The following is a 56,431-nucleotide window of genomic DNA, read 5'->3' as shown; positions in this document are numbered from 1 at the left end:
CATCACGGACACAACCGGGTATTGCCGTGTCCCGTCACCGTGAAATGGGCTGACAGAACCGTAAATTCCTGAGTCACTATGACAAAGGTCTTGCACACATTGGCAATCGCGGTCGCCTTGCCGGCAACCGCATGCGTTGCACTCGCAGGGGCGGCGTCCGCCGATCCTCTGCTGCTCAACGGGTCCTACACCGAAGTGCACGGCGACTCCATTCTGGTGTTGACCTTCGCGACCAGCTGTGGTCCTGCCGGTTGTACCGGCACGGTCGCCAGTAACCAGGGATGGCAGACGCCCGCCACGTTCTCTGGCGGCCGCTGGACCTTCACCGTCTCCAAGCCCGGCGGCCTCACCTGTGAAGACGGCAGCTACGAACCGGCCGTGGTGTCGATGTCGGTCGATCCCACAACGCTCAGTGGCGTGCTGTCCTCGGACTCCAATTACGGCTGCGCGGGCGGCGTCGTGTCCCAAAGCCCGTTCCAGCTGCGAAAGGTCGGCTGACTCAGCCCCGGATGGCGGTGCGGAACCTGTCCCGGTAAGCCTTCGGTGATACACCGAGGTGTTCGACGAACGCTCGCCGAAGGGTCTCCGTGCTGCCGAAGCCTGCGAGGTGTGCCGTATCGGTGACGGTGCGGCCGGCGTCGAGTGCTGCACGGGCGGCATCGATTCGGATCATCTCGACGTACTCGGCAGGAGTCATCCCGAGCTCCGAACGGAATAGTCGTGTCAACTGGCGAGTGCTCAACGAAGCGCGCAGCGCAAGCGATTTCACGCTGTGGTTCCCTGCAGGGTTGGCCGCGATCGACTCGGTCACCACTCGAAGCGCTGACTGTGGCGGTGGGTTCGCCTCGACGAGCGCAGAGAACTGCGACTGTCCGCCAGCGCGTTTGAGGTATACGACCAACCAACGAGCCACATCACGCACGAGGTCGGCGCCGTGATCCTGTTCGACCAGCGCAAGCGCGAGGTCGATGCCCGATGACACCCCGGCCGAGGTGAAGATGTCGCCGTCACGGACGAACAGTGCATCCGGCTCCACGGTGATGTCCGGGAAAGCCCTTGCCAGTCTTCGGGTTTCACGCCAATGCGTGGTGGCACGCCGCCCCCTGAGCAAACCGGCCTGCGCAAGGATGAACGACCCGGTACAGATCGAACCGAGCCGCCGAGTCCGATCCGCGAGCGACTTCACAGCCTCGACCAGTGCGCGGTCGATCGGGCGCGCCGGAATGTTGTCACTGCCTGCCACCAGGACGGTGTCGGCGGATTCGATGGACGCGATGCTGTCGGTGACACCCAAGCGGATCCCAATCGAGGTCGTCACATCGCGTCCGTCAACCGATGCGATCTTGATCTGGTAGTCGCCGCCGAACCGGTTGGCCTCGGCGAAGACCTCGCCGGCTCCGGCGACGTCCAGCATCGTGACCTCGTCGAAGACGACAATCACCACCACCCGCGAGAAGGCACCCGCCACCACAGCGCCATTGTGTCGCATTTTGTGGGCCGAACGGCTCATTAGCCGTGTGCGCACGAGCCGCGGCGTGCGTTGACTCAATCGCAAGAGTCCACATGTGAGGAGGCTGACGATGAGCATCGAATCGATCCAAACGATCGCCGGCATAGCGATACCCGACAGCGCGCTGGTGCGCGAGGCGACCGACTACATTCGCGACGCCGAAGACGACCTGCTGTTCGACCATTCGCGCAGAGTGTTCCTGTTCGGCGCGCTGCGGGGCAACCGACTGGGGCTGAAGCCCGACCTCGAGTTGCTCTATGTCGCCGCCATGTTCCACGACCTGGGTCTCACCGAGCGCTACCGCACCTCCGAACTGCGCTTCGAAGTCGACGGCGCGAACGCCGCCCGCGACTTCCTGCTCGAGCGCGGCGTCGACGCCGCCGATGCCCGGAAGGTCTGGCTGGGCATCGCCTTGCACACCACCCCGGGTGTACCGCAATTCCTCGACCCCGAGATCGCGCTGGTGATCGCCGGTGTCGAGGCGGACGTCGTCGGGATCGGCCGCGAAGAGCTCACACCGGAGGCCATCGACGCGGTGACCGCGGCCCATCCCCGTCCCGACTTCAAGAACCGCATCCTGGCGGCCTTCAACGACGGCATGAAACATCGCCCGGAAACCACCTTCGGGACGATGAACGCCGATGTGCTGGCGCACTTCGACCCGACGTTCGAGCGGCAGGACTTCGTCGACCTCATCTTGAACAACAGCTGGCCCGAGTAGCGGGGAGGCTCCCATGTCCATGACGAAGGACGCCGTGCTGACTGTGATGCAGCCCGGCGAAGGCGATGTCGTGCCCATCCCAGGCTTCGGGGCGGTCTTCAAGCTCGTCAGCCGGACCACTGGCGGCTTGGTGTCGATCGTCGAGCATCCGTTCCCGGTCGGCACGATCACCGCGGCGCATCGCCACACGCGCGAAGATGAGCACTCGTATGTACTGGCCGGCGAGATCGGCTTCCGATCCGACGACAGCGAAGTGGTGCTCGGGCCGGGCGGCTACATCACCAAACCCCGCGGTCAGATGCACGCTATGTGGAATGCGGGAAGCGAACCGGGGCGAATCATCGAAATCATCACTCCGGGAGGTGGTTTCGAAAACTACTTCCGCGAACTCGGCGAGCTGCTCATGTCCGGCGAGGCAACGACACAGCCCAGCGCCCCGTTGCACGAATCAGCCGAGTTCACTGAACTCGCAACGAAATACGGTTTGACATACGCGACGCCCGACTGGTTCGACGACGTCAGACGACGGTACGGTTTGTCTCCCGCGACACATTGACGGTCGACGCTTACTTCCTCAGGGTGAACTGGTTGACGTCGATGTACCCGTCGCGAAACGCCTTGGCGCAACCGGTCAGGTATCGCATGTATCGCTGATAGACCTCTTCGGACTGGATCTCGACAGCCTCGCTGTGGTGTGCCTCGAGCGCCGTGGCCCAGTGGTCGAGGGTTCTGGCGTAGTGCAGCTGCAGCGATTGCCTGCGAGTCACCGTGAAACCCAGCTTCGCTGCGTGGAACTCGACCATCTCGATCGCCGGTAGCTGTCCCCCCGGGAAAATCTCCCTGGCGATGAACTCGTTGAAGCTCACCTGCTCGTCGGACAGTTCAAGCCCGTGTTCGACGATCTGCTCCGCGGTCAACATGGTGATCGTGTGCAGCAGCATCACCCCGTCGTCGGGCATGACTCGATGGGCCATCGCGAAAAAATCGTCGTAGCGGTCGTATCCGAAATGCTCGAAGGCTCCGATGGAAACGATCCGGTCGACGGGCTCGTCGAACTCCTCCCAGCCGTGCAGCAGTACCCGCGTGGCGCGCTCGGTGTCCAGTTCGTCGAACATCTTCTGCACGTGCGCGGCTTGGTGGGCCGACAATGTCAGGCCGACCACATTCACGTCGTACTTCTCGATGGCCCGACGCATCGTGCTTCCCCACCCGCAGCCGACGTCCAACAGCGTCATGCCCGGTCTCAGGCCCAGCTTGCCGAGGGACAGGTCCATCTTGGCGAGCTGCGCCTGCTCGAGTGGAATGTCGCGCTGGCGGTCGAAGTACGCGCAGCTGTAGGTCATGGTGGGATCGAGGAAGAGCCGAAAGAAGTCGTCGGACAGGTCGTAGTGCGCCTGAACTTCTTCGAAGTGCGGTGTGAGGTTGTCGGCCATGACCGGTATCCGCCTCTCCGGGATCGACAGGGCTGCTTGGGACTTCCCGGAAGACCCTCAATGAAACTCCCCGTCCACGATCAAGACAAGGTCTGTCACGATTTGTTCACACGCGCGGCTCCACACCAGTGCCCTCAGCGGTGGGCGGGCGGGGAATTCCATGATATTCACGGCGATTCGGCGATAGTCTCACCTTAGCCTCGCAGTCAACGTCTCGAATTAGCCAAGCGTTTCTGCCGAGGCTGTCGAGGGAGGTGTTTCCATGTCCCAACTATCAAGAGTTGTTAGCCGATGCGCCGGTGTGGCGGTTCTCGGATGTGCGCTCGCGGCGGTTCCCGTCATCACCGCGCTGGGCGGTGCTCCCACGCCATCGGTCGCCGAACCGGCATGCAGCGGAAGTGAATCGATTGTCGATGGCACACCTACGTGTGTGCCGGCGCCCACCGCGCCCGGCGTGACCAACTCTGCGCCCGCCCCGATTGACAGCCAACAGCAAGACGGTGGGCATCACTGACGACGACGTCAGCGCAGGTAGGTTTCGTCCCCGGTCGGGTAACCGCCGCCGCGGGTCGTGATGTGCACATGGTCGTAATGGCCGTAGCCGCCCCGCTGTGCGCCATCTGGCGTGTAGTACACACCGCGCCAGATCGCATCCTGCAAGCCGAAGCGCTTCGCGTTGCGCAGGACGTAGGAGACGATCTCGTCGCCCAGGGCAATCCCCTCGGCGCTACCGGGATTGGGAATCATGACGTCGAGCGCCAAGCCGTTGGGATGCCACCTCAGCGAATCGGGTCGCACGCCACCGATATTGCTGATCTCCGGGAAAGCCTCGCTGATCGCCCGCGACGCCAGGATCGTCTTCACCTGCAGGCCGCCCTCAGGTGCGATGCCGACCGGCAGAGATCGATCGACGGTGCGGTAGCGCGCCGCAGCAACCATGGCGTCGGCCGCAATGCCGGGACTGACATGACCGGTGGCCGCCGCGGGTGCTATCGGCGGGGCAGCAACGATCTCCAAACAGCACGGTTGGCTGTCTGCAACCTCTTCGACGACGGGCTTGCTTTCGGGGGCCGGACGAGCCTGAAGGTGGACGTCTCCCCCGACCGCGAAGAAGACTGCGGCCGGACCGAGCACTGCGGCCACGCCCATCGGTGACGTGCGCCGCTTCTTGGCTACGGAGTGCCGACCCACGCAGGGTTGTATATCAAACCGTTACATTTGCCGCAATCCGGGACGGTCCGCTGGGTCGGCGCTCGACCAGGGTGGATCATGTCCAAGCGTGACGGGACTGCTCGAAGACAAGGTCATCATCGTCGCGGGCCTCGGCGGCATCGGAAACGGGCTGGCGCACAGGTTCACCGCCGAGGGAGCCCGTCTGGTGCTCGGCGATATCGACGCTGAGCTGGTAAAACGCGTCACCGACGAGATCGACCCGGGGGGAGAGCGGATCCGCGGCACGCATCTCGACGGCTCAGATGAGCAGTCCGTCAGCGCGGCGGTCGCATTGGCTGTCGACACCTTCGGTCGCCTCGATGGCCTGCATGTGAACTTCACCAACGCGGCGGATGCCTATCTGCCCGACGGGGTCATCGAGCTTCCGCTCGAAGCGTTCGACGAGGTGATGCGCGTCAACACCCGCGGGTTCGTCATCTGCGCCAAGCACGCCATCCCCGCGATGGTCAACAGCGGCGGCGGTTCGATCGTGTTCACCGCTTCCATCGACGCCTACAACGGCGCGGGCACCCGAGTGTCGTACGCCATGAGCAAGGCGGCCGAATTGGCGCTGATGCGACATATCGCGCGTCGGTACGGACCCAAGGGCATCCGATGCAATGCGATCGCGCCCGGGTTGATCTGGCACTACAAATTCGACCAGCAACCGATGCCTGACGGCGTCGTCGAACAGGCCCGCGCACGGCAGATGATCAAGTCCCGGTTTGGGACGCCGAACGACGTCGCCGCATTGGCCGCGCTACTGCTCTCCGACGACGGCAGCTTCATCACCGCGCAGACGATCAGCGTCGACGGCGGTGTGACGTTCCGCCCGTAAATCTTGTGCTGTTCGGGTACGGACTGATTGGGTAATGCCACCTGCGGGAGGAGTAGCCTCAGAGCCTGATTCACCGCAAGAACGGGGACACGATATGGACCTCGTGCTCGGCCTGTCGATGACGTCCAGCACGGTTCGGTGGGTGCTCGTCGAAGGCACCACCGGCGAAGGAGCCACCGTCGACCGCGGATCGTTCGACTTCGACGCGGAGGTCGATCCCGACGATCTGCTCAACGTCGCGCTCGCCGATGTCGCCGACGGCCCGATCCACGCCATCGGCGTCACCTGGACCAACGAGGCCGAAACCGTGGCCTCCGATGTGCTGGACGCACTTGCCGCCCGCGGTTACAGCAACGCGATCGCGGTCTCCGAACTGGAAGCGGGCGATGTGCTGGCGGCGGGCATCGCAGAGATCGCCGACTACGACGACGTCGCGGTGTGCATCGTGGAACCCGACGCCGCGGTGGTCGCGATGGTCGACCGCGACGGCGTGACCGTCGACCGCATCGCGCGACCCCTTGACGGCGCGGACGTCGTCGAGCTGCCCAGCAGCGTGATCGCCATGCTCGAGCTCAACGAATGGCGGCCGCAGGCCATTTTCGTGGTCGGGTCGGCCCGCGATGTCGAGCTGATTACCTCGACGCTCGGCTACGTGACGGATTCCCCGGTGTTCTCCGCCGCCGAAGCCGACCTGGCGTTGGCACGCGGAGCGGCGCTGGCGTCGGCGCGGGCGGTGAACAGGCTGGACGCCCCGGCGACCAAAGCACCGTCGCGGGTCGGGGCGCTGGCATCGGTTCTCGTCGCCGCCGTGGTGACGTTCGTGGTGTCGACCTCGACAGCAGTCGGCCTGACTCTGACGGGCGACAGCTCGTCCACGCGCCAGGACCCGCGGGCCACTGACGAGGAACCCGTGGCCGTCGCGGACGAGGCGCCGCGGCCCGTCGAGAACGAGATCCACAGCAAGAAGGTCACGACGCCCGCCGAAGCGAAGCCGGTCGTCGCACAGACCATCGCGATGGCCGCCCCTCCGCCGCCGCCCGCCGCTCCCCCCGCCGAACCGGTCTACGAACCACCGGCCTACGTACCGCCCGCGCCGGCGTACACCGCGCCCGAACCGGCCTACACACCACCGGCCCCCGCCGGCGCTCCCCCGGCTTACGCCCCACCGCCGGTTTACGCGCCCCCGCCGGCACCGGCGTACGTCCCGCCGCCGCAGCCACGTCTGCGCGACCGCATCATCGAGCGGATCCCGATCATCAACCGGTTCCACGAGCCGGAGTACACGTACGGGCGTTAGGCCTACGGGCAGGCGGCCGGTGCGTCGTCCCGCACCGCACGGTCGGCGGGCAACGTGTAGGTGACCGTCGCCTCTGCGTGCTCAAAGCCCCTGTTGGACACCACATGTGGGACACCGGCAGGGACGAAGATGGCCTGCCCGGCGCGGAAGACCGCAGGCACGCAGCCGCCGGCCGTCTGCAGACTCACCTCCCCGCCGTTGATCACCGAGTACTCCGGGCCCGGGTGGGTGTGCCAGCCGCTGCTCGACTCCGGTGCGAGCACGAGGTTCTGCACGTAGAGGGTGGTCGGCTGGCCCACGGAGACGATCGCGATGGGCGCATCCGTCGTGCCCTTCGCCAGGTCGGTGCGCTCGATGTCACCCTCTGCGGGTGTGGCAGCCGCCGACGGCGCTGCCATCGTCGCCGTGATCGCCAGGGCCGCCGCGACGGAATGTAACCGGTTCATCGCCGCATTATCCGACAGCTGGGGCTATGGCACCGGTTGGTAAGGGTTCTGCGGCACCTGGATCGGAATCGGCACCGGCACGAACGGCACAGTCAGATAGGTCGTCGTCATCGGCGTGGTGGTCGCCGTGGCGGAAGAGATCGTCGTGGTGGGCGCAGTGGTCGTGGTCGTGGGCGGGGTTGTTGTCGTCGTTGTCGTTGCGGTCGTCGTCGTAGTAGTGGTCGTTGTCGTCGTGGTGGTCGTCGGTTGTGTCGTGGTGACGACGGTCGTCGTCGGCGGTGGCGGCGGAGGTGGCGGTGCTTCGGTGGTCACCGGCGGAGGGGGCGGGTCGTTGGGCAGCGTGACGGTTTCGACGGGTGGCGGCGGCGCCTCGGGTGCGACCGGTTCGGGCGGCGGTGCCGACGGCGGCGGAACCGGCGCGGTCCGCGGCGCCTCGGTCACGCCGGTACTGCCGGTCGCGCTGGTCAAGGCGATTGCCACTCCGCCGACGGCGACCACCGCGATGGCCGCCGCAACGCCCATCACCAGCCCCGGCAGCCGCTGCCAGATCCGGGGTTCGTCGATCGGCCCCGTCGTCGCGGCCACGTACTGCACGGGCGGCGGGCGCATCGGCCCGGAGTCATACGGGGTCTCGTAGGGACCCGAGCCGGTGTAGGGCACGGGGTCGCCCGCCGCGTCGTCCTGCGACCAGGCCAGCGCGCCAACCGTCGATGTCCCCGGCGACTCGGTCTCCGTCGGCGGCACCGGCGCCAGACCCGTCGGGGCGTCCGCGGCAACCACGGGCGCCAAGCCGGTGCGCGCCTCGGCGGCCGAGGTGTACGCGCCGATCAACGCGGCGCCCTTGGCGGCGTCGAGCCCCGGTTGCGCGGTGGCGAACACCGGCATGCCGGAGTGCTCGGCCAGCCGCCGCCGAATCAACGGCATGCCTGCGCCACCGCCGACGACGACCAGAGCGGCGAAGTCTTTCCAGCCAATTCTGTTGCGCTGCAGCGTGTCATCGATCGCGGCCAAGACACCTTCGAGCGGTGTCGCGACCAAAGCCTCGAGCTCATCTCGGGTCACCCGAACCACGGAGTGATGGTTCGGCAACTGCACATCGACGTCGGTCGCTTCGTGTGTCGACAACCGTTCCTTGGCGTCGCGGCACTCTTCTCGCAGCCGCGACAGTGACCCCACGGCGGCCGTGCTCGTGGGGTCGTCTCCGCCCGAAGGCAGCCCTGCCAGAACGTGGCTGAGCAGAGCCTGATCGACAAGGTCGCCGGAGAACTCCGTGTGACGAGTCGTCTCGTCGATCGGTTCGAACGCGTCGCCCGCATCGGCCAGCGTGATGCCGGTCGCGCCGCCGCCGAAGTCCACCAGTGCCAGCACACCCTGTGTCGGGATTCCGAGATCGGTTTGCAGCGCGGTCAGCGACGCTTTGGCATCCGAAACGAGTCGGGTGGTCGTACCGTCGGCGCCGAAGACGGGATGGCCCCGCAGCGCGCTGCGCAGGGTCCGAAGGGTGGCCGGTCCCCAGTGCGCGGGGACGGCGAGCGTGACGTCGGACGCCGGCGCACCGCTGGCTTCGACGAGATCGGCGAGCGCGGCGACCAACAGCCGGTCGGCCGAGTGTGACGATCCGTCCGCGGCGACCAGTGGCACATCGTCGCCGACCCGCTCGACGAACCCGGACATCACGGTGCCGTCCGGCACGGTGAATACCGAACGACGGAGCACGGGCTGATCGGCTCGATTGTCGATGCGTACCGCGACCAAGTTCGTCGTCCCGATCGACAACCCCAATGGGTCGCTCATAACGGACCACACGATAGTCCCCCGACCACCGGGAACCGGTCAGACACTCCGTGCGAACCCCGTTCGGCCGCCACGGTTTTGGGGTGGGCCAAACGGGTACCTGCAATACCATGACATCTCTGTGGCTAGCAAACCGCGTCGAGCGGCCGGCACCGCCGGACCCGTTGGTCGAATCGGATCGGTCGGCCGACGTCGTCGTGGTCGGCGCCGGAATTACCGGCCTCATCACCGCGGTGCTCTTGGCGCGGGCCGGCAAGGACGTGTTGGTGCTCGAAGCACAACGCGTCGGGGCCGGCGCGACCGGCAATACCACCGCCAAAATCAGCCTGCTGCAGAGCACCAAACTGTCGAAGATCGTCTCCAAACACGGCGCCGGGACCGCCAAGCAGTACGTCGAGGGCAACCGTGAGGGCCTGGAGTGGCTGGTCCAGCACTGTGAGGCGCACGGGCTGTCGGTGCAACGCGAGGACGCCTACACCTATGCACAATCCGAGAAGGGTGTGTCCTCTGTGCGTCAGGAGCTCGAGGCGTGCGAGGCCGCGGGATTGGATGTCGACTGGGTCGACGATGCCGACGTGCCGTTCCCCTTCCACGGTGCTGTCCGGTTGGCCGACCAGGCACAGTTCGATCCGATGCCGTTGCTCGACAGCCTGGTCATTGAGCTCGACGAACGGGGCGGACGGCTGGCGCAAGGCGTTCGGGTGCAGAAGGTTTCGAATGAGGGCGACAAACTGGCCCTGAATGTGCGCACCACCGCAGGTGACGAATTCGACGTGCACGCCAAGCAATGTGTCCTCGCGACGGGCATCCCCATCCTGGACCGTGGCGGCTTCTTCGCTCGCCTCAAACCGCAACGCTCCTACTGCATGGCCTACAAGGTGCCCGGCAACATCACACGGGGCATGTACATCTCGGCCGATTCGCCGACCAGGTCGCTGCGTTATGCGCCGACGCCGGACGGCGATCGGTTGATCGCCGGTGGGGCGGGGCATCCCGTCGGCCACGAGAAGAGCCCGGCCTCGTCGGTACAGGAGCTCGACCAGTGGACGAAGCTGCACTTCCCCGGCGCGATGCAGACCCATTACTGGTCCGCACAGGACTACTCACCAATCGACGAATTGCCCTACGTGGGCCCGATCCTGCCCGGCAACGACAAGATCTTCGTGGCAACGGGTTTCGACAAGTGGGGCATGACCAACGGAACCGCTGCCGCACTGGCGCTGTCGAGCCGCATCCTCGGGGGCCGGATGGACTGGGCGCAGGCCTTCGACAGCTGGAGTCCGCACGAGTTGTCGGGCATCCCCAAGGCGATGCAGACCAACGCGCAGGTGGCGCTCTATCTGACGCGCGGGTGGATCACTCCGGTCACCAGGATCCTCAACCGCACCCCGGAGGAGGGCGGCGTGGTCAGCGGCCCGCCATGGGACCTGGAGGCGCGAAGCGTGGTCGACGGCCGCGAGTACCGCGTGTCGCCGGTGTGCCCGCACCTTGGCGGCATCGTCAACTGGAACGACGCCGACGAATCGTGGGAGTGCCCGCTGCACGGCTCACGCTTCGCACCCGACGGAACCCTGCTCGAGGGTCCAGCGACCCGCAACCTCACTGCGGCGCAGTAGATATCGGCTTCTCCGGCAATAGCCGCCGAACAGCGATCGAGCCGATAACACCGACCGCGATCAGCGCGATCGCCACCGTGACGGACGTCGAGTCCGACACCCAGCCGACGATTCCGGTGACGGTGAGAAACGGTGGAAGCCAGTCGATAACACCCGACCACGAGTTCGACTCTCCGGTCGCGTAGTCGGGGTAGAACTCGGTGAAGGACGCGGCGAAGACGACGGCGCCGATGGGAATGATCCAGGCGGTCCAGAAGTTGTCGTTGTCACCCAAAACAGCATCCCCGATCGCACCGGCGATGGCGGACACCACGAATGCGCCGGCCCAGGCACCGGTGATCGCATAGTTGATTCGCCGAAACGGTGCACTGTCCCAGTGCTCGGGAGGTGTGGTGTCCTTCGCGTACGCCATCGTGAACGGCCGGCGGATCATCAGCGTGCCGACGGCGAACACGGCCAGCACGATGTTGCTCAGTTCACCGGCCCACAGTTGCAGCCAGTCGATGACCGAATCCGGCGCAACCAAACCCACTACGACCAACACTGCGAAGTAGGCGACGGTCACCACCTCGAGTGAATGCACCGCGGCGCCGCGACGGGTGCCCACCCACAACGTGAGCAGAGCCAGACCCAGCGCCGCCGAGGCGGCTTCCTCGAACCGGCCGGGTCCTGCGACGACCGCCATCAGGATCCATGGCGCCAGTCCCGCGAACGGAGACTTGACGTAGGCGTCGACGAATTTCATGTCCGGACTGTACGCGCCGTGACTGTGCTGTGTTGCAATGACGGGCATGGGTGACATCGACGAGATCCAACAAGTGAAGTACCGGTACCTGCGCGCACTCGACACCAAGCATTGGGACGAGTTCGCCGACACCCTCACCGAGGATGTGGTCGGTAAGTACGGCGAATCGATCGGCGAGGAACATCACTTCACCAACCGCGACGAGTTGGTCAAGTTCATGCGCGACTCGCTGGGTCCCGAGATCATCACCGAACACCGCGTCACCCATCCCGAGATCACCGTCGACGGCGACGAAGCGACGGGCACGTGGTACCTGCAGGACCGGGTGATCGCGCCGGACTTCAACTTCATGTTGATAGGCGCGGGCTTCTACCACGACCGGTACCGGCGCACGAGCGACGGGTGGCGGATCAGCGAAACGGGGTACGACCGCACTTATGACGCGTCGATGTCGCTCGAGGCGCTGAACTTCAAGGTGAAACCCGGTCGTGCACTGAACATCTGACTCACTGAGCAATCGCGATCAGCGCCCCCGGCCGAAGCCACCGCATGATCTCGACCAGCTTGCCGTCGTCGATCGCCACGCATCCGGCCGTCGGCCCGCCGTCGGTGGCGTGCAGGAAGAATGCGCCTCCATTGCCAGGTACCCGCGCCTTGTTGACCCCCATGACGACCGCGTGCACGTACTGAGGGATCTGGAGGTTCTCGGTGCCGCTGGCGGGGTCGGTGTCGAACGGGCACTGCGCCTTCTTGCAGACCTGCATGGTGTTGTAGGTCGGGCTCTTCATGTCACCGTCCCACCAGTGGTCCGGCCCGACCTGCACGTACGGCAGACCTCCGCCGGGGTTGGGTGCGGTGCCGAAGGCGAAGTCGAGCGTGAAAACGCCGATCGGCGTTTTCATTTCGCCGTCATGGCTCTGCGGAGTCATGCCGTTGGCGCCGATCCAGGCCGGTATGCCCGCGGCGACCGGCTGCCAACCCGCACCGGTCCGCTGATAGACATCCATCTTGGCTTTCGACCCACCCACGCCGACAACGGAAATCACCTGGGTGGCCGAACCCACCGATTTCGCGAACCATGGCACCGTCTGCGCCTGGCCAAGGGGCGCCGTCGCAAGGGCCAGCAGGCTCACGCACAGGAGGGTCAGCAGTCGGCGCACCGACACATGCTAAGTCGCGGTGTGCTGCCCTTCGAGTAAGCCACGCAGCCACGACGACCAGTTGTCGTGTTCTTCCTTTGCGATCGCGGCGGCGTCGTCGCCGTAGAGAAAGACGCTGGCCATGGCGCTCGTCTGACCGGCGACCGTGCAGGTGCCGAGAACCGCGACGCCTTGCCCGGGTTCGTCGATGCGCAATATCAGGTCACGAACGGTGTTGTCCTGGTGTACGCGTTGGACAACACCGGCGAGACGTGGCGCGTCGCGCGCGGATTCACGATGTTCGCCGACGTTCACGCCCGCGAGGTTCAGCGCCTCGGTGAGTTTCGTCCACGCCTGCGACTCGTCGCCCGGATGAACCGACATGACCCGGACGCTCGACGCTGGCAAGCCCGCGAAATCGGAGAGGTAGATTTTGAGCACTTCGAATGCGCCGGGCCAACCGGATTCGAAGCTCTCCATCTCGTCGTCCCAATCGTCTCGATCGGTGAACAGGCTGTGCACCATCCGGACGACGCAGCGGTCCCCGGAGCGGCTGGTGACCGTCACTTCCGTGGCAAATGGCGGCGCGTCGCCGCTCCAGTCGTGCTCCTCGTAGGCGAAGCGATGCGGAGGCTCCCAGGCGGTCACCTTCCCGCCCGAGGCGTCCGTCCCGCAGCTCTCGCCGCCGAAGTCGAATCTGATGGCGCCGCCGACGTGTTCCTCGACCGTCGTCGGCGTGAACCAGGCACCCATGCCGGCGCCGGTGGCAATGGCATGCCAGACCTGCTCCGGTGTTCCGGGCACGAGCACTTCCACCGCTACCCGGCGCATACCGGAATCGTCTCTGTGCAAGGGCATTTCAGTCCTCCTTCGGGGCGGGGTAGGCGGCGACCAGCAACCGGTAGCCGCGCGCCTGCGGATCGGATTCGTCGTGATAGCGCGCGACCAGCGAGGTGATCGCGTCGGAGAGCTCGCGGGTGAACTCCGCCCGGTCGGATGGTGAGCGGAAGCGGACAGCGGTGTCGATCGACAAGGTCGCCAGCCGTTTGTTCTTCTCGCGGGCGACCGCCCAGAGCTCCCCCACTTCGCGAACGGCGCGGGCGGCCAGGGCGATCAGGTAGCTGGCGGACAGGCGGTCGCTGGTGCGGCCGGGGTCGGCGGCGACCGGTCCCATCGCGCCGGGCGACACGACGTAGGACGCGGCCGTGGCGACCAGCAAGCGCTCGCGCAGGCCACCCCACCGGCGTTCGCCGGCTTCGGCGACGAGCCGGTGCTCCTCGAGTGCGCGCAGGTGGTAATTCACCTTCTGCCTCGATATCCCGACCCGCGTGGCAAGCGCCGCCGCGGAGGCCGGTTCGGTGAGCTCGGCGAGCAGTCGACCGCGGATCGGGTCCAGCGCACTGACCGCGGCCGCGGGATCGTCGATCACTTCCACGTCGAGCATGACGCCACGATGCTCTTGACAAGATTATTTGTCAATACTCGTGGATACGTTGGGGAGATGGATATTGCGCAGGTCGTCGGCCGGCCCGCAGGCTTACGGCGAATCACCCACGGTCTCGGCGCGCTGGACCAGGAGGTCTTCGACGCGATCGCCGAGTCGCCGACCCCGCTACTCGACACCGTGATGCCACCGCTGACCCGCGCTGCCGACCACTCCAAACTCTGGTTCGCGATCGCGGCTGCCCTGGCCGCCACGGGTAAGCCGAGCGCGCGGCGCGGCGCGGTGCGTGGGGTGCTCACGCTGGCGGCGACGAGCTTGATCACCAACCAGGGCGCCAAGCGCATCCGGCGACGGCCCCGCCCGCTGTTCGACTCCGTGCCGCTGGTGCGTCGCACGCGACGCCGACCCACGTCGAACTCGCTTCCGTCCGGGCACTCCGCCAGCGCTGCCGCCTTCGCGGTGGGTGTCGGCCTGGAGAGCGCGTCGCTCGGTCTTCCCCTGGCGCTTCTCGCGGGGCTCGTCGGGTTGTCCCGCGTCGCCGTCGGCGCGCATTACCCCGGAGACGTGATCGCCGGATTCGGTCTGGGTGCGGCGGTTGCGGTGCTGGGCGGACGGGTGGTGCCTCCAATGGTGCCGACGAGGCTTCCGACCGCGGATCCGCTGCGAGTGGAAACGCCGCCGCGACCGGAGGGGGAAGGTGTGGTACTGGTCGTCAATCCCGCGTCTGGCAGCGGGACCGGAGCAGACATTCTCAAAGAAGTCCGAGAGGCGTTGCCACGCGCGGAGATAGTCGAGCTTTCCGGAGACGACGACTTCGCGACCGCGTTGCGCTCGGTGGCTCAGCGCGCCGAGGTTCTGGCGATCGGGGGCGGAGACGGAACGGTGTCGTGCGCGGCGGCGGCCGCCATCGAGGCGGGTGTGCCGCTGGCGGTGTTCCCGGGCGGCACGTTCAACCACTTCGCGAAGGACATCGGTTGCGAGACGGTGGAAAAGACCGTCGACGCGATTCGGCAGGGCAGCGTCGCGTGCGTCGACATGGTGTGTCTGAACGAAAATCAGATGGTGGTCAACACCGCGAGCATCGGGGCGTACCCGGCGTTCGTGCGCACCCGAGAGAAGCACGAACGCAAGATCGGCAAGCCGCTGGCCGGGCTCTACGCGATGTATCACACGTTGCGGCACGAGGATCCGGTCCGCATCCGTTACGACAACAAGACGTTGCAGACGTTCCTGTTCTTCCTCGGCAATTCGGCTTATCTGCCCTCGGGATTCGCGCCGTCGCGGCGGGACCGGATGGACGACGGGCTGATGGACGTCCGGATCCTCGAGACCGGTCACCGGTTCAGCAAGCTGCGCATTCTGGTTGACGTCGCGCTCGGCCGGCTCGTACGCAGCCCGTTCTATCACGAGATGCGGGTCCCCGAGTTCGAGTTCACCGCAGTCGACGGTCCGACGCTGTTGGCGCACGACGGTGAGATCGGAACCGAGTGCGAAACCGCCAGCTTCAGCGTGCGATACCGGGCGCTTCCGGTGTTTCGGCCGCTTCCGTGATCGGCCGCGACGGCCGCACGAGCAGGAGGCACAGCACGAAATAGGCGTAACCCAAAGCCCATCCGGCCACGACGTCGGTCGGGTGGTGGACGTTGAGCACCACCCGGCCGACCCCGATCAGGGTGACGATGGCGATGCCCGTGCCGATGAGCCAAGCGCGTGCAGCCGGACGCACGGCGGGCAGAGCGACGGTCAGCAGGGCGAAGACCGCGACCAGCACCCCGAGGGCGTGGCCGGAGGGAAACGATGTTCCCAGCGCGGTGACGAACGCGGTGTCCGGGCGGGGACGGTCGGCGGCTCCCTTCGCGATCTCGGTGACGAGTCCGGCCAGTTCGACGGTGACGATCAGGAATATCGCGATGCGGATCCGGCGGCGCACGAACGCGACGACGATGAGAGCAATGGTCACCACGCGGAACATGCCCGGACCCAGAGCGAGGCAGAAAATATCCCATCCGAGCACCCATCCCGGATGGTCTACGCCGATCGGGTAGAAGGCGCCGAGCGCAGCGGAATCGAAGTCGGTTGACCACGTCCACTGCTGCGCGACACCGACCCACAGCAGGGCATACACCGCGACCGCGGCCAGCGCCGATGCCACCAGCCGAGGCGTGTGTGATGCCATCGTCCACCTCTACCACGCGGATCGTCGGGCCGTTAGTGTGACTGCCCATGGCGGTGTTCCTGCGCAAGCTGCTCCGTATCGGCGGTCTACCCGACGATATGCGGGCCGAGGTGGAAGCCGAGGGCGTGCTCTTCCTCGCCGAGTACCTACCGGTGACCCGACGGTTCAGTGGCAAGATCCCGGGACGACGTGCGAATGCGAACGTCACCAGCTATGCGGGCTCGCTGGCTTTGACCAACCAGCGTGTCCTCGCCACGATGTCGACGGTTCCGAAACTGGCCGGCCGCACCATCGATCAACGATGGGACGCAACGCAGTCCGGGGCCGTCACCGCCGAGCTCTCCCCGGCCGGTATGCAGCTCGCTGTCGACATCGCCGGCGTCGATTCGCGCTTCAGCGGCGAACTTTCGATGCATTACAAGGTCTCCATTCCCGAGGACATCCTCTCGCGCCTCCCCAGACGATCGCTGTCTTTCGATGTCCCGCCGGAATATGTCTTCCGCGCCGTAGGAGTGCCGTACCACCCCTAGCCTGACCGGTGCGGTGCGCGGCACGGTCAAAACCCACCACGGTCGCCGACCCGGCAGCTGCGCGTCCGACCGACCTCGTGCGGCGTTGGTTCGTCAGCGCCCAACCGGCTCTGGGCGGCCGATCTGACCTTCGTGTCGACTGGTCGGGATTTGCCTACGTAGCCTTCGTCGTCGATGCCTACGCAGGCAGGATTCTGGGCTGGACGCAGAAAGAGACGGGCTTCCCACATGAGGACAACACCCTGCATCGTTGAGCCGCGGGACGCTCAGTTCACCTGAGCCACCACGAAGACACGTCGAAACGGGAAGAACGTCGTGCCATCCTTCCGCGACGGATACGCCGCGTCCAGCAGGGGGATCAAGTCGTCGCGGAACTCGTCCCACTCGGTGTCGGTGAGCCTACTGCGCACCGGGCGTAGCGCCGTTCCCGCGATCCAGTTCAGCACCGGATCCTCGCCGGTCAACACGTGCACGTAGGTGGTCTCCCACGCGTCGACCGTGCAACCAGCGTCGGCTAGCAGGTCTGCGTACTCGACCGGATCCTTCACCGGTGACTCCCGAAACGGGAAGTCGTGCAGTCGTTCTGCCCATCGGTCACGCCGGACGAGTTCTCCCACCGTGCGATGTGACGGTGCGTCGAAGTTGCCCGGTACCTGCATCGCGATCCACGACCGTGCCGGCAACTGTTCGGCCCACCTGACGAGTAAGCGTGGATGGTCGGGCAACCAATGCAGGGTGGCATTGCTGATCACGACGTCGGTATCAGGTTTTGGTACCCAATCGCCGACGTCACCGACGTTTGCGTCGATTCCTCTGTCCCGCGCGGCCCGCACCATTTCCGGCGAGCTGTCTAACGCCTCTATGCATGCCCGTGGCCAACGCTGGGCCAACGAGGCCGTCAGATTGCCCGGCCCACAACCTAGATCCGCAACCCGCCGCGGGGCATCGGCTGCGACCCGCGACAACAGGTCGAAGTACGGGCGCCCGCGCTCATCGGCGAACGCCAGATATGCGTCGGGGTTCCACATGCTGACAGTTTGACACCGCCCAAACGGGATACCATGCGGAAGTGAGCCAAACGGAGGCCAACCCGGTTGATCCGCCGATTCCCGTTCCCGATGTCCCCGGTGCAGATGCCAGCACAGGGCTGCCACGACGCGCCGACCTGACGCTGCGCCAGCGCTTCATCGTCGACTCGTCAGCCGTGGCCGATCTCGCACTGCGCACCGCAATCGCATCGCTGCTCGCGACGACGATGCTGCCGACGCTGGCCGGTGGCTTAAGCCGGTCTCAGTCACGCGCCGAACGCGAACAGCTGCAGTTCTACGCCGAACTGGCCTCGGCCAAGGATCCCACGCAATCGTTTCCCGCGCCCACTTCGCCGCCCCGGGTCGCATCGCGAGCAGCCAACCCGCTGGCCGAATGGATCGCGAAGGGTCAGGTTCAGAACATCCGTTTCGACAGCAGCTTCGAGGCGATCAACCCTGACTTGCGCACCCAGTGCCGCGGATTCGAACGCAACAACGTCGTGCACGCCCAGCACTGGCGACACGATGACGGGCCGCACCCCACGCTGTGCCTGATCCATGGATTCATGGGTTCGCCGTATCTGTTCAACGGCTTGTTCTTCTCGCTGCCGTGGTTCTTCCGGTCGGGCTACGACGTCCTGTTGTACACCATGCCCTTCCACGGTCCGCGTGCCGAGAAGGGCTCCCCGTTCAGCGGCTACGGGTTCTTCGCCAACGGGTTCTCGGGCTTCGCCGAGGCGATGGCCCAGGCGGTGCACGACTTCCGTTCGGTCCTCGACTATCTGGAGTTCACCGGCGTCGACCGCATCGCGCTGACCGGCATGTCACTCGGCGGGTACACATCAGCGCTCATCGCAGCGGTCGACGACCGGATCCAGGCCGTGATCCCCAATGTCCCTGTCGTCGCCCCCGATCAAACGGTGGACGAATGGTTCCCCGCCAACAAAGTCGTGGGCCTGCGAAACCTGCTGACGGGCACCGACGCGGAACTCACCGGCGGCGCCACCCTGTTCTCCTCACCGCTGAACTACGCCCCGCTGGTTCCCAAGGACCGCCGGTTGATCATCACAGGTCTCGGTGACCGGCTCGCGCCGCCGGAACAGGCCGAGATGCTGTGGGAGCACTGGGACCGCTGCGCGTTCCACTGGTTCCCGGGCAACCACATCCTGCATGTCAGCCAGCCTGACTACCTGCGCAGGATGACCCGCTTCATGAAGGGATTCATGTTCGACTGAGTTCGGCCTGATATCCGGCCGGCCAGTCGATCCGCGCCAGCAGATCGACGGCAACCCGCTTAGCCGGAACGTCCAGCCTGCCAACGGCCTTGGGATCCAACGCCCGGAGCAACGGTCCCTGGACTCCGCGATGCGGTGTCAGACCCGACACAGGCGCCCCGCGTACGGGATCGGGCGTGCGGAACGCACACACCACCGCGACAGTCGGGTGCGCGGCCGAACCACTGAACTCGACGGCCGTCCATGTCTCAGACGATTGAGACCACACCTCGTCGAGACGTTCACCCAACCGCTCGTCGACGGGAATCCCGTAGGCCGAGACGAATCCGCCTTCGTCTTGGACACCGCGCCACTTCTCGCGACCCTTTCCGATCAACGGTGCATCCGCGTCGTCGACGGGCGCCGCATCGAGGCCCGCCTCCCGTAGGTGATCGGCAAGGCGACGGCCGGCGATCTCGGCAGTCTCGCGCAGCGGCAGCTCAGGTGAACGTGCCTGCAGAGCAACCAGATTCGACTCGGCGTCCAGGGTCAGGCTGATCCACGTGCTACGAACACCATCGGAATCGCGGTTCGTGATGCGAACCTTCTCGCCACGGACGCCGAACCTTTCGACGTAGGCCGCGACCAGCGGCAGCGGCACACCGAATCCCGACGGGTCGTCGACCCGCAACACCACAGTGGCCTGCTTCGGACTCTGCGGCTTCGGCTTGGAGTGGTTGCGGCGAAACACCGCTAACCGCCGGCCGATCATGTTTGTGACGAACTGGCCCCGCCACCATGCGAACACGACGACGACGACGGCGACAGCGATCCCGAAGATCCACCAATCCGTGGTCGTCTCCCACGGATACGCCATTGCCGCCAGGACGACGGCCAACGACGCCAGCGCTATTCGAACGGTCACGATGCCTCCGCTTGGTTGTCTAGGTTCCTTCGCCGGTGGACCGCGACCGCGGCCGTGACGGCTGCGATCAGCGCCAGCACACCGGTTCCCACGAACGCGACCACCTTCGGGGTCTCGTCGGGGGCGGCCGGTCGCGGCGGTGCGGCGACGGGCTGGGGCTCCGGCTCCCCGTTCCCGGCGACGGCCGCTGTCACATCCCATGTCAGCGCGGCGACGGGATCGACGAGTCCGGCACCGGTAAGGTTCGATGGTGCTCGCGCCGCACCCTGTGCACCGGCCGTGAGCCGGTCCCTGACCTGTTCGGCGGTCAGCTCGGGAAAACGACTGCGTACCAGGGTCGCAACGCCGGATACATACGCGGCCGCGAAACTCGTACCGTTCAGCGGATACAACCGGCCGCGCTCGTCGGGTAGCCCGTTGGCGAGTGCGCCGCCTTCGCCGTTACCCACCGAGACGATATCCTGCCCGGGCGCGGCTATCCCCACCCACGGTCCCGCCATCGTGAAATCCGATGGGCGCCCGGCGCTGTCGAGCGAACCGACCGAAAGCACATAGGGCTGCCAGGACGACGGTATCGACACCGACGTCACACCTGCCCAGTTACGAGGGTCCTCCGGGCGGCCGGGATCCGACAGCGGGTTCGACGGGCATGCCGACCCCGGGTTCAACCCCATCTTGTTGTTGCCCGCGGCAGCGACGATCACCGCGTCCTTCTCCACGGCCGCGTAGCGCAGGGCCGCACCGAGTTCGTTCTGGTTGACGTTCTCCGTTGCGGGCAGACAGGTGACGGCGGAGATATTGATGACCCGCGCACCCAGGTCCGCCGCGCGGACAACAGCACGGGCCAGGGTCGCCACGTCGAGTGCGACCTGTGCCGTCGCCGGATTCTCGCCGATCTCGCGCGGGGAGAACCGCGACGACGTCGACCGGATCGCAAGCACGCGAGCACCTGGTGCCACCCCGGAGAATCCGTCGGCCCCCGGCTGTCCCGCGATCAGCCCTGCCACCAGCGTTCCGTGGCCATCGCAGTCGCTGAGCCCATCGGTCGACTCGACGAAGTCCCCGCCGGGTTCCACGTTCGGCAGTCGGGGTCCCGGCGTGACGCCGGTGTCGATGACCGCAACGAGTTGTCCGTCGCCGCGGCTGTACTCCCATGCGCCCTCGAGGTTGATCAACGTTTGATTGGAGCTCGGCGCACCGGGGTCGCTGCCGGGTAATACACCCGCGCTGACGCACGGCCCGCGTTGCGACTGCGGCTGGACGGGCCCGGCGGCGCCCGACGGAGGTCGCACAGCCGGATCCACCTGAGGGGGCGTCATTGCCTGTGCGACCGGAGAACTCACCGCCACGACGGCCAGGACCGCCGAGGCCGCGACGACACTGCGCAGCCGGTCGCGCATCACCGATGCCTCATCGGTTGAGCACCCAGGCGAACAGTCCGACGAGATAGGCCAGCACCGGGATCAGCGACGCGTCGATGCCGGAGGCCAGAAACCCGACGATGCGACGCATCGGCAGCGAGTAGGTGTCCGGCGAGGCGACCCGCGGGAACGTCGCGACGGTCACCCAGACGACCGTCAAGCCGACGAGCGCCAGCAGCGCCCACCAAGCCGCTCCGATGCGGTCGTCCACGCTGAACACGACCATGAACGAGATCGCAAGCAGGAACGGCTGGCTCAGGAGCCACGCCTTGCACGGCGCCGAGTCCCACACGCGGGCCCGCAGCACCGATCCAAGCGCCACCGCGGCCACGACGTACCACGCCCACGGCGAAACTCCCTGCGGTGCAGCTAGTGTCAACGCCCCCGCGGTGGACAGCAGTACACCGCCTGCGATGAAACCGGTCTGGTGTGAATCGCTGATCCGAACGCGGCGCGGCAGATCGGCGAGCACCTTCATCGGGTGCGGCGCCGGGGTCGGGTCACCGGGAGCGGGTATGACCGGCATCGGCAGCCGCGCCCATAGGGCGGAGAGTTGAGCCGCCTGGACAGTGACCACGAGCGCGAGCACCACGAGCAGGGATCCGACGACGAGGTGGTTCAGGTGCCAGATCGTCGCGGCGCCCGCGGTGATCAGTGCACCGGCCCCGACGACAGTGGCCGCTGTGAAGACCGCGATGGCCCGCTGGGCGACAACGATGCTGACAATCGACCAGGCCGTCACGCCCGCGGCGGCGAGCAGCACATGTGACGGCCCGAAGTCGCCGGGCACTCCGAGCGCGAGAGCCACGCCGATGGGCGCGAGCACCGTCACGGCCAACGCCGTGCCGAGCCGGGGGGAACGGCCCCAGGTGAGCAGGGCGGCCAGCACCGTGAGCGCCGCCGCACCGCTGGCCACGGCGAGACCGGCGAAGCCACCGACGATTTCACTGTGCACCGCGGCAAAGACGGTGGCGATCACGATCAGCGTGATCACGGCCGCCGCTGCGCCCCGCGCGATATGTGCCGCACCCCAGGGCTTCTCGCGGGCGGCGGAGAAGATGACGGCCGCGTCGCCGATGTCCTCGACGATCCGCGGTGCAGCGGGACCGGCGGGAAGCGGTTGCAGCGCCAGCAGATCGCCGTCGACGACACCGACGGTGTCCAGCGTCGCGTCGAGGCTGAACGGCGCACCGCCGACCGGCGCCAGCGACAGCACCACCGGGGTGGCGTCGCCGTACTCCTCGTCGGCGGGCATCGCCATCCGTCGTACTGCGGGCAGGATCTCGCGCAGAGGGAGTTCGGTCGGCAACGCCATGTCGGTGACTCGACCGCCCGCCTCGCCCGCGGCGAGCACCGCGACGCGAACGATCGGCATCGACCGGGACGGGGCCGGGTCCGCCAAAGACGCTGTCGCGCCACTCAAACTGTCTGCCATTGGTGTTCCGTTCTCTGGTTGGAGTCGAAGTCTCGGGTCAATTTCAGGTCGGGGAACCACGCCCCGTCGGGCAGCGTTGCGGTGAGCCGCTCGACGGCGGTAGCGATCGCCATCGGCGTGCCGGGCGTGAACGTCGAGACCCATTCGCCGTCGAACGCCTTCGCTGGATGGACGAGCACCCTGCCCTCACGGGTGTCGACGACGCTGACGCCGACATCGGTGCTCACGCGGTGGCCGTCGCGGTGGTTGCCGGCCACGATCTCCACATAGCTGCGGTCGGTCGCATAGGCCGCTTCGACGACTGAGCGTGCGCTCGGCGGGATGCCGAGGAACTCGATCACGTCGTCCAGCGTCGCGCCGTTGCGCAGCTGTTCATCGGCGCGCGCGCCGATGCGCGCGGGTATTGCGAACTCGTCGAACCTGGCCGGCGGGCGCCCCGACAGGCCCGCGGTCAGGATGGGAACCAACGCCTGCGGATGGTCCACCTCCAACGCGCTGAGCGTCACGAGGCCGCCGCCGCGCAGCGCGACGACGGTGTCGTCGTCGCGGCGCGCAACATGCCCGCGCAGCATCTTGCCCGAGCCACGCACGAACCGGAGTTCGAGCCACCGCCGGGGCCGGCATGTCGTCGTGACCCATTGCCGGACATGGGGTTCGACGGCACCGTCGGTCGTCATCACACCCATGCCGACAAGTTCGGCCGACAGCCTGGCCTCGAACTCCGCCCGCTCAGCGTGGTCGCTGTAGGGCGGGGTGATAGCCAGCACCCACGGGTAGTTGCCGGCCCCCGACGCGTCGGCGACGAACCAGGCCTGCTCCGCGGTCAGCTCGACTGCGTTAACTGCCACCGTCGGTTAGCCACCCCATTTGGCGCCTTCGGCCTGGTCCCGGGCGCTCATCGTCATGGTGTTCTGCTCGTGGGTGGCGGCCATCGCACGGTATGCGCGCACCAGTTCCTCGAGGGCGAGGTTCCACTGCGCCTGCCACGCCTGATAGGTCGTGCCGGTGTCGCCCTGCCAGGCCCCGGCCAAAGCCGCCTGCTCGCTGGCGATGTCGGCGCCGACGGCATGCAGTGCGCCCGAATATCCGGCCATCTCACCCGAATGGGCCAGCATCGCCGGGTAGTTGTACATGATCTGAGACATCAGGTTCTCCCTTGTGGGTCTAGGTCAGTTCGAAGTTCAGATACCGGTGTACGTGCTGGCCGCCGCGGCGTCCTGCGCCACGTAGGTGCCCGCCGCATCGCCCAGGTTGGCCTGCGCGATGTCCAGCAGCATGTTGACCTTCGCGGAGACCTCGAGGAAGCGCGCGTGCGCTGCCTGGAAGGCCGCGGAGGACTCGCCCATGTGGAATGCCTGTGCCGACTGCGCTGCCTGCTCGGCCTGCGCCATGGTGCTGCGCATGAGCGCGGCCTTCGCCGAGAACGCGGCCTCGGATGACACGAGCTGCGGGATGTGAGCGTCCAGGAGGCTCATGGATGTTCCTTTCGGATTGTGATTCGGCGGAATGGGTTTCGGTCAGTTCTGTTCAGTCGTTTTCTCCCCCCTTGTGATCCCAGTCGCTGGGCAACATGGGTTCGGTGGGTCCGCCACCGAAGGAGTCACCGGCGAGTTCGGTCAGCCCACTCGCCTCCTCGGCTTCCGACTTGGTCGCAGCGCCGGTGAAACCCACTGCGCCCGCACCCTTTTCCGATGCGGCAACATGCGGACGCCGGACCGTTTCGCGCGGCGGGGCCGCGTCCTCGGGCTCGTCGGGTTCGTAATCCATGTAGGCGTCGGCGTACTGGCGTTGGTGGATCGGCTGCGGCCGCTTGCGGCGGGCCTTGCGTTTGGCAAGCGACGACGCGGCGGCAGCGGCGGCGGCGGACGCCGCGATGTCCGATGCGGGCGCCTTCAAGCCGGTGCCCTCGCGGAACGTCGGCGAGACACCTTCTTCGGAATCCGGGCCGGCAACCGCATACGGCACCACCGGAGCCGCAGCCGCAGCTGGGGCGGCACCCGCAGGCGCCGCACCGGCGGCCACCGACGCCGCGGGAGCGGCCGGAGCCGCCGGAACCGTCGGCGCCACGGTGGCGACCGGCGGAAGCGATTCCGCTCGCGGCTCGGCGACGGGCCGGATGGGTGCAGGCGCGGGGGCGGGCGCAGGCTCGGGTGCGGCGGCCGGAACCGGCTCCGGGGTCTGCGACTGGACGATCAGGCCGATCAACAGCGGCAGCCAGATCGGAGCGCTGAAAATCAACGACCATGTGGTCCATCCGAGCGGCTGCGTGATCGCCTGGTAGAGCACGAACAACAGGATCAGTCCCGACGACGGGTTGAAGAGCCACCCGAAGAAGCCGTTCAGGAAGTCGCTGAGGACATCCAGGACGTTGCCGAAGAATTGACGCGCGAAGTTCAGGATCGATTCGAAGAAGTCCTCGAAGAACCTCATGATCTCGCGCAGCAGATCGGCGATGGAGTCGGCAATGTTCCGTGCCCCGCCGGAGTCGGCGGCAGTGGCCGCCGCCCCGGCCTGCATGACGTCGGCCGCGGCGGCTCCCGCCTCGCCCACGCCCGGCGCCAGCAGCAGAGGCGCGGGAGGAGTGACCGGCGTGGCCGCCACCGCGGCACCTGACACCGCCTGATAAGTGCCCATTGTCGTCGCGGCCTGGATCCACATCCGGACGTAGTCAGCCTCGTTCAACGCGATTGGAATCGTGTTGATGCCCAGGAAGTTCGTGGCGAGCAGTACGGCGTGGGTGGATTTGTTGAGCGCCAGCTCGGCCATCGTCGGCATCGTCGCCACCGCGGTGGTGTACGCCGCAGCCGCGGTCCCGTGCTGCGCAGCGGCGGCCGCGCTGTTCGCGCTGGCCTGTGCCAGCCAGGCGAGGTACGGCGTATGCGCGGCCGCATACTGGGCGGCGCTCGGCCCTTCCCACGCGCCGCTCTGCACCGAGCCGAGGACAGCGGTCAACTCGGCTGCCGCAGAGGAGTATTCAGCTGCCAACGCCTGCCACGCACCCGCCGCTGCCAGCAGTGAACCGGGACCGGGTCCGCTGCTCAGCATGGTTGAGTGGACCTCCGGGGGGAGGGCCATCCAGATGGGAGCTGTCACGGTCAGCCTCCGGCGACCAGGTAGCTCGCAGCGGCGGCAGCGTCACCGGTGGCATAGCTGATACCGGACTGGCCGACGCCGACACCGGAGCGGCCTAGTTCCTCCACCCCGAGGGCGGCCATCGAATTGTGCTGTGCTCCATGGGCGCTCAAGCTGACGGCGGTCTGGATCGACACCGCGTCGACGGCGGGCGGAATCACGGCGGTGACCGCGGGCGCGGCGGCGGCGTGAGCCGCTGCCAACCGGGCCGTCAACGCCTCGACGGCGGACGCCGCCGCGGCGAGGCCTTCGGGAACGACGCGAAGAGTCATCAGTTGAACTCCCTTCCACTGTTGCCGTTGTTTCCTGTGCGTCCTGCCACCGCGTCTGCGAACGGGTTGACCAGTTGCAGGAACGTGGGGGCATCGCCATCGTCCAGCAGCATCGCCCGGCCCGCGGGCAGACGCCGGAACCGATGTCCACGGATTTTTCCGCTGTCCTGCGGGTTGCCCGACAGCATCAGGATCGCCGACTGCAGCTCGTTGAGCCTGCGCAGCAGGGGTGCTGTCATCAGGGCGTGTGCCGAACCGGTGGCCCGTGCGGTCACGATGACGCGAAGGCCCAGCTCACTTGCCTGCGACAGCAATCCGATGATGCCGGTCCACGGCCGCTGCCCGACGAACGGCCCGCTGACCGCGGGCGCATCCGGGATCTGGTCGACGTCGTCGATGATCAGGTAGTGGGTGTGGGCGTCCTCGCCGGACTGGTACCTCCACCTGCTCAGCTCCTGCGGTGACAGGCCGGCAGGCGGTCGGCGCTTCTCCAGCAGGGCGGTGAGCCCGAGCATCGCCGGAGTGATCCGGTCGATGTTCGGGGTGTACTCGTTGTCCGGGAACAGCGGCTCGTCGACCAGATGCAGACGCCGGTCGATCACCGTGAACGCGACGCGGTCCGGGGTGGAGTTCTCCCGGATGGTGCGAATCACGTGACGCAGCAGCGTTGTCTTGCCCGACTTGGCGTCGCCGAACACCATCAACAGCGGGTTCTGGTCGAACGCCATCGCCACGGACGCGAGATCCTCCTCGCGCTGGCCGATGACCACCTGTTCCGGAGCCGGATACAGCGGGGCCACGACGCCGGGCGCGAGATCGTGCGGCAACAACCGCACCGGCGGCGCAGTGACACCCCGATGGCGGGCGTTGATCACCCTGATGTCGCGCAGCGCCGGCTCGGCGAACAGGAAGTGCTCGGCGGCCATGGTCAGGCCGCGGCCGGGCTGCTCGGCGGGCACCGCTTCGGCGGGCCGGCGCAGCGCACCGGTGACCCGCACATTGCTGTCGCGCGGATCCGACAGCTTCAGTTCGAGGCGCAGGCCCAGACCGTCGCGCATGGCCAACGGAACCTCGAGCCAGTTCGGTGTCGTGATGACGACGTGGATGCCGTAGGACATACCGGTGTTCACCAGCTCGGTGACCTTCGACAGCAACGGGTTCCGGGTGTTGAAGGTGTCGGTGTTGTCCCGACTGAACGCGTAGAGGTTGTCGATGACCAGAAAGACCTCGCCGTACTCGTCGCGCTGGCCGTTACCCGAGTGTCCCCGCGCCTGGCGGGCACGCAGCAACTGCTCGAGCTCACCGAAGGTGCGCCGGATGCGTTCGGGCTCCAGCGGAGAGGCGACGCTGCCGACGTGGGCCAGGTCTTCGAGCGACCGCAGCTGACCGCCGCCGTAGTCCAGGCAGTAGAACGTCACATCGCGCGGCGAGTGCAGGGCCGCCGCCGACAGCATGAAGGTCTGCAGCGCCGTGGTCTTGCCCGACTTCGGTCCACCGTGGATCAGCAGGTTGGCACCGGCGGACCTGGCGTCGAAGATCAACGGATCGCGCCGCATCGAGAACGGGCGGTCGATCTCGCCGAGCGGCCAACGCCATTCGCGCTCGGCTACGTCCGCGCGGGCGAGCAGTTCGTCGAGCGGAATGGGCTCGTCCAGCGGAGGCAGCCACAGCGGAGGCGCCTTGGGACCGTAGTGGGCCAGCTGATCGCCGATGGTGGCGACGAGTTTGCGCGGCGGACGCTCCTCGTGAGCAGCGGGATCGGACACGACGACCGTGTCGGCAGGCGCTTCGACGTGACCGGCGGTGAACGGCTGCGGCACCGGAACCGACTGCACCACAACGGACCTCTCCACCCGCGGGGGATCGTAGATGCCGTCGACGTAGGTGCTGCGGAACTTGACCGGCATCGCGCCCGGCGCAGGGACCAGGAATCCCTCGCCCTTGTGCTCGGGGCCGGCCTCGATGTGAAACGCGTCCTCCACACCGATGACCTGGCGGCTGATGGCCGGGCTGGCGACCTTGAGCCCGATGCGGTACGACGTGTTCTTGTCGATGTCCTTGATCCGGCCGACATCCAGCGTTTGAGACGCGAACAGGATGTGGATGCGGAACGAACGGCCCTTGCGCGCAACATAGTCGAACAGGTCGGCGTACTCGGGATGGTCGGAGAGCATCAGCGAGAACTCGTCGGCGACGACCAGAAGCGTGGGCATCGGCGGCAGGTCGTGACCGGCTGCGATCGCCGCCTCGTACTCGAGCACCGAGTTGAACGCACTGCCCTGCACCCGGCGGCCTGCCTCCATCAACAGTTGCTCGCGCCGTGCCACCTCGCCGCGCAGCGTGTCGGCGAACCGGTCGGCGAGCGAACGCTTCTCGGCCATGTTCGAGATAACCGCGACCACCTGCGGGAAGTCCCGGAAGATGTCGGCGCCGGCCTCACCCTTGAAGTCGGCGTAGATCACGATCAGCCGATCGGCGGAGTGGGTCGTCAACAGCGACAACAGGATCGACATCAGCGTCTGCGACTTACCCGAGCCGGTCATGCCGATCATCAGGCCATGGGGTCCCATCCCGCCTTCGGCCTCGTCTTTGAGGTCGAAGATCAGCGGCTCACCGGTGGCGGTGACGCCAATGGGCACCCGCAATTCGTCGGCGCGCGCCCGCGGCGCCCACAGGCTCGCCACGTCCAGCGCCGCGGCGTCCGGGATGCCGAGCAGCGTGGAGAAGGTCGCCACCCCTGTTCTGCCGGTGCGCGCCTGGCTCGGGTTCGAATCCCACTTCGACAACCGGCGGGCGATGTGACGCGCGGTCGCGACGTCGAGTTGATCGGCGGCGTCGACGTACGGCTGCCATCCTCCGGTCTGCCAGCGCTGCAGTTTGCCGTCGGTCAGCTGCAGGATCGGCCGTTCCGGGTCGGGGTACTGCTCGCGGTGCGGCGGCTCGGCGACGCGCTGCACCACCGTCACGCCGGCCAGCCCACCGCGCGGGACCAGCGCCGCGGCCTCCACGTCGGGATCGTCGATGACGATGAGCAGGTGCTTGACCTCGTCGACGTCGTCGCTGCCGAACGGTGAGCGATCGTCGAGCGCCGTGGCGAGCTGCGAGCGCAGTTCAACGATGTCGGACGACAGGTAGCGGGCAGGGCCGGCGCCGTCAACCGCGCCGGGAATGTCGTTGTGCGGCAGCCACTTCAGCCATGACCAGTCGTCGCTCTCGATGTCCGGAGCGAGCAGTGCGACGCCGAGTACGGCGGGGTCGTGCCAGGTGACGGCCTGGGCGATCCAAGCGCGTAGCGCGCCGCGGACCTCGTCGGGCTCGCCGAGGACCGTGATGCGCGAGACCTTGCCTAGGTCAATACCGGTCGGCGCGGCCCGCACCGTCCGCTGCACGTCGAGGAGGGCGCGTAACGCGCTGTGCGACACCGGTTCCAGGTCGACCTCGTCGGCGCTGTCCTTCACCCGCAGTGAGGCGTTCAGCGGGGCGTCGTGAAGCCCGGTGCGCACCACCAGGAAGTCGGGGTCGTGCGGATCGCGCTCCCACTGCCTGCGGGTGCCGGGCACGTCGATGAGCAGGCCCGGATCCGGATGCGACCACTCCAGCGCCGTACGTTGCTCGGCAGCATGGGCGCGCACGTTGTCGCGGACCACCGACAGGTAGCGCAGATAGTCGGCCCGCTCGGCGTCGACCTCCTCGGTGCGCATCTTGTTGTCGGTGCCGCGGTAGAGCGCGGTCGCGGCCAGCAGCAGGACGAACGGGAAGAACAGCGTCGTCGGCGAGATCAGCCGCATTCCGGTGGCGAACAGCGCCACGATCATGCCGACGATCAGGATGACGATCAGGAAGGGCAGCACCCGCCGCAGCAGCGACGGCGGAATCACCCGCGGCAGCTCGGGCGGCGGTTCGATCGTGATGGTGCCTTTGCGCGTCGTCGGCACCGGGATGCGGCGACGCGCCTGGAATATGAGCCGACTCATGACGGCGTCTCCCTCACGACAGCGGGGCGGGGGTCGGCGGCCAGCGCGTCGTGGGCCAGCAACGCATCGCCTCGCGACAGCGTCGGGCCGGGCGCGAACTGGCTCAGCATCGACCATGGAATCGGTAGGGCAGGCGGGGTGAGGCCCAGTGCAGCGATGGCGTTCTCGTCACCGTCGGTGTCGAGGCCGTAGCGGACCCCGACATCGCTGAGCCAGAAGGTTGCGCCGCCAACGGGTGACGTCGACGCGCCCCCGCCGTCCTGCCCGACAGTCTGGACCAGGTAGCCGCGCCCGGGATTCAGCACCACCTGGTTCGCGGTCGTTCCCGAGCCCGCTCCGACCAGCGGCACGGGACGCAGCTGATCGGAGACCGGCAACGTGACACCGGAACGCAGGTTCAGTGTCGCGCTCGTGGCATCGGCGGAGCGCTTCCACTGCGCGCATGTCAACGGCGCGTCGGTGGCGTCGACGAGCGAAATCGGTTCGGCGGGATAGGCATCGGTGTCGATGACGTCCGCGACGGGCAGACGCGCGATGTCGTCGGCGCCCAACCGCGGCGGCTGGTCGAGTCCGTACGAGTTCGCATTACGCATGATTGCGGCGATGACCGGTGAAATCGGTTGCAGCCCTTCGCCGAGCACCGCGTAGTGACGCAGGGTGTTGTCGGTGGCGTAGGCCGTGACCACCGCACCGACCGGCGCGGGCACCGGCAACGGGTACCGCGGCGGTTCACCGGCGCCAGGGACGACCGGCGGAATCAACGCGGGAGCTTCGGGCACCGCGTTGAACAAGCCGGGTGCGACGGGCCGCGTGTCGGTGCCTGCGGTACCCAGCCCCAGTGCACTGGTGACCGCGCGGTCGTTCATGTCGATCGCGCTTCGGCGCCCGTTCCACAGCAGCCAGGTGCCCGCCTTGGGACCGCTCGGAGTGGAGACCAGGATCGCCTTGTCGTCGGACAGCTGTTTCGCGCGCTCCCCGCCGTCGGTCAGCGGGCCCGCGATCATCGTGACACCGACGGCCGGTCCCGAAACTCCGTCGCACACCGTCCAATCGGCGTCACTGGTGGTGTTCTGCACCATGCGTTCGGGGGCACCGGGGATACCGATCAGATTGCCGCGGGGGAACTGGTCGATCTCGCTGGTCTTGACCTGCGAGGGGTTGTCCGGCCGGCCTGCGATCAGGCGCGCGGACGTCAGGTTGAGCACCGGGTGCAGCTGCTCGCCGAGGCGAACGTAGAGGGCCGAGGTGGTGCGATCGGCAAGGATCGCGTCGTTGCCCGCGACGCCGCCGGGCCGGATAAGCGAGAACACGAAACACCCAGCCATGACGGTGATCAGCACCAGCGCGCCGACGAGCACCGAACGGGCTTGGGTACGAAGCGGGTCAACGAGCATGCGGGTGTCGTGTAGCGCGACACCGGATGCGATGCGCCGCATGATGAATCGCCATCCGGTCACCTGATGACGGGTGACGAACCCGCGGCGGTACACGACCCGGTCGGGGTTCTCGTTGTCCGGAGTGCGCGAGGCAAACGCCCGGCGATCCGAATTATCCGGAGTGCTCATTCGGGCACCGTCAAACCGAGGCCACGCAGCAGCGGAATGGCGGATTTGGTGACGTCTTCATCGGTAATGGTCATCAGCTCGTCATCTGTGAAGTCGTGGGCTTCGGCGGTGGAACCGCCAGTCGACGGGAGGTGATCGAGTCGGTACTCGCGCTCCTCCTCGGAACGTTCGACCAGGTTGCGGACGAAACGGCCGTTGCCGGCGATGTCGAGGTTGCGCCTCTCCACACCGGTGGCGTCCGGCGTCGTCGCCGCCGCCAACTGCCCGAACAGCGTTTCCATGTGGGCGAGCGCCGCCGGTTCGAAGACGCTGTCGCGCTTCTCGGCCATGCGCACCGCGATCTCGACGAGTTCATGCGGTGTGTACGAGGGGAATTCGATGCTGCGGGTGAAGCGGGACCGCAGGCCCTCGTTGGTGTCGAGGAACGCGTCGAGATCCTTGCGGTAACCGGCGACGATGACGACCAACCGCTCGCGGTCGTTTTCCATGCGCGCCAGCAGCGTATCGATCGCCACCAGGCCGAAGTCGTTCTTGGCGCCGGTCGACACCAGCGCGTAGGCCTCGTCGAGGAACAACACACCGTCGAGCGCGCTGTCGATGATCGCGTTGGTCTTGGCCTCGGTTTCACCGATGTGCTGGCCGATCAGGTCGGCTCGGTGTACCTCGCGGACGGTCTCCTTCTTGAGAATGCCCAGACCGCAATAGATTTTGGCTACGACACGCGCGATGGTCGTCTTACCGGTACCGGGAGGGCCCGCGAACACCAGGTGGTTGGTGCGCTGCGCCACGGCCAGGCCACGCTCCTGGCGGCGGATCGCCATGGCGACCGAACTCTTCAGCCGCGCAACCTGGTACTTGACCTCTTCTAAGCCGATGAACTCGGCGAGCTCGGCCTCGGCCTCGAGCAGCAGGTGCGCCTTGCGCTCCTTGGCGCCGGGGTCGACGAACTCGGACTCGCTCGGCTCGGTGGCGGGATCCCACGGATCGGAGCGGCCCTCGATGCGCGCGGCCGTGGTCGTCAGGATGCCGTAGGAGGTGTCGGACAGCGCGATCTCGACCTGCTCGTTTTCCGGGTTCGCGGCGTAGAGTTCGGCGAGCACGTCGGCGGCGTCGAGCTCCTCGCCCTGCGCGCGTAGGCAGAGCGCCTTGACGAGCGTGCCGTCCACCGTGGCGACATCGACTGGGCCGGAAGGGTCCTCGAGGTATGACAGCGCGGGTGCGTACATGCCCAGGCGGGCGAGCGACGTGCCGAGCGCGACGCGTGCCGCGTGTGCGTAGGTCTCGTCCAGCCGCGTGTCGTTGACGATCGGAGTGATCAGCCGGACCACATCCGACCAGCGCTCGGCGCGGTAGTACATCGCGATCCGCACCCACCGCGCGTCCAGCCAGCTGGGGCGTCGGGTGATCAACGGCTCGACGAGTTCGTCGGCGCCTAGGTAGTCACCGGCATCGCACAGCGTGACGGCGTAGGCCAGTTGGAAGTCATCGGGTGTCGACGCCGAGAACTTGAGGTAGAGCCCGGTGTCGTAAGTGAAGGCCAAGTCGCCTTCGGCGAGCTGTACGTGGCGCTGCAGCACACCGGCCGTGGCAACCGTCTGCCAGATGGCCTCGAGCACCCGGGCGCTGGTGTCCCCCGCCGCGGCCAGACCCGTCCACGCATCGCACTGTTCGCGAGCGATACGGGTGAGTTCGGTGAAACCGGACCGGGCCGCGACCGGATCCGGCGGGCGTCGACGGTCGTGCACCGACAGCCCGAGGGCTCGGCAACACGTGGCGAACCGACTCACCACGTCGTGATCGACGCGCGAAGTCGCAGCAAAATCGGTCTGTAGCGGCACGCGCCGTGATCTCCCCGTAGTGATGGCAGGCTAACTTTCCGCCCGAAGTTAGCATTGACTAAGCTAACTTGTACAGACGCACGTGGCCCGCTCAGCGGGTGAACAAGCTCACGCCTTGACGGCGCTCACCAGGCTTATAGTCCCAGTCATCGTCGCGGCCTCCGACCCCTCCTCGGGCACCGGCCGGCCGTTCTCAGACAACCAGTCCTCGAGGCGTGTGGCCTCGGCACGCCACCCGCGGGCACCGAACCACTGCGCGGCGGGTTCATGCTGTTCGTTGTAGACAAGGGTGAAGAAGGTGTCCTCCTCTCCGGCGGACCGCTCCTCTTCCCTTTTGGCCTCGAAGGCCTCCGCGTCCATCGGCGCTGCCTCCTCCACCGCGGCGTGACTGCCGGCCGCGGCCAGCGAGTCGATCCCGGTGAACAGGTCGCGTTGCGCGCCGGCCGGCAGATAGATCAGAAGGCCCTCGGCGATCCAGGCCGATGGCTCGTCGGGGTCGAACCCTTCGTCACGCAGCGCTTGGGGCCAGTCGTCACGCAGATCGACCGGGACCTCACGGCGTTCGGCCCGCGGGGTGTGCGCGTCGAGGACCTGCCGTTTGAACTCGAGCACCCGCGGCTGGTCCAACTCGAACACCACGGTGCCGTCGGCCCAGTCCAGGCGGTACGCGCGCGAATCCAAGCCCGCGGCCAGCAGCACAATCTGCCGGACTCCCGCGTCGGCGGCGGCGCGGAAGTAGCCGTCGAAGTACTTGGTGCGGACGGCCTGGAAGTCCACGAACGCCGCGCCGAAATCGTCGGTGGTGAGCTGGTGTCCGGGCGCTCGGCCGTCGAGCAGGTCCGCCCACTCACCACCCACCGCGCGGCAGAACGTCTCGGCGAAGGGGTCGACAGCGATCGGGTGCGGCTTCTGTGCCTCCAGCGCCCGGGCTGCGGCGACAAATAACGCGGTGGAGCCCACGCTGGTGGTGATGTCCCAGGTGTCGTTGTCGTTCCGCATATGCATCTTTGTACCCCGACAATCTGACAGCGCTCTGTCAGGCCAAGTGCCACCCATATCGGTGGCCTCAAGTGTGCAGTCAGATCGGAGATAGGCGGGCTGGCGCCGAACCGACTACACCAGCGGCCGGCCCGTGCGCACCCGCCAGTCCAGGTCTTTGAGCAGCACGTTGAACGGGAACTGCCGGACGAACCGCGGCATCACATTGTTGATGCGGCCCAGCATGGCCATCACCCGGTTGAACCGGCGCTGTTTCTTCGCGTCCCACGGCAGTCGCATCTCGTCGCGGAAGCGCTGAGGCAGGAAGCCGGTCGTGATGAAGAGGCTGAACGCATCGGTGCGCTTCTGCAGCCATACCGGAGCCTTGAGCTCGCCGAGCCGGCCCGCGGCGATGGGCCACAGGTACTCGCGCACCGCGTCGTCGATGTGGACCTTATCCAGCGACTCCTGCCAGTACTCGTCGAAGGCCTTGCGATCGGCCGGCCACATCTCCGCGGGAACCTGCAGCGTGGTGCCCAGCGCCGCACCGTCGCGGTAGTGGCGGTCGGCCGATTCGTCATCCATCTCGCCGACGAAGACCCGGTACACGTCGACGAAGCCCTTATACAGGCAGGCTGCCACCCACAACTGCAGATCTTTGTTGAACGCGTTGTACTCGACGGGGCTGTCCGGCAGCGAGTACACCTCGGCGTGCGACCGGTTGACCGCACGCCGGTAAGTGGCCTTCTGCTCATCGGTGCCCGCGAGTGCGACCGCAAGGTAGGTGAACGTCGTCCGCGCCCGCTTGATCGGGTGCCGATCCGCGCGGCCACTCTCGACGCGGCTGTCTTTGACGCCGTATCCGACGCCCGGCCGCGAGAGTTCCATGATCACGTTGGCCGGACCCGACAGCAGGCCGATCCCGAGCATGGCGTCCCCTGGCGCGACGTTGCGACGCAGCTTGCGCCCGGGCAGTGGCGCGTCGTTGACCGGTCTTCCGACGTGGTCGATCGGTTGGGAAACCATCGGGGACCCCTATCGTGAATGTGAGAACACGTGTTTCCTGATATTGCCTCCGCTCGGTGCCGGGTGTCAAGATGGCGGTCATGGCACAGGTACGGCCCTATCGGGGCGTCGCCGCGGTCCAGCGCCTCGCGCAGCGCCGGCTGCGCCTGCTCGACGCCGGACTCGAGCTGCTCGGCGCGGGTGCCGACGATCTCGCCGAGTTGACAGTGCGGGCGATCTGCGCCAAGGCCGGCCTGGGTGTCCGCTACTTCTACGAGACGTTCCACGACAAGGACGACTTCGCCGCCCAGGTCTACGACTGGGTGATCGCCGATATCGCGGCGACGACCCAGGCGGCCGTTGCGGCCGCGCCGCCCCGCGAGCAGCCGCGCGCGGCCATGGCGAACATCGTGCACACCATCGCCGCAGATCTGCGCGTGGGTCGCCTGGTGTTCAGCGTTGAATTGTCGAACACGGTGATCATGCGCAAACGCGTCGAGTCCACAGCCCTGTTCGCACAGTTGCTGCTGCAGCACGCGGGCGCGGTCGGCCCGTACGAGAACGAACTCGACGAAGCGACGGCGCATTTCGCGGTCGGCGGGGTGGGCCAGACGATCAGCATGTGGCTGGCGGGGCGCCTAGATCTGGACGCCGACCAACTCATCGACCGGCTCGCGGCGAACATCAACGCGATCTCAGGTGTGCCGACGGACGACGCCTGACCAGCTCAGGCGGTCACCCTCGGGCGCCGGTCCGCGGCGGTCCTCGGCGTGGCCTTCGCGTCACTCTCGCCGAACTCTTTGGTCCAGCAGGCGAATTCGAGCGTAATGCCGTCCGGGTCGAGGAAGTAGAACGACCTGACGTAAACGCCGGGATGCACCGTCGGCGAAACCTGGGCCTCGCTGTCGTCATGATTGAGCACCGGACCGACCCGCACGCCCTTGGTCTTGAGCCGCTGCCGATATTCGTCGAATTTCTCGGCGGGTACGTGAAATGCCAGATGGTTCATCGTGCTGACGGCGCTGACGATGTCCCCGATCCCCGGAATGGCCTCGGGCGAGGAGACGCCGGGAACCCGGTCCGGCGCGTCGGCGAACCAGAAGAATGCGACACAGTCGCCGTTACCGGCGTCGAAGAAGAAGTGCTGCCCCATGCCTCCCGGCAGATCGAGCGACTTGATCAACGGCATACCGAGGACGTTGCTGTAGAAGTCGACGGTTTTCGCCATATCCGAGCACACCAGCGCGACATGGTTGATGCCGCCGAGTTCGAACTCGGTGTTGGGATTGTCGGGCCTGATCACTGGGCGCCTCCTAGCGCGAATCTCTGGCCAGAAACGCAAATCGAATTTAGCATCAGGGGCAATCACGAGCAATGACGAACGGACCAGCACCGTTATGACGATCGTTCCGCGCGTCCCACCGCCGGTCAGACCGATCATCAAGATCGTTGAACAGCCTGTAGCCCTTGCTTTTTGGCTCGGCAGAAGGCAACCCGGATGACCAAAACGCCATCGAGCAACGCAACGCCGGGTGTTATCCGTGAGTTCGTCGGCCTCGATTCCCCGACCGCCCGGCGGGCAGGTGCGGGTGGGCATCCGTGCCAGGGCCTCTATCACCGCGGGGTGGGCCGCAAACCGAAGGTCGCGATGATCGCCACGCACTACCAGATCGATTTCTCCGAGCACTATCTCGCCGACTACATGGCCACCCGCGGCATCGGTTTCCTGGGCTGGAACACCCGTTATCGCGGGTTCGAGAGCAGCTTCCTGCTCGACCATGCGCTCGTGGACATCGGCGTCGGCGTGCGATGGCTGCGCGAGGTCCAAGGCGTGGAAACCATTGTGCTGCTCGGAAATTCCGGGGGTGGATCGTTGATGGCGGCCTACCAGGCACAGGCCGTCGACCCACATGTGACACCGCTTCCGGGAATGCGTCCCGCAACGGGCCTGACCGACCTGCCTGCCGCCGACGGGTACGTCTCGACCGCGGCGCATCCCGGCCGCCCCGACGTGCTCACCGCCTGGATGGACGCGGCGGTCATCGACGAAACCGACGCGGTCGCAAGCGATCCCAACCTTGATCTCTTCGATGAGAATAACGGTCCGCCATTTTCGGCTGAGTTCGTCGAGCGGTACCGTGCCGCCCAGATAGCACGAAACGACGCGATCACGGACTGGGCCGAGGCCGAACTCGAGCATGTCCGGGCGGCCGGTTTCTCCGACCGCCCGTTCACAGTGCTGCGGACGTGGGCGGACCCGCGCATGGTCGATCCCGCCCTGGAGCCGACGAAGCGACCCGCGAACATGTGTTATGCCGGAGTGCCGATGCAGGCCAACAGATCTGCACGCGGTATCGCCGCGGCCTGCACATTGCGCAACTGGATCGGGATGTGGAGCCTCCGACACGCCCAAACTCGCGCCGAACCGCACCTCAACCGGATCACGTGCCCGGCTCTGGTGATCAACGCCGACCAGGACACCGGCGTGTTCCCGTCGGATGCCCAGCGCATCTTCGACGCGCTTGCCGGCTCAGACAAGATGCAGTCCTCGATCGACACCGACCATTACTTCACCACTCCCGGTGCGCGCAGCGAACAAGCCGATACCATCGCCAAGTGGATCGCGAAGCGGTGGCGTTAGACGCCGACCCGCCGCGCGAACGCTCGCCGCTGAGGGTCCTCGCTCACTTCACTCCCGGTTCGAAGGCAATCGATTTCGTTGCACCGCAGTCTGATTGGCTCGATATCCGCTATTGCGCCGAGGACGACGACACCGCCTTCTACCGGGAGCTTCCCGATGCCGAGGTGATCTGGCATGTGCTTCGGCCGATTTCGGGAGACGATCTCGCCCAAGCGCGACGCTGCCTGCTGGTGCACAAGATGGGCGCCGGAGTCAACACCATCGACGTGGACGCCGCGACCGCCAAAGGCATCGCGGTCGCCAACATGCCGGGGGCCAACGCACCGTCGGTAGCCGAGGGAGCCGTGTTGCTGATGCTGGCCGTCCTGCGCAGGGTGACCGAACTCGACCGCGCCACCCGGGAGGGAAGGGGCTGGCCGTCGGACCCGAGCCTGGGCGAAACCGTGCGCGACATCGGCGGCTGCACCGTCGGTTTGGTCGGTTACGGCAACATCGCCACCCGGGTCGAGAGAATCGTTGGGGCGATGGATGCCGAGGTTCTGCACACCAGCACGCGCGACGACGGCCATCGGAGCTGGCGTGCGCTACCCGACCTGCTGGCCGCCAGCGACATCGTCTCGCTGCATCTTCCGCTGACCGACGCGACAGCGGGCATGATCGACCGCGCAGCGCTGGACCGGATGAAGCCCGGCGCCGTCCTGGTCAACACCAGCCGCGGGCCCATCGTCGACGAACCCGCCCTCGTCGACGCGCTGCGGTCTGGAAACTTGGCCGGGGCGGGCCTCGACGTCTTCGCCACCGAGCCCGTAGAGACCGACAACCCGCTGCTCGGGCTCGACAACGTCGTGCTCACCCCGCACGTCACCTGGTACACCGCCGACACGATGCGCAGGTATCTGGAACACGGTCTGGACAACTGCCGGCGGCTGTGGGACGGCCGTGAACTGGCCGACGTCGTGAACGGTATCGTGTCTCCCAACCGACCGGTTAATAGGGACGGTCCGTCACAGTGAGGTGCAGGTATGCCCATCGCCATCAATCCTGAGCACAGCGACCTGGCCGACTCGGTGCGGTCCTTCGTCGCTCGGGTGGCGCCCTCCGAGGTGCTCCACGAAGCGCTGGAGACGCCGATTCCCAATCCGCCGCCCTACTGGAAGGGCGCGGCCGATCAAGGTCTGCAAGGTGTGCACCTGTCCGAAGACGTTGGCGGGCAGGGCTTCGGGATACTCGAGTTGGCCATCGTCGCCGCCGAGTTCGGCTACGGCGCGGTGCCGGGGCCGTTCGTTCCGTCGGCCATCGCCAGTGCGCTGATCGCCGCACACGACCCCAACGCCCCACAATTGGGCGATCTGGCCTCTGGCGCGACGATCGCGACCTACGCCATCGACTCGAGCCTGACCGCCACCCGCCACGGCGAAGGTGATGCCGCCGGTCTGGTCATCCGCGGCGAGGTCCGTGCGGTGCCCGGCGCCGCAGAGGCGTCGCTGCTGGTGCTGCCGGTCGCCATCGAGAGCGGCGAGGAGTGGGTGATCCTCGACGCCGACCAACTGGAGATCGAACCCGTCAAGAGCCTCGATCCGCTACGCCCGTTGGCACACGTGCGGGCGAACGCCATCGAAGTGAGCGACGACCGGGTGCTGAGCAACCTGAGCCGGCCGTTGGCGCGGGCGCTGATCTCGACGCTGCTGTCGGCGGAGTGCATCGGCGTGGCGCGGTGGGCCACCGACACCGCCGCGGCGTACGCCAAGATTCGCGAACAGTTCGGCAGGCCCATCGGGCAGTTTCAGGCCATCAAACACAAGTGCGCTTCGATGATCGCCGACACCGAGCGGGCCACCGCCGCCGTCTGGGATGCGGCCCGCGCCATCGACGAGTTCACTGCGCACGTGCGCAGCGGAGAAGACCCCGAAACCGGTTCTGCGGAAATCGCGTTCGAGTTCGCCGCTGCCGTGGCGGCCACCCTGGCGCCCGAGGCCGCCCAGCACTGCGCTCAGGACTGCATCCAGGTGCACGGCGGCATCGGGTTCACCTGGGAGCACGACACCAACGTGTACTACCGGCGCGCACTGGTGCTTGCGGCCGGTTTCGGCAGGCACGCCGACTACCCGCAGCAGGTCGTCGACGTCGCGACCAGCACGGGGATGCGCAAACTGAACATCGATCTCGATCCCGAGACCGAGAAGCTGCGTGACGAGATCCGCGCGGAAGTGGCTGCGCTGAAAGCCATTTCACGCGAAGAGCGCAACGTCGCGATCGCCGAGGGCGGTTGGGTGCAACCGCATCTGCCCAAGCCGTGGGGACGCGCGGCCGGCCCCGTCGAGCAGATCATCATCGCCCAGGAGTTCGACACCGGCCGGGTCAAGCGCCCGCAGATGGGCATCGCGGCCTGGATCATCCCCTCGATCGTCGCGTTCGGCACGGACGAACAGCAACAGCGTTTCCTGCCGCCCACCTTCCGCGGCGAAATGATCTGGTGTCAGCTGTTTTCCGAACCCGGTGCGGGTTCGGACCTGGCCAGCCTGACGACCAAGGCCACGAAGGTCGACGGCGGCTGGCGGATCACGGGGCAGAAGATCTGGACCACCGGTGCGCAGTACTCGCAGTGGGGCGCGCTGTTGGCGCGCACCGACCCGTCGGCGCCCAAGCACAACGGGATCACCTACTTCCTGCTCGACATGGCCAGTGAGGGCGTCGAGGTCAAGCCGCTTCGCGAGCTGACCGGCAACGCGATGTTCAACACGGTCTTCATCGACGACGTGTTCGTGCCCGACGAGATGGTGCTCGGTGAGGTGAACCGCGGCTGGGAGGTCAGCAGGAACACGCTGACCAACGAACGGGTTTCGATCGGCAGCAGTGAGCCGCCGTTCCTGGCCAGCCTGGCCGACTTCATCACGTTCCTCCAGGACGGGCAGTTCGACCAGATCGAGCAGAACCACGCGGGCAGGCTCATCGCCGAAGGGCATGCCGCCAAGGTGCTCAATATGCGCTCGACGCTGCTCACACTCGCCGGTGCCGATCCGATGCCGTCCGCGGCGATCTCCAAACTGCTGTCGATGAAAACCGGCCAGGGCTATGCGGAGTTCGCGGTGTCCTCGTTCGGCACCGACGGCGCGATCGGCGACCCGGAGCAAGAGCCCGGCCGGTGGGCGGAGTACCTGCTCGGCAGCAGGGCAACAACCATCTACGGCGGCACGACCGAAGTGCAGCTCAACATCATCGCCGAACGCCTGTTGGGACTGCCGCGCGATCCGTAAAAGCGCTTGCTGGAACGGCGTAGCCTGAGATCTGCGGTTGCGTCCAAGGGTTGGCGGTAGTGATGAGCGGTCTCGGTGTCCATATCGCCCGCGTCGTCGCCGGCACGGCGGCGATGACAGGGCTGTTTCTGACGCCGATGGTCCTTGCCGACGATCCGACGCCACGCGAACAGTCCGCGCCCTGCTATCCCGGCATCATCCCCGGGAACCCCTGGGTGAAGTCGTGCAACTTCGGGTCCCGACCGCCGCGAGTACGTGGTGGCCCGCCCGACCAGACGGCGGTGATCGCCTGCCGCGACATCCCCGGATGCCTGTCCGCGTTCGTCAACAATCCCTGATGAGCGTTTCAATGAACGTACCGACGGCAACATTTCTGTTATGACCGACGACGTCGAGAAACGCTGGGACCGGCCGAAAGCGTTCCGGGCCGCTGCCACCTACACCGCGGTGGTGGTCGCGGTGGCCGCCGTCGCCTTCGTCATCTACGCCCTTGTGTCGAAGACCTCGGTCGTCGCCGCTTCCACGGTGCCCACAATCCTCTTGGTCGGCGGTATCGGCGCATTCATCAAGACCTACCGCGAGTGGAAGGCGAAGGGCACCTGGGTCCAGTGGCAGGGTGCCGGATGGTTCCTGCTCCTGCTGATGCTGGTGTGCCTGTCGATTCCGGGCGCGGCCGCGATGGCCGATTAAGGCACGACCTGACTATTCCGACTGGTTGGCTTCTGCCTTCTCGTCGGCCTTCTCGTCCGACTGCTCGTCGGCCTTCTTCTCGCCGCCTCCGTCGGCCTTGGCTTTCCCGCCGCCTCCGTCGGCCTTGGCTTTCTCGCCGCCTCCGTCGGACTTCGCTTTCCCGCCGCCTCCGTCGACGTCCATCTCCCGGAGCTCACGCTTCAGGATCTTGCCCGTTGGATTGCGCGGCAACTCGTCGAGGAAGACGACCTCTCGCGGCACCTTGTAGCGCGCCAGGTGCTCGCGGACATAACCCTTGATGTCGTCCTCACCGATCGAGGCGCCGTCGGACTTGACGACGAACGCCCGCAGCCGGTGACCCCATTCCTTGTCCTCGACACCCACCGCGGTGGCCTCGACAACCTCCGGGTGTCCGCTGATCAGGTCCTCCACCTCGGCGGGGAACACGTTCTCGCCGCCGGACACGATCATCTCGTCGTCGCGGCCACTGACGTAGAGCAGACCGTTCTCGTCGAAATAGCCGACGTCACCCGACGACATCAGACCGTCGACGATCTGCTTGTGGCCGCCGCCGGTGTAGCCCTCAAACGGGAAGAAGTTGCCGACGAAGATCCGCCCGACCTCGCCCTGGGGCAGTTCGTTGCCGTCGTCGTCGAGGATCTTGACCTTCACGCCCTTCACCACCGGTCCGACGGTGGCCGGGTTCTTCTCAAGATCCTGCGGTCGCGCGATCGTGGCGAACGCGATCTCGGTCGACCCGTACAGGTTGTAGATCACGGGTCCGAGCATCTTGAGGCCGCGCTGCGCCATCTCCGCGCCCAGCTGCGACCCCGATACGAACACGATCCGCAGCGACGACAAGTCGGGCTTGCGATCCATGTCGTCAAGCGCATCGAGCATGCGCGACAACATCACCGGCACGACCACCACCGCGGTCACCTTGTGCTCCTCGATGTCCTCGAGAACCTTCTGAGCCTTGAACCGCCTGCGCAGCAACAGCGTCGTGCCCAACATCATCGAGATCGTCGCGTGCAGGAAACCCAACGCGTGGAACATCGGCGCCGGAAGCGCGGTGATCTCACCACCCTTGAACGGAACATGCGAGAGCACGCCGCCGATGGGAGCGAGGGTGGGCGGTGTACTTCTGTTGGCGCCCTTGGGTGTTCCCGTCGTCCCACTGGTCAGGATGATCACCGACGAATGCTTGGTCGCCTTGGGCGCCGCCTTACCGGAGTGTCGGGAGACGAAGTCCTCGAGCGTCTCGTCGGTGCTGTTCGACGGTTCGTCCTTATCGGGGTTCACGCCGAGCGCGCGCAGCTTGCCCAGCGGCGGATCCGCTTTGGACACGGCCTGGCAGTACTCGTCGTCGTAGATGATCAGCTTGGCGCCCTCACGTTCGGACACCTCCTTGACCTGGGGCCCGGAGAACTCGCTGTTGAGCAGGATGATCCGCGCACCGGTGCGGGCCGCGCCGTACAGCGCGACGAGGAACCACCGGTGGTTGCGGGCCAGGATCGCGACCCCGTCACCGCCCTTGACACCCTTCTCCAGCAGGCCGTTGGCCACTGAATGTGCTGCGTCGTCGAGTTCCTTGAACGTCATCTCGCCGAAGTCGTCGATGATCGCGGTGCGATCGGGGGTGCGGCGGGCGTTCAAGGCTGGGATCATCCCGAACTCGCCCCAACGCCGGATGTCGGCGAGCATTCCGGCGACGTTCTGCGGTGGTTCGATCTTGAACGCGCCCGCTCCGAACATCTTGGTGGCGTAGTGCAGCTCGGCCGACCCGCGTTCGACGAGTTGCTGAGCCTTGGCGAGCGCTTGCGACGGGAGCTCGGAGAGTCTTGCCATGTCCCCACCATATGTGACCCGCGTCGCAGTGCGGCCGGGAAACTAGCATGACGTTATGGCCGCACCCCGGTACCTGGAGGTCGAGGGTCACCGGGTGCCCATCAGCCACCCCGACAAGGTCGTCTTCCCCGATATCGGCGTCACCAAGTCGGACCTGATGCACTACTACGTCAGCGTCGCCGACGGCGCCCTGCGCGGTGTCCGTGACCGGCCGATGATCCTCAAGCGGTTCGTCAAGGGCATCACCGAGGAGGCCGTGTTCCAGAAGCGCGCGCCGAAGAAGCGGCCTGACTTCGTCGACGTCGCCGAGTTGAAGTACGCGTCAGGGACATCGGCGGCCGAAGCTGTGCTGCGCGATGCGGCCGGCCTGGTATGGGCGGTCAACCTCGGATGCGTCGACCTCAACCCCCATCCGGTTCGGTCAGACGATCTAGCGCATCCCGACGAGCTGCGCGTCGACCTCGACCCGATGCCGGGTGTCGAGTGGCCTCAGATCATCGACGTCGCGATGGTCGCCCGCGACGTGCTCGAGGACCATGGGCTGACGGCGTGGCCCAAGACATCGGGATCGCGGGGCTTCCACATCTACGCCCGCATCCAGAGGCGGTGGCCGTTCAAGTTCGTCCGGCTCGCCGCGCAGGCGGTGGCCCGCGAGGTCGAGCGCCGAGCGCCCGAGATCGCCACCGCGCGCTGGTGGAAGGAAGAACGCGAGGGCGTCTTCGTCGATTTCAACCAGAACGCGTTCGATCGAACCGTCGCGTCGGCCTATTCGGTGCGCGCGACCCCTGACGCCAGGGTGTCGACGCCGCTGCTCTGGACAGAGGTGCCCGGATGCCGGCCGGACGCGTTCACGATCGCGACGGTGCCACAACGTTTCGCCGAACACGGTGACCCCTGGGAGGGCATCGACGATTCAGCGGGAACGCTTGACGCGCTGCTCGACCTCGCCGACCGGCTCGGTCCGGCGGAACGGGCACCACGCGGGGCCAAACGTTCGAGCGGAGGAACCGGTCGGCGGGTCTCCTCTAAGCCGCTCATCGAGATCGCCCGCACGAAGACCAAGGACGAGGCGATGGCGGCGTTGGACGAATGGCGACGACGGCACTCGGCCGCAGCCGAAAAGTTGGAGCCCGCAGACATTCTGGTCGACGGTATGCGGGGTCCCAGTTCGATCTGGTACCGCATCAGGATCAACCTTCAGCACGTGCCCGAACACGAACGACCCGCCCAGGAGGAGTTGCTCGTCGACTACAGCCCGTGGGAGAACTACTCCGGACCCCAGTGGATGCAGCGCGACTGATTTGCTGGCTAACGCAAAAACTGCTTCTTACCAAAGTATTAGTCGCCGTTGGCGCTTGCCTTAATCTCGCGGCATAAGTTGGGCTTCATCGACGAAGCTGACTAATCGAGGAGGCGGTGATGTACGGGAATCCGACATTCGACTGCGCCGGGGCCCAGCTTCATGCCGTGTGCCGCCAGCTGGCAACGGTTGTGACGGTCGACGGCATCATCGACGACCGGAACATCGAACGGATCACCGCGTTCGCTCGCCGGTTCGTTCTGGCTGAGAAGCCGTTCATCCTCGATCTGAGCGAAGTGAGTTCGTGTGCAGAGCAACTCATTTCGTTGATGTACGACATCGATGAGTGCTGCTTCCACGCTGAGGTGGATTGGGCCGTCGTCGCCAGTGATGAAGTGCAACGAGTGTTGCATGCGTCCGGTGTGAGCGTCCCGGTCGCAGCATCGGTGCCCGATGCGCTTCATCACTTCGCGGAGAACATCGAGAAACGGCGTCGACTGCTGCCGCTGTTGACCCAGAAGACCGCATAGCGGAAGGCGACCAGGTGCTACTCGATATTCGTTGGCTCGGTTACCTGCTTGGCCGTCGGCATCCGACGGCCAAGCAGACCGGCCACGCGTTCTGAACCCGCCCCGTCGACCGACGCCGGTCCTCGACACGCGATGCGGTGGATCGTCGACGGTATGAATGTGATCGGATCGCGCCCCGACGGCTGGTGGCGTGATCGTCATCGCGCCATGGTGACCCTGGTCGAGCGGTTGGAATCCTGGCGGTCTCCCCGTGACGATGTCACCGTGGTGTTCGAACGCCCACCCAAGCCTCCGATCGACTCGTCGGCTGTCACCGTCGCCTATGCCCCGCGCCCGGCGCCCAACTCAGCCGACGACGAGATCGTCCGCCTTGTCCTCGCCGATGATCGGCCCGCCGACATCAGCGTGGCCACGTCCGACCGCACGCTTGCCGAGCGGGTACGCGAGGCCGGCGCGTCCGTCGTACCGGCGGAGAGGTTGCGCGATCTCATCGACCCGCGCTGACGCCTGTGGGCCGCCAATCGGGCGATCGGCCCAAGTGGCGCAACACCCGATCCAGGTCGCTCGCGTCGGCCTGAGGTTGCACGGCACGCGCGAACGGTGAGTTGTCAGCGTCTCGGATTTCACCGTCAGGGACCCCCATCGCCAGGGGCACGACGGCCGCAACGACGTCATCGGGCAACCCGAACGGCACACCGATGCTGCGGGCGACGTCCCACCCGTGCACGACGTAGTCGACGAAGTGAAAACCGACCGCCATCGCACCCGGAACCGTGGCGTCCTCGCCGAACTCCGGTAGCGCGAACGTCGCCTCCAGCACCCCCTCGGCAGCGAACGCGGCCACCACCTCCGCGGCCGCGGCGGCATAGGCGCCGCCGGGGTCGGCGCGGACCGCATCCGCGACGGTCAGGGGCTCCCACACCCCGAGATCGCCGCCGGCTCCGCGAGCGGAGGCGGCAAACCCCTTGTGCTGCACGGTCATATGCGTCAGCAGGTCGCCGAGGTCCCACCCGCCACACGGCGTCGGACGATGGAGGTCGTCAACCGTCACTCGCGAGACGATATCGACGGAGGCGTTGACCGCTGTTCGATGGAGCGGTCGCGGATCACTAATCGTATGCATGCGCTTACGATATATGACTGCCTATCATTGGTCAACGCTTAATATCCCTGCATGCCGCCCAAGCCGCGACGACGAGACCTCGCGGCCATGCTCGCCCCGCTGATGCGCCAGCTGATCGCCCTGGAGACCCCCGTGCTCGCCGAACACGGCATCTCAATGTGGGGTTACGCCGTGCTGTCAGCGCTCGACGAGTCCCCGGTACGCAGCCAGGCCGCCCTCGCCGAAGCGATCGGCGCCGACAAGACCCGGATCATCCCCACGCTCGACGAGCTTCAGGAACGCGGCTACATCGAGCGCATACCCGACCCGGCGGACCGGCGCGTGCGACTGCTGGAGATCACCGAATCCGGTCGCGCTCTTAAAGATTCGGTGCAGGCGGAGATCCAGCGTGGCGAGGAGCGGTGGCTTTCGGTGCTCTCGCCCGCCGACCGGCGAGCGTTCCTAGGGGCCCTGCACGAGATGACGCGTGTCGAGGACACCCCATAGGGTTTGAGAAATGAACCGCCTCGACCGCTTCTTCGAGATCTCGGCGCGCGGCACGACGGTCGGCGCGGAGGCCCGCGGCGGGCTGGTCACGTTCATCGCGATGGCCTACATCATCGTGCTGAACCCGATCATCTTGTCCGGTTCCGAAGACGTCACCGGCGATCGACTGCAATTCGCCGAGGTTTCAGCGGTCACGGCGCTGGCCGCGGGCGTGATGACGATCCTGTTCGGTCTCATCGCGCGGATGCCGTTCGCGTTCGCCGCCGGTCTCGGCATCAACTCATTCGTGGCGACGACGCTCGTCGGCTCCCTCACCTGGGCCGAAGCCATGGGACTGGTGGTGATCAACGGGCTCATCATCGTTGTACTGGCGGCGACCGGGTTGCGGCGGCTGGTCTTCGATGCCGTGCCGATGCAGCTGAAGCTGGCCATCACGGCCGGCATCGGGCTGTTCATCCTGTTCATCGGCCTCGTCGACGCCGGGTTCATCGGTTCGACGGGTGTCGCGTCACCACCGGTCGGCCTCGGCGGTAACGGCAGCGGCTCCATCAGCACCGTGCCCACTGTCGTCTTCGCCTTCACGCTGCTGCTGACCGGCATCCTGGTGGCTCGAAAGGTGCGGGGCGGCATCCTGATCGGGCTCGTCGCCGGCACCGTCGTCGCGGTCGTGATCGAGTCGATCTGGCACCTCGGCTCCGCCGCGGACAAGCCCGGAGGCTGGAGCCTGTCGGTCCCGACGCTGTCGGGCTCACCGTTCGCGCTTCCCGACCTGTCGCTCGTCGGCGCCTTCAGCATGGACAGCTTCGGCCGCATCGGGGTGATCGCCGCGACCATGTTCGTGTTCACGCTCGTGTTCGCGAACTTCTTCGACGCTATGGGCACCTTCACGGGCCTGTCCCGCGAGGCCGGACTCGCCGACGAGAAAGGCACCTTCCCGCGCCTGCGGGCGGCGCTGGTGGTCGAAGGCGCGGGCGCCGTGGTCGGCGGCGCATCGTCGGCCTCGTCGAACACGGTGTTCGTCGAATCGGGCGCGGGCATCGGCGAGGGCGCGAGGACCGGGCTGGCCAACATCGTGACCGGCGTGCTGTTCCTCGCCGCGATGTTCATCTCACCGCTGGCGTCGGTGGTGCCGACGGAAGTGGCAGCGGCCGCGCTGGTGATCGTTGGAGCGATGATGGTGTCGCATCTGCGACACATCGACATCTCCGAGTTCTCGGTCGCGCTGCCCGTGGTGCTGACGGTGGCCACGATGCCGTTCTCGTACTCGATCGCCAACGGCATCGGCGTCGGCTTCATCGCGTGGGTGGTACTGCGGTCGGCAGCAGGAAAAGCCCGCGAGATCAGCCCACTGTTGTGGGTGGTCGCCGCGGGCTTCCTGCTGTACTTCGCGCGAGGCTGGATCGAGTCACTGCTCGGGATTTAACCCGCGTCAGCGATCGGCTTGCCGCTTTTCCTTCTCGGCGTCGGCGAGGTCGTCGATCTTGTCGGCCTGCGCACGCGTCGTGGCGGCATCGACGCGCTTGTCCTGCGCGTCGGCCATCTTGACGCTGGCCACCTTCGCTGCACTGCGCTCGGCCGCGTCGATCTGCTCTTCTTCGCGGCGCTTGGCCGATTCGACGTTCTTCTTGCGCTGCTCGGCGATCTCGTCGGCCTTCTTCTTGTCCTCGACGATCTTCTTTTCGGCGTTCTCGACGGCCGCGCGCTTCCGCTCCTGTGCATCGGTACGCGCCTGGCGGGCTTCGGCCTCGGTCTCCTCGAACGTCTTCTGCTTGTCCTGCAGCGCCTTCTCGCGGGTCACCTTCAGCTCTCGGCCCGCCTGCTTGACGTTCTCGTCGGCGGCCGCGTCGAGTTCTGCCGCGCGGCGCAACGCGTCGCTGCGCTCGACGAGGGTGGCGCCGCGCTTCTGGAGCTCGTGATCACCGAGTGCCGTGCCCACGGCGGTGTCGAGCATCCCCAGGGAACGCTCGTAGAACAGCCGGGCCGGCGCTTCGTCGTCCATCCGGGCGACAAACCGGTCGTCGATCAATTGCAGCGGCACGCGGGCCACCTGGTACTGAAACTTCAGCACCGCTTTCGGAATAGCGGTGAGACTCATCGGTTCAAGCTCCTTCTACGCCCTGCTCAGGCGTCGTCGTTGAGGTTTTCGGCCTGCCGCCGGATACGGGCGGCTTCGGCTTTCGCGCTTGCCGACTCCTCGACGGCTTCGCGGTGTTCTTCGAGCGCGCCGGCGAGCTGGGTGTCGGCGTCGTGCACCCCGGCTCGCTGCTCGGCCTTGGCTTCGCGCGCCTTGCGCTCGGCGTCGATTTCGGCCTGGGTGCGCTCGCGCTCGAGCTGCTGATGGGCCGCGGCTTCGGCGGCGCGCTTCTGGGCGGCCTTCTGGTTCTCGACCGCGCCCTTTTCGGCGGCCGCTTCGGCGTTCGCCGCGGTGCGCTCCTTGGCGCCTTCGCGCTTGGCCTCCACCACATCGTTGCGGGCCTCCCGCGCCTCGGCGTCGGCGACCGCGTCGATCGTGTTGGCTTCTTTGCGGCGTTCGGCCTCGGCCTGCTGCAGTTGGCCTTCGGCGGTCAGCGAGTCGTTTCCGGTGATAGCGCCAAACATCTCTTTGGCCTTGCCTTTCACCGAGTCGATCAGGCCTTCGCGTGCCTGGCCGGCCTTGTCGTGGTCCGTCATTCGGGCCTCCTCTCAGGGGTCTAGGTTCCACATCCGCGGGGGTCCGAAACCCTCTGTGGGCGGACGCACAGCAAATGGCTAGCCGCGTCGAAGATCGGGTGCGTCACCGGTGCGGCCCGGTAGCAGACCCAGAGCGAGCATGCCTATGGCGAGCCCCAGGTGCAGCCGATTGTCGGCGGCGTTGCTGGAATAGCCATCACCGCGGGATAGCCGCTCGGTGCCGATCGAAACGCTGCGATGATGTGTCGCGTGACAGCGACGACGATTCCGGCCATCGCTCTGACCGGCTACCTCGGCGCGGGTAAGACCACGCTGCTCAACCACGTGCTGCGCCAGCCGGGTGCGCGCGTCGGCGTCATCATCAACGACTTCGGCGAACTCAACGTCGACGCGGCGCTGGTCACGGGGCAGGTTGACGAACCGGCCTCGATCGCCGGGGGCTGCATCTGCTGCCTTCCCGACGAAGGCGGGCTCGACGACGCGCTGGCCAAGCTCGCCGACCCGAAGCTCGGCCTGGACGCGATCATCATCGAGGCCAGCGGACTGGCCGACCCGATAGCGGTGTCGCGGATCATCCGATTCAGCGGGGTGGAGCGGGTGCGGCCCGGCGGCATTGTCGACGTCATCGACGCCGCCGCACATTTCGACACCGTCGACGACCACGCCACCCCGCCGGCGCGATACGGGGCGGCCACCCTTGTGGTGGTCAACAAACTCGACCAGATCTCCGAGGACGCCCGCGAAGAGACGCTCGGGAGAATCGAAAAGCGTGTGCGCGAACGGAATCCGGACGCACACGTCGTGGGTGCGACGGCCGGACGTGTCGATCCGGCGCTGCTGTACGACGTGTCCGCATCCGTCGACGTCGGCGAGCAACTCTCCCTGCGCGAACTGCTCGTCGACACCGGAGACGCCCATGATCACCCGCACGTGCACGCCGATTCGGTCACGGTGACCAGCAATGGTTGCGTCGATCCCGCGGCGCTGATCGACCTGCTCGAAACGCCGCCCCCGGGCGTGTACCGGCTCAAGGGCACGGTCGCGGTGCGGTACCGAGAGCGCACGCGCCGCTATGTCGTCAATGTGGTGGGCACGTCTGTCCACATCGCGAACGCACCGTCGACGGCGGTCGCCAACGGACTCGTCGCGATCGGCACCCATGTCGACGTCGACGACGTCCGCGCGCGCATGACGGCGGCGCTGGCACCGCACGACGGCGTGGTCTCGGCCGCGGGGGTTCGACGGCTGCAGCGCTACCGCCGACTCAGCGTCTGATCGCCGCCCCGCGCTTATGGTGGGGTGATGAGCGCCGAGGAGCAGCGCGCCGGGGTCGACCTGACCAACCTCGACCAACCGTTGAGCCCGGACGCCAATGCCACCAAGCGCGATCTGATCGACTACCTCGACGCGGTGTCCGATCGGATTCTTCCCGGCCTCGCGGGACGTCCCTTGACGGTGTTGCGGGTGTTGCGCGGGCGGGCACCGTTCATGCAGAAGAACGTGCCGAAGTACACCCCCGAGTGGGTGAAAACCGTCTCGATGTGGGCCGAGTCCTCCCACCGTGAGGTCCGCTATGCGCTGTGCGACGGTCGGCGCACGTTGCTGTGGCTGGCCAACCAGCGCGCCGTCGAGTACCACCCCGCCCTCGGCTTGGCCGAGAACATCTACCGCCCAACGCATCTGGTGCTCGACCTCGACCCGCCGGAGGGAAGCGACTTTGCGGCCGTCGTCGCCACGGCTCACCTTGTGCGGCAGGCGCTTTCGGACTGCGGCCTGGCCGGAGCGGTGAAGACGAGCGGCGCCAAGGGAGTGCACGTGTTCGTCCCGGTCGACGACAGCGCACCGGTCGACGACGTCGCGGCGGCCACCCGCGCGCTGGCCGCTCGCGCAGAATCGCTCGACCCTTCCCGTGCTACCACGGCTTTCATCGTCGAGGACCGCCAGGGCAAGGTCTTCATCGACTCCACCCGCGCCGGGGGCGCGACGGTCGTCGCCGCATACAGTCCCCGGTTGCGCCCCGGCACCCCTGTGTCGTTCCCGGTCGCCTGGTCGGACCTGGACCGCATCACACCGGCCGACTTCACCGTGCACAACGCGATCGACGTCCTGGGCGGCAGCGACCCATGGGTGCAGGCGATGCCGGCACCGCAGACGCTGCCCCCCGACCTGATCGAGCACGGCAGGACCATCCCCGTCGCGCGGGTGGCCGCGATGCACGAGGGCAAGCGGCGGGCGCGTGCGCGCCGCAACGAGGGCGGCTGACGTCGGATTCACCCGGCCGGTTAGCGGGTATCGACAGCGCATCGGCGGAGGGATTCCGGGATGGTGGGCTGGCTGGACCGGCTGCAGCGACGCAACCGCCGCGTGGGTTTCGCCATCGCGGTGATCTACAAGTACGTCGACGATCAGGGCGGTTATCTGGCGGCGCTGATCACCTATTACGCGTTCGTTTCCCTGTTCCCGTTGCTATTGCTGCTGACCACCGCGCTTGGGGTGATACTGGTCGGCCGCCCGGAGATTCAGCAACAGATCCTGCAGTCCACACTCGGCCAGTTCCCCGTCATCGGTAGCCAGCTCGAACGGCCGGAGCAACTCAGCGGTGGGGTCACGGCCGTCGTGGTCGGGATCGCCGGTGCGCTGTACGGCGGTCTCGGTGTCGGGCAGGCGCTGCAGAACGCGATGGACTCGGTATGGGCGGTGCCCCGCAACAACCGCCCGGACCCGATCCGGTCGAGGCTGCGCAGCCTGCTGTTGTTGTTCGTGCTCGGTTCGGCCGCGGTCACCGCGACGGTCCTGTCGGCGGTCGGCCACGCGACGGCCAGCTTGGGGTGGTTCGGCAAAGTGGGCGTCACCGTCGCCACCGTCGCGATCAACGCACTCATCTGCCTGGTCGCGTTCCGCGTCACCACCGCCCGTTCCGTGTCGTACCGCGACGTGCTCCCAGGCGCCCTCGCGGCAGCGGTGATATGGCAGCTGCTGCAGTGGTTCGGCGCGAACTACGTCTCCCACGTCGTCAAATCGACCAGCGCGACCAACAGCGTGTTCGCGTTGGTTCTGGGCCTGCTTGCGTTCCTGTATCTGGTTTCGGTGACGTTGGTGATGTGCGCCGAAGTCAACGTTGTGCGCGTCGACCAGCTGTATCCCCGTTCACTGATGACGCCGTTCACCGACGACGTCGACCTCACCTCGGCCGACCGGCGCACCTACAGCCGACGGGCGAAAGCCGAACGGGCGAAAGGCTTTCAGAAGGTCAGTGTGCGGTTCGATCCGACCCGTGAAACTTCTCCTGATCAATCCGGCGAGGTGCCGGACAGCCAGGGTTGATCCCACCTGTCCACCGCCGCCACTTCCGACAACGGCTTCCGACGGACTGTGTGATGGTGGCCCGCCGGCCATCCCAGCGTCACCAACGCCGCCGGCATCCAGTCGTCCGGGATCCCGATCAATGAGCGCAACTGCTCTTCACAGCCCATGTGCCACAACGTGATCGCCGCCCCGAGCCCCTGGGCGCGGGCGGCCAATAGGAAATTCTGCACCGCCGGGAATATCGAACCGCCTTGCTGTAGCTCGGATGCCCCAGCTTGTGGCCGGACGCAGAAGAGGACGAGACCGGGTGCGGCGCCGCCGTTCCGCATGTGGTCGGCCATCGATCTCAGCACCCGAGACCGCGAATCGTCCGCGCCGTCATCGGGAGACGTGATTCCGTAGAACCGCTGCAGCTCGTCCCACGTTCGGTGTGCGGCCGCGGTGACAAGCGCACGGGATTGCTCGGAGCGCAGCACCACGAACCGCCATGGCTGTTGGTTGGCACCCGACGGCGCCCAGCTGGCCGCTCGCAGACACCGCTGCAGCGTGGCATCGTCGACCGGTTCGTCGCGATACCGCCGCACCGCCGACGCGGTCTCCATCACCGTCCAGATGTCCGTCGACACGGCCGGGGCCCGGTTCACGACGTTGTCGTACCGGGTAGGACGCCCCGCCATGTGCCACCGCGCACGGGTCCGGTGATCAACGGCAGGTCCAGCGTCGACAGCACTCCGGGTGGTGCGGCCATCACGGCCGGAATGGCGTTCAACTCACGCATCACGGTCGCATATGTCAAGCCACGCATGTTGTTTCCACGCCCGTGCATCTCGATGTCGACGGTGTAGGTCGGCAGCCCGTCGACGATGACGCGGTAACCGCCGTGCGGGGAGGGGTGGCGCGGCCAGTCCGGAGCCGACTGCTCACCCATGCGTGTGATGTGCTCGAGCACGACGCGTTCCTCGTCGTCCACCATGCCCGCCAGCTTGAACCGCATGCCGCCCATGGTGCCCGGGTCGATCCAGCCCGATGCGACCTCGTAGCGTTCGGTGGCCAACCACTTGTCGATCGTGGTGACGACGCGGTCGAGAGGAAGGCCCACGCCGTCGGCGACGAGATGGACTGTCGGTGCCCACAGCGCCGCGAGGCGCTCGGTGTCGAACAGCGGCGCCGGATGGTCGGGCGGGTGGCCGAAACCCATGAAGTCAAACATGATGTCGGGCTGGTTGATCGGGCCGTAGTCGAGTATTTCGAGCATGGTGATGGTGTCGACGCGACTGCTGAATCCAGTCATCGTCAATGCGATGACGTCGTTGGCCCACCCCGGATCCACACCACTGTTGAAGAAGCTCGTGCCCCCTTCCTCGCACGCCGACGCGATGAGCTCGGCAGTGTCCTTGTCGGCGGCAGGCGGGTAACACATCGGAACCAGGGAGGTGCACACCACGTTCTTGCCCGCGCGCAGACAGCGGGCGATGTCCTCGGCGGCCTCCCGGTAGCGGTAGTCGCCCGAGGCGAAATAGGCGACCACGTCGGCATCCAGCGAAAGCGCCGAGTCGATGTCGCGGGTCGCGATCACTCCGGTCGCGGACATGCCGCACAACGCACCGGCGTCCATGCCGTCTTTGGCCTCGGCGTGTACGACCACGCCCGCGAGGTCCAGGCCGGGGTGGGCGATCAGCGCACGCAGCGCGCCGACACCGACCTGGCCTGGCCCCCACAGAACCACCCGCGGGTTACGTTGGCAGTCCGACATGTGCACCCTTTCAGTCGATCCATCCAACCCGTGAGAACATACCTTCTCAATAAACGACAACACCATTGCCAGATTGGCCCGATCCGGAGGACACGATGAGCGAGTATCAGTTTCTGAAGTGGGAGATGTTCGACGACGGCCAGATCGTTCGGATCTCGCTGAATCGTCCGGAGCAGCGCAATGCGCAGAACCGCGGGATGCTGGTCGAACTCGATGAGGCGTTCGCCCGCGCCGAGGCCGACGACACCGTTCGCGTGGTCATCCTTGCCGGCGAGGGACCGATGTTCTCCTCCGGCCACGACATCGGTTCCAAGCAGGCGCGGGCCGAGTTCATGCCGGGGCCGGAGCAGCATCCCACGGCGGCCATCAACGGGGGGACGCGCGAGGGCGCGGAGAAGATCATGCTGCAGGAATGGCACTACTTCTTCCAGAACAACCTGCGCTGGCGCAACCTCCGCAAGATCACGATCGCGCAGGTGCACGGCGACGTGTTCTCGGCGGGTCTGATGCTGATCTGGGCATGCGACCTGATCGTGGGCAGCGAAGAGGTGCGCTTCGCCGACGTCGTGGGCACCCGGCTGGGGATGTGCGGCATGGAGTACTTCGGCCATCCGTGGGAGTTCGGTCCGCGGCGCACCAAGGAGCTGATGTTGACCGGCGACGCCATCGACATCGAGGAGGCGTACCGACTCGGGATGGTGAGCAAGATCTTCAAGCGTGACGAATTGGCCGATCGCACACTGGAAATGGCACGGCGGATCGCCACGGTACCGACGATGGCGGCGCTGCTCATCAAGGAGTCGGTCAATCAGTCGGTCGACAACATGGGCTTTTACAACGCGCTGCAGTCGTGTTTCACGTTGCATCAGCTCAACCACTCGCACTGGGTGGGCGTGCGCGAGGACAAACGGGCGACCGCCGGTGAGGAGCAGGGCGTGCCGAACTGGCGGACCGCTCCCCCGATCGTGTTGTCGGTCAAGGATCAGGTGCGGGTCGAATCCTGACGACCGCGCCCCCGCACCCTCCCCTCTGCGCCGAACGTGGGTTACCGTCACGCGTTCGGCGGGGCAGATTCATACGGTCAGTGCAACATCCCTGGATTTAGGAGCGTTGCGCATGCCAAGTGGTTATCCGCATCCGCG

56 protein-coding genes and 1 pseudogene are annotated in these 56,431 nt (G+C 66.7%); 26 read left to right on the top strand and 31 right to left on the bottom strand.

Annotation, left to right across the window (positions count from 1 at the left end; genetic code table 11):
* Nucleotides 1-78 precede the first annotated feature (78 nt).
* The gene (locus A5759_RS24685; RefSeq protein ID WP_068201997.1) at nt 79-498 is read left to right on the top strand and encodes a hypothetical protein; all 420 of its coding nucleotides are present in this window, start codon (nt 79-81) and stop codon (nt 496-498) included.
* A 1-nt stretch (nt 499) separates the two neighbouring features.
* Here A5759_RS24685 and A5759_RS24680 read toward each other — a convergent pair whose 3' ends face one another.
* Nucleotides 500-1,489, bottom strand: coding sequence for a GlxA family transcriptional regulator (locus A5759_RS24680; RefSeq protein WP_197506196.1), 990 nt, complete (start codon nt 1,487-1,489; stop codon nt 500-502).
* A gap of 91 nt (nt 1,490-1,580) precedes the next feature.
* Between A5759_RS24680 and A5759_RS24675 the strand changes: the two genes are divergently transcribed.
* Both A5759_RS24675 and A5759_RS24670 read left to right on the top strand, forming a co-directional pair.
* Nucleotides 1,581-2,231: an HD domain-containing protein gene (locus A5759_RS24675; protein WP_068201994.1), complete on the top strand. Its 651-nt coding sequence runs from the start codon at nt 1,581-1,583 to the stop codon at nt 2,229-2,231.
* A 13-nt stretch (nt 2,232-2,244) separates the two neighbouring features.
* Nucleotides 2,245-2,787, top strand: a complete 543-nt coding sequence (locus tag A5759_RS24670) for a cupin domain-containing protein (protein WP_068201992.1) — start codon at nt 2,245-2,247, stop codon at nt 2,785-2,787.
* 10 nt (nt 2,788-2,797) lie between these two features.
* Here the strand turns inward: A5759_RS24670 and A5759_RS24665 are convergent, their stop codons facing one another.
* Nucleotides 2,798-3,664, bottom strand: coding sequence for a cyclopropane mycolic acid synthase family methyltransferase (locus tag A5759_RS24665; protein WP_068201990.1), 867 nt, complete (start codon nt 3,662-3,664; stop codon nt 2,798-2,800).
* A 522-nt stretch (nt 3,665-4,186) separates the two neighbouring features.
* On the bottom strand, nt 4,187-4,855 hold the full coding sequence (locus A5759_RS24660; protein ID WP_197506194.1) for a hypothetical protein: 669 nt from the start codon (nt 4,853-4,855) through the stop codon (nt 4,187-4,189).
* 88 nt (nt 4,856-4,943) lie between these two features.
* Between A5759_RS24660 and A5759_RS24655 the strand changes: the two genes are divergently transcribed.
* Both A5759_RS24655 and A5759_RS24650 read left to right on the top strand, forming a co-directional pair.
* Entirely contained in the window at nt 4,944-5,714 is a 771-nt protein-coding gene (locus A5759_RS24655) for an SDR family NAD(P)-dependent oxidoreductase (RefSeq protein ID WP_068201986.1), read from the top strand.
* Between the two features lie 94 nt (nt 5,715-5,808).
* Entirely contained in the window at nt 5,809-7,011 is a 1,203-nt protein-coding gene (locus A5759_RS24650; RefSeq protein WP_068201984.1) for a hypothetical protein, read from the top strand.
* A gap of 2 nt (nt 7,012-7,013) precedes the next feature.
* Here the strand turns inward: A5759_RS24650 and A5759_RS24645 are convergent, their stop codons facing one another.
* Together A5759_RS24645 and A5759_RS24640 are read right to left on the bottom strand one after the other, a co-directional pair.
* On the bottom strand, nt 7,014-7,457 hold the full coding sequence (locus A5759_RS24645) for a cupin domain-containing protein (protein ID WP_068201982.1): 444 nt from the start codon (nt 7,455-7,457) through the stop codon (nt 7,014-7,016).
* Between the two features lie 24 nt (nt 7,458-7,481).
* A complete protein-coding gene (locus A5759_RS24640) occupies nt 7,482-9,251 on the bottom strand; it encodes an Hsp70 family protein (protein ID WP_068201980.1) in 1,770 nt (589 codons plus the stop codon).
* Between the two features lie 110 nt (nt 9,252-9,361).
* Here A5759_RS24640 and A5759_RS24635 point away from each other — a divergent pair, with 110 nt between their 5' ends.
* Nucleotides 9,362-10,867 carry an FAD-dependent oxidoreductase gene (locus A5759_RS24635; protein ID WP_066847695.1) on the top strand — a complete coding sequence of 502 codons (1,506 nt, stop codon included), beginning with the start codon at nt 9,362-9,364 and terminating at the stop codon, nt 10,865-10,867.
* On the opposite strand, the gene A5759_RS24630 is transcribed toward A5759_RS24635, so the two are convergent.
* Nucleotides 10,851-11,612: a hypothetical protein gene (locus A5759_RS24630; protein ID WP_156617019.1), complete on the bottom strand. Its 762-nt coding sequence runs from the start codon at nt 11,610-11,612 to the stop codon at nt 10,851-10,853. The two genes, A5759_RS24635 and A5759_RS24630, sit on opposite strands and share 17 nt — an antisense overlap.
* A 46-nt stretch (nt 11,613-11,658) precedes the next feature.
* Here A5759_RS24630 and A5759_RS24625 point away from each other — a divergent pair, with 46 nt between their 5' ends.
* A complete protein-coding gene (locus A5759_RS24625; protein ID WP_066848308.1) occupies nt 11,659-12,117 on the top strand; it encodes a nuclear transport factor 2 family protein in 459 nt (152 codons plus the stop codon).
* Between the two features lies 1 nt (nt 12,118).
* Here A5759_RS24625 and A5759_RS24620 read toward each other — a convergent pair whose 3' ends face one another.
* From A5759_RS24620 to A5759_RS24610, 3 genes are read right to left on the bottom strand one after another with little or no spacing between them, the layout of a single operon-like run.
* Nucleotides 12,119-12,772 carry a L,D-transpeptidase gene (locus A5759_RS24620; RefSeq protein WP_068202038.1) on the bottom strand — a complete coding sequence of 218 codons (654 nt, stop codon included), beginning with the start codon at nt 12,770-12,772 and terminating at the stop codon, nt 12,119-12,121.
* A 9-nt stretch (nt 12,773-12,781) separates the two neighbouring features.
* Nucleotides 12,782-13,609 (bottom strand): SRPBCC domain-containing protein, encoded by an 828-nt coding sequence (locus tag A5759_RS24615; RefSeq protein ID WP_068201978.1) that lies wholly within the window; start codon nt 13,607-13,609, stop codon nt 12,782-12,784.
* Nucleotide 13,610: 1 nt separating this feature from the next.
* The gene (locus A5759_RS24610; protein WP_068201976.1) at nt 13,611-14,195 is read right to left on the bottom strand and encodes a helix-turn-helix domain-containing protein; all 585 of its coding nucleotides are present in this window, start codon (nt 14,193-14,195) and stop codon (nt 13,611-13,613) included.
* 57 nt (nt 14,196-14,252) lie between these two features.
* On the opposite strand from A5759_RS24610, the gene A5759_RS24605 reads away from it, so the two are divergent.
* On the top strand, nt 14,253-15,746 hold the full coding sequence (locus A5759_RS24605; protein ID WP_068201974.1) for a bifunctional phosphatase PAP2/diacylglycerol kinase family protein: 1,494 nt from the start codon (nt 14,253-14,255) through the stop codon (nt 15,744-15,746).
* Here A5759_RS24605 and A5759_RS24600 read toward each other — a convergent pair.
* On the bottom strand, nt 15,700-16,371 hold the full coding sequence (locus A5759_RS24600; protein WP_068201973.1) for a phosphatase PAP2 family protein: 672 nt from the start codon (nt 16,369-16,371) through the stop codon (nt 15,700-15,702). The two genes, A5759_RS24605 and A5759_RS24600, sit on opposite strands and share 47 nt — an antisense overlap.
* A 47-nt stretch (nt 16,372-16,418) precedes the next feature.
* On the opposite strand from A5759_RS24600, the gene A5759_RS24595 reads away from it, so the two are divergent.
* A complete protein-coding gene (locus A5759_RS24595) occupies nt 16,419-16,901 on the top strand; it encodes a hypothetical protein (RefSeq protein WP_068201971.1) in 483 nt (160 codons plus the stop codon).
* Between the two features lie 35 nt (nt 16,902-16,936).
* Nucleotides 16,937-17,119 (top strand): annotated as a pseudogene (locus A5759_RS26030) (IS3 family transposase); the annotation flags it as partial.
* 48 nt (nt 17,120-17,167) lie between these two features.
* Here A5759_RS26030 and A5759_RS24590 read toward each other — a convergent pair.
* The gene (locus tag A5759_RS24590; protein WP_068201969.1) at nt 17,168-17,929 is read right to left on the bottom strand and encodes a trans-aconitate 2-methyltransferase; all 762 of its coding nucleotides are present in this window, start codon (nt 17,927-17,929) and stop codon (nt 17,168-17,170) included.
* A gap of 41 nt (nt 17,930-17,970) precedes the next feature.
* Here A5759_RS24590 and A5759_RS24585 point away from each other — a divergent pair, with 41 nt between their 5' ends.
* The gene (locus A5759_RS24585) at nt 17,971-19,164 is read left to right on the top strand and encodes a S9 family peptidase (protein WP_068201967.1); all 1,194 of its coding nucleotides are present in this window, start codon (nt 17,971-17,973) and stop codon (nt 19,162-19,164) included.
* On the opposite strand, the gene eccE is transcribed toward A5759_RS24585, so the two are convergent.
* The 13 genes from eccE to A5759_RS24520 all read right to left on the bottom strand — a co-directional run bounded on the left by eccE (nt 19,151) and on the right by A5759_RS24520 (nt 35,709).
* The gene (gene eccE, locus A5759_RS24580; protein ID WP_068201965.1) at nt 19,151-20,068 is read right to left on the bottom strand and encodes a type VII secretion protein EccE; all 918 of its coding nucleotides are present in this window, start codon (nt 20,066-20,068) and stop codon (nt 19,151-19,153) included. The two genes, A5759_RS24585 and eccE, sit on opposite strands and share 14 nt — an antisense overlap.
* Nucleotides 20,065-21,468, bottom strand: coding sequence for a type VII secretion-associated serine protease mycosin (gene mycP, locus A5759_RS24575; protein WP_068201963.1), 1,404 nt, complete (start codon nt 21,466-21,468; stop codon nt 20,065-20,067). The genes eccE and mycP overlap by 4 nt, the downstream gene beginning before the upstream one ends.
* 10 nt (nt 21,469-21,478) lie before the next feature.
* The gene (gene eccD / locus A5759_RS24570; RefSeq protein WP_068201961.1) at nt 21,479-22,864 is read right to left on the bottom strand and encodes a type VII secretion integral membrane protein EccD; all 1,386 of its coding nucleotides are present in this window, start codon (nt 22,862-22,864) and stop codon (nt 21,479-21,481) included.
* A 44-nt stretch (nt 22,865-22,908) separates the two neighbouring features.
* The gene (locus tag A5759_RS24565; protein ID WP_068201959.1) at nt 22,909-23,772 is read right to left on the bottom strand and encodes an ESX secretion-associated protein EspG; all 864 of its coding nucleotides are present in this window, start codon (nt 23,770-23,772) and stop codon (nt 22,909-22,911) included.
* A gap of 6 nt (nt 23,773-23,778) precedes the next feature.
* On the bottom strand, nt 23,779-24,069 hold the full coding sequence (locus A5759_RS24560; RefSeq protein WP_064396041.1) for a WXG100 family type VII secretion target: 291 nt from the start codon (nt 24,067-24,069) through the stop codon (nt 23,779-23,781).
* A gap of 36 nt (nt 24,070-24,105) precedes the next feature.
* Nucleotides 24,106-24,399, bottom strand: coding sequence for a type VII secretion system protein EsxG (gene esxG, locus A5759_RS24555; RefSeq protein ID WP_064346865.1), 294 nt, complete (start codon nt 24,397-24,399; stop codon nt 24,106-24,108).
* 52 nt (nt 24,400-24,451) lie between these two features.
* A complete protein-coding gene (locus tag A5759_RS24550; protein WP_156617018.1) occupies nt 24,452-26,017 on the bottom strand; it encodes a PPE family protein in 1,566 nt (521 codons plus the stop codon).
* A gap of 2 nt (nt 26,018-26,019) precedes the next feature.
* Entirely contained in the window at nt 26,020-26,328 is a 309-nt protein-coding gene (locus A5759_RS24545) for a PE family protein (RefSeq protein WP_064417542.1), read from the bottom strand.
* A complete protein-coding gene (gene eccCa / locus A5759_RS24540) occupies nt 26,328-30,302 on the bottom strand; it encodes a type VII secretion protein EccCa (RefSeq protein WP_068201958.1) in 3,975 nt (1,324 codons plus the stop codon). Before eccCa ends, A5759_RS24545 begins: the two co-directional genes overlap by 1 nt.
* On the bottom strand, nt 30,299-31,867 hold the full coding sequence (gene eccB / locus A5759_RS24535; protein WP_068201956.1) for a type VII secretion protein EccB: 1,569 nt from the start codon (nt 31,865-31,867) through the stop codon (nt 30,299-30,301). The genes eccCa and eccB overlap by 4 nt, the downstream gene beginning before the upstream one ends.
* The gene (gene eccA / locus A5759_RS24530) at nt 31,864-33,705 is read right to left on the bottom strand and encodes a type VII secretion AAA-ATPase EccA (protein WP_304441225.1); all 1,842 of its coding nucleotides are present in this window, start codon (nt 33,703-33,705) and stop codon (nt 31,864-31,866) included. Before eccA ends, eccB begins: the two co-directional genes overlap by 4 nt.
* A 108-nt stretch (nt 33,706-33,813) precedes the next feature.
* Nucleotides 33,814-34,704 (bottom strand): SAM-dependent methyltransferase, encoded by an 891-nt coding sequence (locus A5759_RS24525; RefSeq protein WP_068201952.1) that lies wholly within the window; start codon nt 34,702-34,704, stop codon nt 33,814-33,816.
* Nucleotides 34,705-34,818: 114 nt separating this feature from the next.
* Nucleotides 34,819-35,709, bottom strand: coding sequence for an oxygenase MpaB family protein (locus A5759_RS24520; protein WP_068201950.1), 891 nt, complete (start codon nt 35,707-35,709; stop codon nt 34,819-34,821).
* 80 nt (nt 35,710-35,789) lie between these two features.
* Here A5759_RS24520 and A5759_RS24515 point away from each other — a divergent pair, with 80 nt between their 5' ends.
* Nucleotides 35,790-36,410: a TetR/AcrR family transcriptional regulator gene (locus A5759_RS24515; RefSeq protein ID WP_068202034.1), complete on the top strand. Its 621-nt coding sequence runs from the start codon at nt 35,790-35,792 to the stop codon at nt 36,408-36,410.
* A 5-nt stretch (nt 36,411-36,415) separates the two neighbouring features.
* Here A5759_RS24515 and A5759_RS24510 read toward each other — a convergent pair whose 3' ends face one another.
* Nucleotides 36,416-36,991 (bottom strand): VOC family protein, encoded by a 576-nt coding sequence (locus tag A5759_RS24510; protein ID WP_068201949.1) that lies wholly within the window; start codon nt 36,989-36,991, stop codon nt 36,416-36,418.
* Nucleotides 36,992-37,186: 195 nt separating this feature from the next.
* On the opposite strand from A5759_RS24510, the gene A5759_RS24505 reads away from it, so the two are divergent.
* The 5 genes from A5759_RS24505 to A5759_RS24485 all read left to right on the top strand — a co-directional run bounded on the left by A5759_RS24505 (nt 37,187) and on the right by A5759_RS24485 (nt 42,273).
* Complete coding sequence (locus tag A5759_RS24505) at nt 37,187-38,329, top strand: alpha/beta hydrolase (protein WP_068201947.1); 1,143 nt, start codon at nt 37,187-37,189, stop codon at nt 38,327-38,329.
* Nucleotides 38,305-39,342 (top strand): 2-hydroxyacid dehydrogenase, encoded by a 1,038-nt coding sequence (locus A5759_RS24500; protein ID WP_369816269.1) that lies wholly within the window; start codon nt 38,305-38,307, stop codon nt 39,340-39,342. The genes A5759_RS24505 and A5759_RS24500 overlap by 25 nt, the downstream gene beginning before the upstream one ends.
* A 9-nt stretch (nt 39,343-39,351) precedes the next feature.
* On the top strand, nt 39,352-41,583 hold the full coding sequence (locus A5759_RS24495; protein WP_068201945.1) for an acyl-CoA dehydrogenase: 2,232 nt from the start codon (nt 39,352-39,354) through the stop codon (nt 41,581-41,583).
* 62 nt (nt 41,584-41,645) lie between these two features.
* The gene (locus tag A5759_RS24490) at nt 41,646-41,921 is read left to right on the top strand and encodes a hypothetical protein (protein WP_231984733.1); all 276 of its coding nucleotides are present in this window, start codon (nt 41,646-41,648) and stop codon (nt 41,919-41,921) included.
* 40 nt (nt 41,922-41,961) lie between these two features.
* The gene (locus tag A5759_RS24485; protein WP_068201943.1) at nt 41,962-42,273 is read left to right on the top strand and encodes a hypothetical protein; all 312 of its coding nucleotides are present in this window, start codon (nt 41,962-41,964) and stop codon (nt 42,271-42,273) included.
* Between the two features lie 12 nt (nt 42,274-42,285).
* On the opposite strand, the gene fadD2 is transcribed toward A5759_RS24485, so the two are convergent.
* Nucleotides 42,286-44,121: a long-chain-fatty-acid--CoA ligase FadD2 gene (gene fadD2 / locus A5759_RS24480; RefSeq protein ID WP_082962270.1), complete on the bottom strand. Its 1,836-nt coding sequence runs from the start codon at nt 44,119-44,121 to the stop codon at nt 42,286-42,288.
* A 55-nt stretch (nt 44,122-44,176) separates the two neighbouring features.
* On the opposite strand from fadD2, the gene A5759_RS24475 reads away from it, so the two are divergent.
* From A5759_RS24475 to A5759_RS24465, 3 genes are all read left to right on the top strand, one after another.
* Nucleotides 44,177-45,421 (top strand): DNA polymerase domain-containing protein, encoded by a 1,245-nt coding sequence (locus A5759_RS24475; protein WP_068201941.1) that lies wholly within the window; start codon nt 44,177-44,179, stop codon nt 45,419-45,421.
* Nucleotides 45,422-45,588: 167 nt separating this feature from the next.
* Nucleotides 45,589-45,951 carry an anti-anti-sigma factor gene (locus A5759_RS24470; RefSeq protein WP_369816268.1) on the top strand — a complete coding sequence of 121 codons (363 nt, stop codon included), beginning with the start codon at nt 45,589-45,591 and terminating at the stop codon, nt 45,949-45,951.
* Nucleotides 45,952-46,083: 132 nt separating this feature from the next.
* A complete protein-coding gene (locus A5759_RS24465; RefSeq protein WP_066847775.1) occupies nt 46,084-46,455 on the top strand; it encodes an NYN domain-containing protein in 372 nt (123 codons plus the stop codon).
* Here the strand turns inward: A5759_RS24465 and A5759_RS24460 are convergent.
* The gene (locus tag A5759_RS24460; RefSeq protein ID WP_068201940.1) at nt 46,439-47,074 is read right to left on the bottom strand and encodes a TIGR03086 family metal-binding protein; all 636 of its coding nucleotides are present in this window, start codon (nt 47,072-47,074) and stop codon (nt 46,439-46,441) included. The two genes, A5759_RS24465 and A5759_RS24460, sit on opposite strands and share 17 nt — an antisense overlap.
* Nucleotides 47,075-47,125: 51 nt before the next feature.
* Here A5759_RS24460 and A5759_RS24455 point away from each other — a divergent pair, with 51 nt between their 5' ends.
* A complete protein-coding gene (locus A5759_RS24455; RefSeq protein WP_068201938.1) occupies nt 47,126-47,560 on the top strand; it encodes a MarR family winged helix-turn-helix transcriptional regulator in 435 nt (144 codons plus the stop codon).
* Between the two features lie 10 nt (nt 47,561-47,570).
* Nucleotides 47,571-48,983, top strand: coding sequence for an NCS2 family permease (locus A5759_RS24450; protein WP_066847782.1), 1,413 nt, complete (start codon nt 47,571-47,573; stop codon nt 48,981-48,983).
* Between the two features lie 6 nt (nt 48,984-48,989).
* Here the strand turns inward: A5759_RS24450 and A5759_RS24445 are convergent, their stop codons facing one another.
* Nucleotides 48,990-49,655 (bottom strand): IF2 family translation initiation factor, encoded by a 666-nt coding sequence (locus A5759_RS24445; protein ID WP_068201936.1) that lies wholly within the window; start codon nt 49,653-49,655, stop codon nt 48,990-48,992.
* 26 nt (nt 49,656-49,681) lie between these two features.
* On the bottom strand, nt 49,682-50,230 hold the full coding sequence (locus tag A5759_RS24440) for a CsbD family protein (RefSeq protein WP_068201934.1): 549 nt from the start codon (nt 50,228-50,230) through the stop codon (nt 49,682-49,684).
* A 240-nt stretch (nt 50,231-50,470) separates the two neighbouring features.
* Here A5759_RS24440 and A5759_RS24435 point away from each other — a divergent pair, with 240 nt between their 5' ends.
* The 3 genes from A5759_RS24435 to A5759_RS24425 are packed head-to-tail and all read left to right on the top strand — an operon-like array spanning nt 50,471 to nt 53,554.
* Complete coding sequence (locus A5759_RS24435; RefSeq protein WP_068202029.1) at nt 50,471-51,505, top strand: GTP-binding protein; 1,035 nt, start codon at nt 50,471-50,473, stop codon at nt 51,503-51,505.
* A 27-nt stretch (nt 51,506-51,532) separates the two neighbouring features.
* On the top strand, nt 51,533-52,492 hold the full coding sequence (locus A5759_RS24430; protein WP_068201932.1) for a DNA polymerase domain-containing protein: 960 nt from the start codon (nt 51,533-51,535) through the stop codon (nt 52,490-52,492).
* 60 nt (nt 52,493-52,552) lie between these two features.
* On the top strand, nt 52,553-53,554 hold the full coding sequence (locus A5759_RS24425; protein ID WP_068201930.1) for a YihY/virulence factor BrkB family protein: 1,002 nt from the start codon (nt 52,553-52,555) through the stop codon (nt 53,552-53,554).
* Here the strand turns inward: A5759_RS24425 and A5759_RS24420 are convergent.
* Both A5759_RS24420 and A5759_RS24415 read right to left on the bottom strand, forming a co-directional pair.
* The gene (locus A5759_RS24420) at nt 53,521-54,138 is read right to left on the bottom strand and encodes a nitroreductase family protein (RefSeq protein ID WP_068202027.1); all 618 of its coding nucleotides are present in this window, start codon (nt 54,136-54,138) and stop codon (nt 53,521-53,523) included. The two genes, A5759_RS24425 and A5759_RS24420, sit on opposite strands and share 34 nt — an antisense overlap.
* A 38-nt stretch (nt 54,139-54,176) precedes the next feature.
* Complete coding sequence (locus A5759_RS24415; protein ID WP_068202025.1) at nt 54,177-55,262, bottom strand: dihydrodipicolinate reductase; 1,086 nt, start codon at nt 55,260-55,262, stop codon at nt 54,177-54,179.
* Between the two features lie 122 nt (nt 55,263-55,384).
* Here A5759_RS24415 and A5759_RS24410 point away from each other — a divergent pair, with 122 nt between their 5' ends.
* Nucleotides 55,385-56,293 (top strand): enoyl-CoA hydratase, encoded by a 909-nt coding sequence (locus tag A5759_RS24410; protein WP_068201928.1) that lies wholly within the window; start codon nt 55,385-55,387, stop codon nt 56,291-56,293.
* Nucleotides 56,294-56,431: the final 138 nt, after the last annotated feature.

The sequence above is a fragment of the Mycobacterium sp. 852014-52144_SCH5372336 genome (genome assembly GCF_001665615.1).
GTDB lineage: Bacteria > Actinomycetota > Actinomycetes > Mycobacteriales > Mycobacteriaceae > Mycobacterium > Mycobacterium neumannii_A.
This window is presented reverse-complemented; position numbering and strand designations above follow the sequence as displayed.

Coding starts and splice junctions, on each gene's coding strand:
- A5759_RS24615 (WP_068201978.1), bottom strand. CDS start 13,609: ATGCCCTTGCACAGAGACGATTCCGGTATGCGCCGGGTAGCGGTGGAA.
- A5759_RS24495 (WP_068201945.1), top strand. CDS start 39,352: ATGCCCATCGCCATCAATCCTGAGCACAGCGACCTGGCCGACTCGGTG.
- A5759_RS24595 (WP_068201971.1), top strand. CDS start 16,419: ATGGCGGTGTTCCTGCGCAAGCTGCTCCGTATCGGCGGTCTACCCGAC.
- A5759_RS24610 (WP_068201976.1), bottom strand. CDS start 14,195: ATGCTCGACGTGGAAGTGATCGACGATCCCGCGGCCGCGGTCAGTGCG.
- A5759_RS24420 (WP_068202027.1), bottom strand. CDS start 54,138: ATGGAGACCGCGTCGGCGGTGCGGCGGTATCGCGACGAACCGGTCGAC.
- A5759_RS24445 (WP_068201936.1), bottom strand. CDS start 49,655: ATGAGTCTCACCGCTATTCCGAAAGCGGTGCTGAAGTTTCAGTACCAG.
- A5759_RS24440 (WP_068201934.1), bottom strand. CDS start 50,230: ATGACGGACCACGACAAGGCCGGCCAGGCACGCGAAGGCCTGATCGAC.
- A5759_RS24650 (WP_068201984.1), top strand. CDS start 5,809: ATGGACCTCGTGCTCGGCCTGTCGATGACGTCCAGCACGGTTCGGTGG.
- A5759_RS24455 (WP_068201938.1), top strand. CDS start 47,126: ATGCCGCCCAAGCCGCGACGACGAGACCTCGCGGCCATGCTCGCCCCG.
- A5759_RS24645 (WP_068201982.1), bottom strand. CDS start 7,457: ATGAACCGGTTACATTCCGTCGCGGCGGCCCTGGCGATCACGGCGACG.
- mycP (WP_068201963.1), bottom strand. CDS start 21,468: ATGCGCGACCGGCTGCGCAGTGTCGTCGCGGCCTCGGCGGTCCTGGCC.
- A5759_RS24545 (WP_064417542.1), bottom strand. CDS start 26,328: ATGACTCTTCGCGTCGTTCCCGAAGGCCTCGCCGCGGCGGCGTCCGCC.
- A5759_RS24665 (WP_068201990.1), bottom strand. CDS start 3,664: ATGGCCGACAACCTCACACCGCACTTCGAAGAAGTTCAGGCGCACTAC.
- A5759_RS24590 (WP_068201969.1), bottom strand. CDS start 17,929: ATGTGGAACCCCGACGCATATCTGGCGTTCGCCGATGAGCGCGGGCGC.
- A5759_RS24625 (WP_066848308.1), top strand. CDS start 11,659: ATGGGTGACATCGACGAGATCCAACAAGTGAAGTACCGGTACCTGCGC.
- A5759_RS24630 (WP_156617019.1), bottom strand. CDS start 11,612: ATGAAATTCGTCGACGCCTACGTCAAGTCTCCGTTCGCGGGACTGGCG.
- A5759_RS24640 (WP_068201980.1), bottom strand. CDS start 9,251: ATGAGCGACCCATTGGGGTTGTCGATCGGGACGACGAACTTGGTCGCG.
- A5759_RS24675 (WP_068201994.1), top strand. CDS start 1,581: ATGAGCATCGAATCGATCCAAACGATCGCCGGCATAGCGATACCCGAC.
- A5759_RS24670 (WP_068201992.1), top strand. CDS start 2,245: ATGTCCATGACGAAGGACGCCGTGCTGACTGTGATGCAGCCCGGCGAA.
- A5759_RS24485 (WP_068201943.1), top strand. CDS start 41,962: ATGACCGACGACGTCGAGAAACGCTGGGACCGGCCGAAAGCGTTCCGG.
- eccD (WP_068201961.1), bottom strand. CDS start 22,864: ATGCCGATCGTTCGCGTCGCGGTGCTCGCCGCGGGCGAGGCGGGCGGT.
- eccCa (WP_068201958.1), bottom strand. CDS start 30,302: ATGAGTCGGCTCATATTCCAGGCGCGTCGCCGCATCCCGGTGCCGACG.
- A5759_RS24490 (WP_231984733.1), top strand. CDS start 41,646: ATGAGCGGTCTCGGTGTCCATATCGCCCGCGTCGTCGCCGGCACGGCG.
- A5759_RS24680 (WP_197506196.1), bottom strand. CDS start 1,489: ATGCGACACAATGGCGCTGTGGTGGCGGGTGCCTTCTCGCGGGTGGTG.
- esxG (WP_064346865.1), bottom strand. CDS start 24,399: ATGAGCCTCCTGGACGCTCACATCCCGCAGCTCGTGTCATCCGAGGCC.
- A5759_RS24450 (WP_066847782.1), top strand. CDS start 47,571: ATGAACCGCCTCGACCGCTTCTTCGAGATCTCGGCGCGCGGCACGACG.
- eccB (WP_068201956.1), bottom strand. CDS start 31,867: ATGAGCACTCCGGATAATTCGGATCGCCGGGCGTTTGCCTCGCGCACT.
- A5759_RS24605 (WP_068201974.1), top strand. CDS start 14,253: ATGGATATTGCGCAGGTCGTCGGCCGGCCCGCAGGCTTACGGCGAATC.
- A5759_RS24635 (WP_066847695.1), top strand. CDS start 9,362: ATGACATCTCTGTGGCTAGCAAACCGCGTCGAGCGGCCGGCACCGCCG.
- A5759_RS24475 (WP_068201941.1), top strand. CDS start 44,177: ATGGCCGCACCCCGGTACCTGGAGGTCGAGGGTCACCGGGTGCCCATC.
- A5759_RS24525 (WP_068201952.1), bottom strand. CDS start 34,704: ATGCGGAACGACAACGACACCTGGGACATCACCACCAGCGTGGGCTCC.
- A5759_RS24685 (WP_068201997.1), top strand. CDS start 79: ATGACAAAGGTCTTGCACACATTGGCAATCGCGGTCGCCTTGCCGGCA.
- A5759_RS24520 (WP_068201950.1), bottom strand. CDS start 35,709: ATGGTTTCCCAACCGATCGACCACGTCGGAAGACCGGTCAACGACGCG.
- A5759_RS24430 (WP_068201932.1), top strand. CDS start 51,533: ATGAGCGCCGAGGAGCAGCGCGCCGGGGTCGACCTGACCAACCTCGAC.
- A5759_RS24425 (WP_068201930.1), top strand. CDS start 52,553: ATGGTGGGCTGGCTGGACCGGCTGCAGCGACGCAACCGCCGCGTGGGT.
- A5759_RS24560 (WP_064396041.1), bottom strand. CDS start 24,069: ATGTCTCAGATCATGTACAACTACCCGGCGATGCTGGCCCATTCGGGT.
- A5759_RS24465 (WP_066847775.1), top strand. CDS start 46,084: ATGCGGTGGATCGTCGACGGTATGAATGTGATCGGATCGCGCCCCGAC.
- A5759_RS24410 (WP_068201928.1), top strand. CDS start 55,385: ATGAGCGAGTATCAGTTTCTGAAGTGGGAGATGTTCGACGACGGCCAG.
- fadD2 (WP_082962270.1), bottom strand. CDS start 44,121: ATGGCAAGACTCTCCGAGCTCCCGTCGCAAGCGCTCGCCAAGGCTCAG.
- A5759_RS24515 (WP_068202034.1), top strand. CDS start 35,790: ATGGCACAGGTACGGCCCTATCGGGGCGTCGCCGCGGTCCAGCGCCTC.
- A5759_RS24600 (WP_068201973.1), bottom strand. CDS start 16,371: ATGGCATCACACACGCCTCGGCTGGTGGCATCGGCGCTGGCCGCGGTC.
- A5759_RS24460 (WP_068201940.1), bottom strand. CDS start 47,074: ATGCATACGATTAGTGATCCGCGACCGCTCCATCGAACAGCGGTCAAC.
- A5759_RS24505 (WP_068201947.1), top strand. CDS start 37,187: ATGACCAAAACGCCATCGAGCAACGCAACGCCGGGTGTTATCCGTGAG.
- A5759_RS24435 (WP_068202029.1), top strand. CDS start 50,471: ATGTGTCGCGTGACAGCGACGACGATTCCGGCCATCGCTCTGACCGGC.